Here is a 57,308-nt window from a genome sequence, read left to right as displayed (position 1 = left end):
GGGGGGGGGCTCGGGCCGTCGACCTGCCCGCGGCGGGGGGCGGGGGGGCGGTTAGCGCACCCGAGGAATGGGGGGGGGGGCCCAACCCGGCCCCCCCCCCCGGCCGCGCCCCCGGAACGCCGCCAGAGCGCCCTCGGAACGCTCTCGGAACGCCCCCCGGGCCCGGCTTCCACTGCGCGCGGAAGCCGGGCCCCGCCCGCTCAGCCGGAGAGGCGCCCGGCCGCCTCCTCCTCGGTGAGCGCGTCGATCTCGGCGATCAGCAGCGCCTCGATCCGGGCCGCGAGCGCGGCCGGTGTGCTGCTCTCGAACACGTCGCGGATGGGGATGTCGAGTCCGATCCCGGCCCGGATCCGCGCGGCGACCCGGGTGACCAGGAGGGAGTCCCCGCCGAGCGCGAGGAAGTCGTCGAACACCCCGACCCGCGGGACTCCTAGGACCTCCTGCCACAGGTCGGTGACCAGCTGCTCGGCGTCGGTGCGCGGCGCCACGTAGCCCGCCCCGGCGGCCGGCCCGGGGTCGGGCAGGGCCGCGAGGTCGGGTTTGCCGTTCGGGGTCAGCGGCAGCCGGGCCAGGGTGAGCACGGTGTCCGGGACCATGTAGGCGGGAAGCCGCAGGGCGAGGTGCTCGCGCAGCTCGGCCGGTCCGGGCTCGGCACCCGGGCACGGGACGGCGTACGCCAGCAGTCTCCGGCCGTCGCGGACCAGCACGGCGGCCTGCGCGACGGCCGGGTGCGCGGTCAGCGCGGACTCGATCTCCGCGGGCTCGATCCGGTAGCCGCGCAGCTTCAGCTGGGCGTCGCCGCGCCCCAGGAACTCCAGCCGGCCGTCCGCCCGCCACCGGGCGCGGTCCCCGGTGCGGTACATCACGCCGCCGAGGAACGGATCGGGCACGAAGGCGGTCGCGGTCAGGTCGGGCTGGCCCAGGTAGCCCCGGGCCAGGCCGCTGCCGCCGATGTACAGCTCGCCCTCGGCTCCCCGGGGCAGCAGCCCGCCGCGCTCGTCCAGCACGTGCAGCCCGACCCCGGGCAGCGGGCGGCCCAGCGAGGGCCGGCGCTCGGTGTCGGCGGCCGTCAGCTCGGCCGCGGTGACGATCACGGTGGCCTCGGTGGGGCCGTAGGTGTTTAGGAGCCGGACGGCGTCCCCGTGCCGTCGGCGCCACCGGGCGACCGTGTCGGCGCGCGCCTCGGAGCCGCCGATGACCACCAGCCGCAGTGCCTCCGGCCAGCGGGTCTGCTCGCCGAGGCCGACGAGTTCCTCCCAGTAGGCGGTCGGCAGGTCGAGCACGGTGACGGACCGGCCGGACGGGCCGTCCAGCAGGTCGGGCAGGGTCCGGCCGCCGCCGGGCAGCAGTACGACGCACGCCCCGGCCGCCAGGGCCGGCCAGAGCTCCTCCACGTGGGTGTCGAAGCCGAGGGAGGCGAACTGGACGATCCGGTCGGCGGGGCCCAGCGCGTAGCCGTCCGGGCCCGTCATCCAGTCGACCCGGGCGGACACCGCCGGGTGGTCGACGGCGACGGCCTTCGGCGTGCCGGTGGACCCGGAGGTGTAGAGGACGTAGGCCAGGCCCCGCGGGTCGGGCGGGGCGAGGTCGTCGGTCCCGGCGCCGGGCAGGTCGGCGGTTCCGGCGCCGGGCAGGTCCGCGCCGGTGAGGGTGAGGACGGCGTCGGCCTCGCGGACCATCAGGGCGCGGCGGTCCTCGGGGTGGGCCGGGTCGAGCGGGAGGTAGGCGGCGCCGGCCTTCCAGACCGCGGTCAGGGCGACGACCAGGTCGAAGGAGGGTGCCATCGACACCGCGACCACCCGGCCGGCCACCGGGCCGAGCCGGTGCGCCAGTTCGGTGGACCGCCGGTCGAGTTCGGCGTAGGACAGCGTCCGGCCGTCGCAGTCCAGGGCGGGCGCGTCCGGCCGCGCGGCGACCTGGTCCGCGAACCGCTCCAGCACCGTTCGCACGGTGGCGGGAGCCGTCGGCCCCGCGCCCAGGGCGAGCAGCGCCGCCCGCTCCCGCGCTCCGACGAACCAGTCGCCGTGCAGGGGGAGTTCCGGGTCCTCGACGATCCGCGCGTACAGCTCGCGGCACCGGCCGCCGAGCGCCTCGACGGTCTCCCGGTCGAAGAGCTCGCGGTCGTAGCAGAAGGAGAGCGTGATGCCGCCGTCGGCGGTGCGCCAGCTGTCGAGCAGCAGGTCGGTCTTGGCCTGCTCGAAGCCGGAGTCCATGCTCGTGGTGCGGACGCCCGCGGGCAGCGCGGGTTCGCCGGAGCCGTCCGCGAGGTCGTTCTGGCTCTGGTGGACGAAGACGGCCTGGTAGAGCGGTCCGGCTCCGGTGTCCGCGGGCAGGCCGAGGTGGGCGGCGAGCCGCTCGGCCGGGGCGTCGGGACGGCTCAGGGCGGCGAGCGCGGCGGACCTGGTCCGCTTCAGCACCCCGCGGAAGTCGGGGTCCCCGGTCAGGTCCGACCTGATCACCGCGGTGCGGTTGAAGTAGCCGAGCAGCGCTTCGTGCGCCGCCTCGGTGCGGCCCGCCAGCGGGGTGCCGACCACGAAGTCCCGGCAGCCGGTCCAGCGGGCGAGGACGCACTGGTAGCCGGTGAGCAGCACCATGAACGGGGTGCACCGCTCCTGGCGGGCCAGCCGGTCGAGGGCGGCGGTCAGCTCGGGGCCGAGGTCGACGGTGACGAAGCCGGCGGGTCTGGTGGGGTCCGACGGTCTCGGCCGGTCGAACGGGAGGCGCAGCGCTCCGGTGCCGGCGAGCCGGTCCGCCCAGAACCGGAACGCCTCCTCGCCCGCCTCCCCGCCGGTCCTGGCCCGTTCGGCGCGGGCGAAGTCGCCGTACTGCAAGCGGAGTTCGGGCAGCTCGGCCGGTGCCTCGCCGATCGCCTCTCGGTAGAGGGCCAGCAGTTCGCGCCACATCGTGCGGAAGGACCAGCCGTCGGCGACGATGTGGTGGACGACGACGCTGACCGCGTGCTCCCGCTCCCCCGCGCTGATCAGGGTCGCGCGCAGGGGCGGCGCGGCGGCGAGGTCGAACGGCGCGTTGACGTACGGGCGGCAGGCGTCGGTGAAGTCCGCCTCGGTGGCTCCCTCGGGCAGGCGGAGGGTGACCAGGTCGGTCGCGGCGGGGGGCTGGACCAGTTGGACGGGCTCCGCGGCCCCGGGGTCGTCGTACCCGAAGCGGGTGCGGAGGATCTCGTGCCGTTCGGCCAGCCGGCCGAGGGCGGTGCGCAGGGCCCGCGGGTCGAGCGGCCCGGTCCAGCGCCGGTTTAGGTACATGTTGAAGCCGGCGTCGTCCGGGTGGAGCTGCTGGAGGAACCAGAGCCGGCGCTGTTCGGCGGTCAACGGGTGGGTGGCGGTGGTGGTCACCGGACGGTCACCTCGGTCTCGGAGCGGTGCGGGAGGGTGGGCGCGACGGCGTCGGCGTCGGCGTCACTGGACGGCCGGGCGGTGCCGGCGGCCCGGTCCTGGATGGCCTTCAGGCCGACCAGGTCGTCGGGCTCGGCGTCGGGGACGTCCCGGTCGAAGTGCCGCAGCACCGGGACGGCCAGGCAGACCAGTGCGAGGGCGGCCATGGCGAGGCCGAACAGCAGGTAGAGCAGTCCGATGCCGCGGCCCTCGCCGGTGCCGATGAGCCGGCCGACGGTGGAGGCGAGGGCGCCGCCGCGGTCCATCAGCGGCTGGAGGAGTCCGGGGCCGAAGGGGGCGACGACGGCGAACCCGACCGGCAGGGTCGACCAGGCGACCATGGTGTTGACCGCGATCACCCGGCCGTGGAAGCGCAGCGGCACCTTGGTCTGCACGATGGTCGCGTAGGCGCCGTTGAGCAGGGCGAGCGCGAAGGTCATGCCGAACGCGCCGAGGGCGACCGTCCAGATCGACGGGCGCAGCCCGGTGAGCAGGCAGGCCCCGGCGACCGCCAGGGTGGCGAGCAGCACCCCGCGCAGCTTCCGTCGGCGCGGTCCGCCCCAGGCCACCAGGGTGATCCCGCCGAGCACGGCGCCGAGGCCGGCCGCCGTGGACACCCAGCCGGCCGCGGAGAGCGGGGCGAAGGAGAGCACGAGCGGGGTGGTGAGCAGGAACAGCGGGGAGAGGAAGACGTTCAGGACCGCGAAGTACAGCAGCATCGCGCGGAAGTGGCTGCTGCCGAGGGCCCGTCGGAAGCCTTCGCGGATCTCGGCGGGAATGCTCTCCCGCCGGGTGGAGCCCATCACGTCCGGGAAGCGCACGGCCAGGGTGACGCCGATGGCGACCGCGTAGCCGGCCACGTCGAGGGCGAGGATGCCGCCGAGTCCGATGGCGGCGAGCAGGCCGACGGCGAACAGCGGGACGAGGAACTGGGCGAGGCCGAAGGCCATCTGGACCACGCCGTTGGCGCGGCCGAGGTAGCGCTTGGGGACGAGCTGCGGCACGGACGCGTTCCAGGCGAGCCGTTGGAAGGAGAGGGCGGCGGACAGCACGGCGACGAGCGCGTAGGCGTGCCAGACCTCCAGTCCGCCGATGGCATACAGCAGGAGCAGGACGACCTGGGTGAGGCCGGCGGCGAGGTCGCCGAGGAGCATGGTCCGGCGCCGGTCGCCCCGGTCGACGATCGCTCCGGCGATCGGGGCGGCGAGGATGCCGGGCACCAGGCCGCAGGCGGCCAGCAGCCCGAACTGGGCGAGGGAGCCGGTGCGCAGGTAGATCCAGACCGGGAGGGCGAACTCGGTGAGCGCCGATCCGATCATCGACACCTGCTGCCCGGAGGCGACGGTGAGGAAGCGGCGCATGGTCGGGCGGACGGGCGCCTGCGCGTCCTGCGTGACCGGCCGTTGGGCGTCCCGGGAAAGCCCGGCCAGCCACCAGGTGGCGCCGTCCGTCCGGCGGTGGCGGTCCTCCTGCCCCGCGGCGATCGACCGGTGGACGCCGGTGACGACGGCCGCGAGTTCGGCGGCCCGGTACTTGAGGTAGAAGTGGCCAGCCTCGTCGAGGACCACCACGGCGGTGGTGTCGGCGATCCGGTGCCACTCGCGGAAGCGCTCCTGGTAGAACTCGGTGGCCGGGTCGCGGTCGCCGCAGACCGCGATCACGGGGGCCTTGATCCGTCCGCCCTCGGTCCCGAACATCCGGGTGAAGTACCGTTCGACGTCCTTGGTGCCGGTGCGGCGGTTGCGGACGATCAGCCGCAGCTGTTCCGGGTCCAGGTCGTCGGTGTCCATCCCGGCGGCGGCCAGACCGTTGATCATGTCCTGGTCGCTGCGCATCCGGTCGAGGAGTTCGGCCCACCGCTCGCCGACGGCCGCGCCGCGTCCCCTGGGGCGGGCGAAGGGGAAGATGCCGCCGAGGTGGACGGCGTCGATCTCCCGGCCGGCGGCCTCGACCCGGCGGGCGATCTCGACGGCGAGGCGCACGCCGACCCCGCAGTGCCCGTACAGCACGATCCGGCCCTCGACGCCCTCGACGATCTCGCGCGCGCACCGGTCGGCGACCTCGTCGACGTCCATCGGTTCCTCGCCGAGTTCGTGGCCGGGGACGGCGATGGAGTGCAGCGCCCAGTCCTCGGGCAGGGCGTCGGCGAGCGGCTTGTAGATCAGCGCGCTGCCGCCGCCGTAGGGGGCGCAGACCACGCTCGCGGTGGTGCGGCGGCGTTCGGGGGTGAGCCGGTGCAGCAGCCCCCGCGGTCCGCGGTCGGCGCCCGGGTCGGCGACGAGCCCGGCGAGCTGCCGGACGGTCGGGAAGCGGAAGAGGTCCATCACGCCGACCGGGGTCGGCAGGTCGGGGAAGGTGCGGCGCAGCCGGGCGACGACCTGGGTGGCGAGCAGCGAGTGCCCGCCGATCTCGAAGAAGTCGTCCAGGGCGCCGACCTTCGCGACGTCGAGCACCTCGGCCCAGATCGCGGCGATCAGTGTCTCGGTGTCGCCCTCGGGTTCGACGTGTCCGGCGGCCGGGGCGGTGTCCTCGGGTTCGGGCAGCGCCTTGCGGTCGACCTTGCCGTGGGCCAGCAGCGGCAGGCGGTCCAGGACGACGTACCGGGCGGGGACCATGTAGTCCGGCAGGACCTCGCCGAGCGTCAACCGCAGTTCGGCCGCGGCGGGGACGGCCGCGTCGGCCGCGCGTTCGAGGTAGGCGACGAGGTTCTGCCGGATCCCCTCGCCCCGGACGGTGACGAAGGCCTGGGTGACGCCGGGCAGCGCGGTGAGCGCGGCCTCGATCTCGCCGGGCTCGACCCGGTAGCCGCGGACCTTGATCTGGTCGTCGGCGCGGCCCAGGTACTCCAGCACGCCTGCCCCGGCCTCCGGCCGCCAGCGGGCCAGGTCGCCGGTGCGGTACATCCGGCCGCCGGCGAACGGGTCCTCGACGAAACGTTCCGCCGTCAGCTCGGGGCGGCCCAGGTAGCCGCGGGCCAGCCGGTCCCCGCCGAGGTACAGCTCGCCGGTCACGCCGGGCGGCACCGGCCGCCCGGCGCCGTCCAGGACGTAGCAGCGCGCGCCGGCGAGCGGGGTGCCGATCGGGGTGTTGCCCGGGCCGTGCTCCCCCGGCAGGACCTCGTGGACGGTGACGCCGACCGTCGCCTCGGTGGGGCCGTAGTGGTTGAACACCGCGCAGCCGCCCCGGCCGGCCAGGTCGGCGGCCCAGGCCCAGGACGAGGCCTCCCCGCCGAGCACCAGGGCGCGGCGCGGCAGCAGGCGTTCGAGCGGGGCGTCGGCGGACAGCGCGGCCAGGTGGGAGGGCGTCATCTTGAGGTAGTCGAGCGCCGACGCCTCGATGTGTGCGGCGAGTTCGGCGCCGGCGATGCGCCGCGGCAGCAGGTGCACCCGGCCGCCGGTGGTGAGCGCCAGGTAGAGCATCGTGATGCTGAAGTCGAACGACAGGGACTGCAGCAGCCCGTAGCGGGCGCCGGGCTCGATCCGCAGCCGTTCCCGCACGCCGGCCAGGTAGTTGAGGATCTCGCGGTGCTGCACCGCGACGCCCTTGGGCTGCCCGGTGGAGCCGGAGGTGTAGATGACGTACGCGAGGTCGTCCGGTCCGGACGCCTCGGCGAGCGGCGCGTCGTCCGACACCCGGTCCGGCGTGGGGTCGGCGCGGTCCACCAGCAGCTCCGCGCCCCCGTACGCGGGGAACCGCTCCCGCAGCTCCGAGTCCGTCACCAGCACCCGCACGTCCGCGTCGGCCACCAGGTGGGAGAGCCGCGCGGGCGGCTGCTCCGGGTCCAGCGGCAGGTAGCAGCCGCCGGCCTTCAGCACGGCGATCAGGGCGACCGCCAGGTCCGGGGACTGTTCCAGGCACACCGCCACCCGGTCGTCCCGGCCGACGCCCAGCGCCCGCAGCCGCCGGGCCAGGACGGTCGCCCGTGCGTCGAGTTCGCGGTGGGTGACGGTGGCGTCCTCGAAGACCAGCGCGGGGCGGTCGCCCGCCTGCCGGGCCGCCGCCGCGAGCAGCGCGGTCAGCGTTCCGGGCCCGTCCTCGGGGAGCGCCGGGCCGGCCGCCCATCCTTCGACCAGGTCGCGGTGCTCGGTGCCGGTCGTCACCGGCAGGTCCTCGACGGCCCGGTCCGGATCGGCCGTCGCCGCCGCCATCAGGACCTCGAAGCGCTCGGTGAGCCGTCGCACGGTGTCGGCGTCGAAGAGGTCGGTCCGGTAGGTGATCAGCCCGAAGAGCCCGCCGTCCTTCTTCTCCCGCAGGTAGAAGGCGAGGTCGGAGTGGCTCGTGGTGGCGGCGTGCCCGAATCCCTCCGCGGTGGCGGCGGGTGCGGTGGGGGCGGCGCGGTCGCCGTAGTTCTGGAACGCGAAGGTGGCCTGGAACACCGCCGAGCGGCTGACGTCCCGCTCGATGTCCAGGTCGGCGACCATCTGCTCGAAGGGCACCTCCTGGTGGGTGTAGGCGTTCAGCGTGGTCTCCCGGACCCGGCCGACCAGCTGTCCGAAGGTGAGTCCCTCCTCCAGCCGGGCGCGGATCGGCAGCATGTTGACGAAGGCCCCGACCACCGCCTCCAGTTCCCGGTGGAGACGGCCGGCCACGGCCGAGCCGATCGCGAAGTCCCGCTGGCCGGTGTGCCGGCCGAGCAGCACCTGGAGCCCGGCCATCAGCACCATGTACGTCGACGCGCCGCGGGCGCGGGCGCACTCGGCGACGGCGCGGGCGAGTTCCGGGCTCCAGTGCAGTTCCACGGCGGCGCCGTCGAAGGTGAGCAGCGGCGGCCGGGGGCGGTCGACGGGCAGTTCCAGGGCGGGGACGTCGGCGAGTTCGGTGCGCCAGTAGTCGCGGGAGGCGGCCAGGGCGCCGCTGTCCAGCCGGTCCCGCTGCCAGCACGCGTAGTCCCCGAACTGGACGGGGACGGGCGGGAGTTCGTGCTCCGCGCCGTGGGCGTACCGGGCGTGGAGCAGGTCCAGTTCGCGGTTGAGGATGTCGATCGACCAGCCGTCGCCGACGATGTGGTGCATGACCAGGGCGAGGACGTGGTCCTCGGCGGAGAGCCGGACGAGCAGGGCGCGCAGCAGCGGCCCGGTGGCGAGGTCGAAGGGTCTGGCGACCAGCGCCCCGATCTCGTCGGCGGCTCTTCGGCCGGGGTCGGGATCGTCCGAGGCGTCCACGAACGCGGCGGCGAAGGGGCCCGGTTCGGCGATCAGGACCTCGGCCCTGCCGTCCTCCGTGACCGGGAAGGTCATCCGCAGGCCCTCGTGCCGTGCCACCAGGGCGGCCAGGGCGGTGTCCAGCGCCGAGCGGTCCAGCGGGCCGCGCAGCCGCCGGGCCGGGGCGAGCGTGTAGGCCGTCCCGCCGGGCGAGAACTGGTCCATGAACCAGAGCCGTTCCTGTCCGCTGGACAGGGGCGGGGCGCTGCCCTCCGGGCGGGGCTCGACCACCCGCACCGGGGCCGCGGCGCCGCGCAGGCGCTGGGCGAGGAGGGATCGTTTGGTGGCGGACCAGCCTGCGGGCAGGTCCTGGGTGTCGGTCATCGGCAGTCCGTTCGGGCGTGGAGCGGGGAGGACGCGCAGGGGCGGTCGGCGGCGGTCAACGCCGCTCTCGCACGACGGCGGCCAGGGCGGCCGGGGTGGAGGCGTCGAAGAACAGGTCGAAGGCGAGCTCGACCCCGAAGGCGGCGCGGATCCGGGCGGTGATCTGGATGATCGTCAGCGAGTGTCCGCCGTGGTCGAAGAGGTCGTCCTCGGGGCCGAGGCCGGAGACACCCAGGACCTCCTCCCAGATCGCCAGGACGCCCGCCGTGACGTCGTCGGCCTCCGCCGCTGCCGCGGCCCGCTCGCGCGGCGGGTCGGGCAGCGCGCGCCGGTCGAGCTTGCCGCTCGGGGTGAGCGGCAGGCGGTCGAGGGTGACGAACTGCCGGGGCACCATGATCGCGGGCAGGGTGCGCAGCAGGTGGTCCCGCAGGTCCGCGTCGGGCAGCGGTGCGCTGCCGGGAGCGGGCACCCGGTAGCCGACGAGGGCGGGCTCCCCCTCGGCCTGCTCGCGGACGGCGACGGCCGCCGCGGCGACGGCCGGGTGGTCGAGCAGCGCGGCCTCGATCTCGCCGAGTTCGATCCGGTGGCCGCGGATCTTCACCTGGTCGTCGATCCGGCCGTGGAACTCCAGTTCGCCGTCCCGCGTCCACGCCACGAGGTCGCCTGTGCGGTACATCCGGCCGCCGGCGAACGGGTCCCCGACGAAACGTTCCGCCGTCAGTTCGGGCCGCCCCCGGTAGCCGTCCGCGAGGCCGTCGCCGCCCAGGTGGAGCTCTCCGGGGATCCCGATCGGCACCGGGAGGCCGTCGGCGTCCAGGACGTACGCCCTGGTGTTGGCGACCGGCCGGCCGATCACCACGGCGTCCGGCTCCACGGGGACGTCGGCGCAGGTGGCGTAGATCGTCGCCTCGGTCGGGCCGTACCCGTTGATCAGCCGGCCGAGGGAGCCCCGGAGCTCGCGGGCCAGCGGGAGCGGCAGCGCCTCCCCGCCCACGATCCCGGTCAGCCCGGCCGGCAGGGGCCCGGCGCTGAGCAGCACGCGCCAGCCCGAGGGGGTCGCCTGCAGATGGGTCACGCCTTCCCGCCGGATCAGCCCGACGGTGCCCGGCGCGTCCAGGGCGGCGCCGTCCGGCGCGAGGACCAGCCGGCCGCCGGTGACCAGCGGCAGCAGGATCTCCAGCCCGGATATGTCGAAGGAGAGCGAGGTCAGACCGAGCCAGACGTCCTGCGGTCCCGAGCCCAGCCGGTCCGCGAAGGAGGTCAGGAGGTTCACCAGGGCCCGGTGCCCGATCTCCACGCCCTTGGGACGCCCGGTCGAGCCGGAGGTGTACAGCACGTAGGCGAGGTCGCCGGGCGGGGCCGGCTCCGCCCCCGGGGCCGTCGGTTCCGTGCGGCCGCCGCCGAGGCGCAGGACGGCCGGTGCCGCCGCCACCACGTCGGCAGCGGGCTCCCGGTCGGCGACCAGCAGGGCGGCGCCCGAGTCGGCGAGCAGGAACGCGAGCCGTTCGGCGGGGTGGCCGGGGTCGAGCGGCAGGTAGGCGGCCCCGGCGGCGTGCACCGCGAGCAGGACGGCGGGCAGGTCGGCGGAGCGCTCCAGGTGCAGGGCCACGACGTCACCGCTGCGGACCCCGGCCCCGCCCAGGACGGCGGCCAGTTCGTCGATCCGCTCCACCAGCGCGCGGTAGGTCAGCCGCTCGGTGCCCGCGCCGACGGCGACGGCGTCCGGCGTCTCGGCGGCCCGCTCCCGCACCAGGTCCAGCGCCGTGCGCTCGCGCGGGTAGGCGCGGGCGGTGGCGTTCCACTCCTCCGTCACCAGGTGCCGCTCGCACTCGCCCAGCAGCGGCAGGGCGCCCAGCGGCGTGTCGGGCGCGGCCGTCGCGGCCTCCAGCAGGGCCGTCCAGTGCCCGGCGATCCGGTCCACGGCGTCCGGCGACAGGACCGCCGGAGCGTACTGGAGCGAGAAGGCGAGCCCGTCGGCGGTGTCGACCGCCTGGAGGTGCAGGGTGTTGCGGGCGGCGCCGTTGAACACCGCCCGGTCCACCCGGACGGTGCTTCCCGGGAACACCGGGTCCGCGGCCGCGCCGCGCCGGTAGCCGAACGACACGGGGGCCAGCCCGGCGCGCGGCGTGAGGCCGCCGACCGCCGCGCCGAAGGGCACCGGACGGAACGGGTACCCGCCGCGGGCCTCGGCCCGCACGGCCCGGGCGAAGGCGGCGAAGGACGTCCGGGCGGTCACCCCGGCCGGTGCGTGCACCGGCAGCTCGTTGACGAACAGCCCGATCTCCCCGGCCTGTTCGGGGGTCCGGACGGACAGCGGCACGGCGACCGGGACGGCCTCGCCGCCGTAGCGCAGCAGCAGGGCGTGCAGGGCGGCGAGCAGGAACTCGAAGACGGTGACGCCGCAGCGCTCCGCGGCCTCGGCCAGGTCCGCCCGGCCCCGCGCGTCGATCCGCCACGCGTCGGACTCGCCGGACGCCGGGGCCGTGACGGCGTGCGGCAGTCCCGGGAGGACGGGCTCCGTCGCCGCGGCCCACCGCGGGCCGTACCAGTCGGCGGCCCGGCGGACGAGGTCGGGGTCGGGCGGGGAGAGGGGCACGGACGGGATCCGGTCGGCGGCCGGGGCGGCCTCGCCCAGGGCCTGCCCGTAGGCCGCGGCGAGTTCCGCCACCAGAACGTCCTTCGACTCCCCGTCGAAGACCGCGTGGTGCACGACGGCCAGCAGTTCCGCCGCCTCACCGCTGCCGCGGTAGAGGGTGAACCGGGCCAAGGGGCCCGCCTGCAGGTCGAACGGTCGTGCCGTCTCCTCGGCCAGCCGCTTCTCCCGGCCCCGCGCGCACTCCTCGGAGGCGTCGACCACGTCGAGGACCGGGGCGGGGCCGGGCTCCAGCACGAGGCTGCCGTCGCGTTCCACGAACACCCGGGACAGGGCGGGGTGACGTGCCGTCACCGTCGAGACGGCCCGGGCGAGGGCCTCGGCGTCGACCCGGTCGAAGGAGAGCAGGACGGGCATGTGGAACACCCCGTGCGTCTGGCCGAGGCGCTCGGTGAACCAGACGCCCCGCTGGAAGGGCGAGGCGGGCAGGGGGAGGGAGTGTGGCATGTGCGGCTCGATTCGGCAGTCGGTGAATGGCGCGTTCCCCGTGGCCGGGCGCCGACGTGGCCGGCGCCGCGGATGCTCTGGCGACCCGGCCGCCGGGTGGCGTCCGACCGGCCCCCGGCCGGCCGACGGGCCGCTCCGGCCTCGACCCTCCCGGCCCGCAGATCCCCCCTGCGCACGACCGGTTCGGAGCCGGTCCTCTCCCCCGATGAAAAAGACCGATCTTGGTCCAGACCTGCCGAGAGGTTGGCAGAGATGCCCACCGCCGTCAAGGGTCGTCCACCCCGCTGACAAAGGCGTCATGAACGCGTCCAGCCTGCGGGAATGCCGTCCCGGGAGGCCTTCTGATCGTTCGTCATCGTCGTACCGCCCGCCGACCGGACCACGGGGCACCGACGGGCCCCGCGCCCTCGCCCGGCCGTGCCCCGCCCGGGGCGCGCCGCCCCGGCGCCACCCCGGCGCTACCCCGGCGGGTCCGCGTGGCGGCGCGGAACCGCCCCGGGCCGGCGCCGGATCAGGCGAGCGGGCGGCAGAGCAGGGCGGCCGGGGCCCCGTACTGGAGGCGCTGCCAGGTGGAGGCGACACCGGCCAGGTACTCGCCGTCCGCGCACTGGCCCTTGTAGCGGCCCGGCGCCCAGTCGCTCGCCACCGAGCCGCCGGTCGCGGGCCGGTTGTCGCCCCGGTCGAACCAGAGGGTGCGGCCGTTCAGCGGCAGCGGGGCGGCCGCGGGTGCGCACAGCAGGGCGGCCATGCCGTTGCCGCGCACGCCGTAGCCGACCGCGAAGGCACGGTCGGGGCACTGGAGCTTGTCGTAGCCGGACGCCCAGTCGCCCCCGGTGACGTAGCGCTCGTCGGTGACGGTGGTCCAGTCGCCGCTGCCGGCGGCCGGTTCGCCCGCGTCGGTGCACAGCGCCCGGCTGTCGCCGCGGGCGAGGGCGGTCAGCCGCTGGCCGTCCGGGCAGTTGCCCTTGCGGTTGCCCGGGCTCCAGTCCGCGCGGGCGAGCATCCGCCGGGAGAGGTCCTGGTCGCCGTGGTCGAGGGCGAGCATGTTCCAGTGGGTCACCGCGGGCACCGGGCCGCTCGCCGCCGGGGCGTCGATCAGCCTCGTCCAGTCGGCGGCCCGCCAGTCGCCGGGGTCGGTGAGGCCGGTGCGCCTGCCGTCGGGGCCGTAGGAGAGCAGCGCCCAGGTGTCCAGCGGGCGGCCGGCGGTGTCGGCCCAGCCGACCAGCGGCCAGACGGCGAAGTCGGTGTCCTCGCGGACCAGGATGTCGGTGAACGCGTGCAGCCAGGCCTGCTCCTTGGCGTCGGTCGAGCCCCGGCCGCCCGCGCCGAACTCGCTGATCCACACCGGGGCGGTGAAGTGCTGCCCGGCCCCGGTGACGAACAGCGCCTCGTCGTCCACCACCCGGGCGAGCTGCTCCGGGGTGAAGTCCTGGTAGCGCGGGTCGGCGGTGGATCCCGGGCCGCTACCCGCACCGGTGTTGGCCGGGCCGGTGTAGGCGTAGAAGTGCGCGGAGTAGACCAGCTTGCCGGAGTCGATCAGGGTGTTGGAGAGGTTGCGCACCGGGGTCAGCATCGGGCGGCCGTGGCTGAACCCCGCGGCGGGGACGCCGTACCAGTTGATGCCCTCCATGACGACCAGCAGGTCCGGGTCGGCCTGGAGGATGCGGTTGCCCGCCTCCTCGAAGGCGGCGTACTCGTCGTGGGCGTCGCCGAGGCCCCAGTTGGGGTCGTCCCAGACGTCCCGGCGGACCTCGTTGCGCAGGTCGGCGCCGACCACCCGCTTGTCGGCCTTGTAGCGGTTCACCATGAACAGCCAGTCGTCCTCCCACTGCGCGGTCGACTGGCCGCTGTTCCAGCGCTCGTTGCCGTCCAGGCCGCAGCAGAAGCGGTAGCTCGTGGTGTGGTTGTTGAGGATCACCGCGAAGCCGTCGGCGGTGAGCGCGGCCACCACGGCGTCGAAGACCTGGAGCGGGGTCCGGCCGCGCAGCTGGGGGTTGGCGGCGACGGCGGAGTCCGGGACGGGGACGGTGTCGTGGATCATCGCGTTGGCGAACGGCAGCCGGATGCTGTTGACGCCGAGCCCGTGGAAGTCGGCCAGCAGCCGGGCCACCGGCACCCGGTCCAGACCCAGCGGGATGTTGTGCGACACCTGCCCGGCCTGGTTGTTCGCCGGATCGTCGGCGCTGCCGCTGCCCTGCCAGGTGCCCTGCGCACCGGCCCAGTTGGCGGACTTCAGCTTGAAGCGCTCACCGTTGGCGTCCACCACGTAGCGCCCGCGGGTGCTCAGCGGTCCGGTCCAGGACGCGGCCGGCCGGGCCTCCGGGCCGCCGTCCGGCGCCGCGACCCCGGGGCCCGCCACCAGGACGGCGAGCACCGGCAGGGCCGCGGCCAGGGCGAGCAGACGCGCCGCAAGACTCTTCATGATCGTCCCCGCTGTGGTGAGGTGGCTCGGGCCGTGACCGGGCGCACCGGCGCCGTCGACGGGGGACGACGATATGACGGAACCCCAGGCGCGGGAAGGGCGCGTGCCGTCCTCCCGGGGAAATCCGGGTGAACGTCAGCGGACGCGCCGCAGGGCGCGCCGCACCCGGGGCCGCCGCGACGCGGCGGCGAGGACGCCGGCAAGCCGTCAGCAGCCGGGCACCCGCCGCGATCCACAGCAGCACCCGGCCGAGCGGGCGCAGCCAACCGGCGTCCGGCCGAGCGGGCCCAGCCAACCGGCGTCCGGCCGGGCGTCGGCGGGCCCGGGCCGGCCGAAATCCCCCAACGGGCTCCGGACCGCCGGCGGGCTCCGTACCATCGACCCCACGCCCGTACGGCGACACCACTGGGGGGATCGTGCCGCCCACAGCACTGCGCGCCCTGGCCCGGCTGATCGACCGCACGTTCGCCCGGGTCGCCGCCGCCGCCGTCGACGCCCGTACCTTCGACCGGGCCCTGATCGCCCGGGAGACGAGGTTCTGGAGCGATGTCGAACCCGCCGTCGCCGCCCTCGCCGCCCGCCCCGGGACGGGACGGGCACTGCTCGCCCGGCGGACGCTGCGGTGGATCGCCGACCACGACGCGGACCGCCACGACTGGGCGGCGGAGGACCCGGGCACGGCGGGGCTGCTGCTTCCCCCGCGGCCCGACGATCCGAGCCTGCCCTCCTGGGACGTCCGGGGCCACATCGCGCCGCCCTGGAGCCGGCCCCTCGGCGAGGACGCCCGAGCCGCCCTCTCCCCGTACGATCCGACGGACTGCCGGTTCCTCGGCCTCGAAGCGGAGTTCCGCCGGGACCGGCTCGACGCGGCCCTGACGGTTCAGCTGCCGCGCCGGTACGACGCCGGCGAACGCGTCCACGCCGGGGCCCGGCTGGGCATCGAACTCGAAGCCGTCTCCGAGCTCTCCTTCACCAGCGGCAGCGGCCCCACCGGCGCCCTCACCTGGCACACCGGGAACGGCCGGGTCGAGGTGCTGGCCGGCGAGCACGGCCGGCTGGTCGCCGAACGCGCCGTCCTGAGGATCGGTGACGCCTGCTGGCACCTCAGCGAACCCGGCCGGTCCGCCGCCGCCGTGACACCTCGCCACCGCGACGAGCGCCGCCCCGAGGAGTGGCCGCTCGGCCCGGCCTTCGCCCTCGCCTTCCCCCACCACGCGAGCAGCCGGCTGGCCTCCGCGCTGGTACGGCAGGCGCTGGCCGGCATCTCCCGCGCCCGCCGGGTGGAACGGGTCGACCAGCGGCACATCCTCACGCTCTGCCGTGTCTTCGAGGGCGCCGGAACGGAACTGCTCGCCGCCGGCGCGCACGGCGGGCGGGCGTTCCGCCGGCTGATCCTGCGCTGGGTGGAACGCGGCGGGCAGCCGCTGACGGACTGGTTCGCCGGGATCCTCCACGTGAACAGCCGCGGCGGCCCCACCGGTGCCTGGGCCAGGAAGCTGGCCGTCGAGCTGGCCCTGCGTTCCGGCCCGCGACCGCCCGGGCCCTGGACCCCATCACCGGAGCTGCCCCGGGCGGCCGTCCTGCGGCTGCTGTCGGTCGACTTCGACGAGCGCCGGCACGAGCGCTCGGCCGCCGGGGCCACCGTCCAGTTCGCCGTACCGCCCACCGACGGCGGCGGACGCGAGGACGGCTGGGACCTGAGCTCGGTCGGCATCGACGGCCTCGACCGGCTCCGCCTCTCCCCCGGAGCCTTCGCCGGCCCCGACCGCCTCGAACCGCTCCGCCGACGGAAGCTGTCGCTGGAGTCGGGCTCCGCGCTCGCCCTGTCCTGGCACGACGGAGCGGTGAGCCGGGCGGGGAAGGGGTGGACGGGGTGGCCGGCGGCGGTCGGACGGATCCGCGCGGTCGGCCCGGAACCGGTCGTGCCCATCGTGCCCCTTCCGGAGCAGCAGCGGCGGACCACCGACTGACCCCGCCGCCCTACGCCTCCTCCTCCGGGCCGTCCTCGCCCCGCTGGTCCTCGGTGCGCCCGGCCCGCCAGTAGCCCATGAAGCAGACCGCGCGCCGGTCCATCCCCCGCTCGCCGACCAGGTGGCGGCGCAGCTCGCGGACCCCGGCCGCCTCCCCGGCGATCCAGGCGTACGGCCGGCCGCCCGGCAGTTCGGCGGCGCGCACCGCCTCGGTCAGGCCCGGCGCGTCGTCCCGGCGGTGGATCCAGACAATCTCGACGCCGGCCCGGCCGGGCGACAGGTAGGCCTCCTCCCCCGGTCCGTCCACCTCGGCGAAGACCCGGACGGGAAGATCCTCGGGCAGCTCCTCCAGGATGGCGGCGATGGCCGGCAGCGCCGACTCGTCCCCGGCCAGCAGCACCCAGCCGGGGTCGGCGGGCAGGGTGAACTCCACCCCGCCGGCCTGCTCGACGGCCGGCCCGTACACCACCACCCGGTCGCCCGGCGCGGCCCTGACGGCCCATCGGGAGCCCGGGCCGGCGTCCCCGTGCACGGCGATGTCGATGTCGATCTCGTCGGGCTCGCGGCGCCGGCCGCGGACGGTGTAGGTGCGCAGCACCGGGCGCACCTCCGGGGACATCTCCCGCCAGCTGTGGTACCAGCCGAAGTCGCCGTCGCCGGGCGGGATCAGCGGCTCGGTCTGGCCGGCGAGCGGCAGCAGCAGCTTGATCCGCTGGTCGAGGCCGCCGTTGACGAACCCGGTGAGGCTCTCCCCGGTGAGCGTGATCCGGACCAGGTGCGGCGTGAGGCTCGTGGTGCGGGCGACGCGCAGGGGGAAGAGCGCGAAGCGGGCGGGAGCGGTGACGGTGGACAGGGCGGGCTCCTTCCATCGGAACGGGCGGACGCCGCGGCCGCGCCGGTTCGTACTCTCCCGACACCCACCGCAGCTTAGGTGAGGCTAACCTAATATTCCTGCCGCGAACACCCGCCCCCGGGCGGTCGGTACGAGCGCGGGGCCGGACCGTCCCCGGCTCCCGACCGCCGTTCCGGATGGGCCGGACGGGCGGACTCCCCCGTCCCCTGCCGGGCGTGTCGCCGCCCAGGCCGGACACTGCAGGTGCTGCGGACCGGCCGGACTGCGCCGCCCGGCCCCCGGGACGAAGGGAACTCGGTGTTCAACCTCGTGGATTTGGCGTTGGAGAAGGTCATCACCGGCCGCCTGCCGGGCGTGCGCGTCGACTTCACGGTGCCCACCCGCGCCTGGAGTACCCAGGCCCCGAAGAACTCCGTCAACATCTATCTCTACGACGTGTGTGAGGACCTGGAACGCCGTCAGGCCGGCAGCGTCCGCGTCGGCGGATGGCCCCTGCCGCTCGTCCTGGAGTCGGATCCTCCCCGCTATGCCCAGGTGTCCTATCTGATGAGCACTTGGGGCGGCACCCCGCAGGACGACCACGGTCTGCTGGGGCAGCTCTTCGCCGCCCTGACCCACGTACACTCCCTCGACCTCGGTACCGCCGATTCCGACTCCACGGCCCTGTTCCACGTCGGGCTGCCGTGGGCCGGAGACCGTACGCACGCCGAGCTGTGGAACGCGGTGGACAACTCGCTCTCCCCTTCCCTGCACGCCACGGTGAGTGTTCCGCTGCCCGCCTTCGAACCACCGACAGCGGTCCCGGTGGTCTGGCACGACCCGGTCGTCGTCGTCCGGCCCGGAACGGAGCGCCCGGAGGAGACGCGCAGTCCGGCGGGCGACGCGTTGTCACTCGACATGACCGTACGCACCGGGGACCAGCAATGACGCAGACCGCCGCTCCGCCCTCCGAGGCTCCGTCCTCCGAGGCTCCGCCGGCCGAGAGTCCGGTTCGGCCCCTGCCCGCGACGGGCCCCACCGGAGAGGCCTGCCTCCTGGAGCCGCTGGCCTGGCTGGAACGGCGGGTGCACCGTGCCCTGTCCTCGCGCACGACACCGACGGACTCCCCCGGCCCGCCGGACGACCAGGACGCGGTGCCCTTCACCGCGCTCGAAGCGCCCGCGGAGCACACCACCGGGTCGTCATCACTGCACCGTCTCGCGCGCGCCTTCGGCCTGGGCCCCGTCGACCTGTCGGTGTTCCTCGTCGCGCTCGCCCCCGACCTGGACAGCCGCTTCGAACGGTTCTACGCCTGCCTCAACGACGACCCCACGCTTCCCCACGCGACCGTCGCCCTCGCCCTCACCCTCAGCGGTGTGTCCCCCCTCTCGACCACCGCGAGGGCCGTCGTCTCGCCCACCGGGCCGTTGCGCTCCGGCGGGCTGCTGGCCGTGGAGGACTCAGGCCGCCCCTTCCTGTCCAGGGCCCTGTGCGTTCCCGACCGGGCCGCCGACCACCTCCTCGGGCACGACGCGTTCCCCCGTCGGCTGCGCCCGTTCCTGAACCCCCTCCCGACGCCACCACCGCTGCCGGGCCCGGCCCGAGCCACCGCCGACCGCCTCGCGGCGATCCTGGGCGCACCCGATCGCCGCCCCGTCCACCTCCGCCACCGGCCCGGGCACGCCGGCGGGGAAGCCGAGACCGTCGCCGCGGCGGCCGCGCACGCGCTCGGCCGCCCGCTCCTGCGCCTGGACTGGGACGGCCTCAGCGCCCTTTCCGACGCGGACGCCCTGCTGGCCGAAGCCGTCCTGGAAGCCCGGCTGCGCGAGGCCGCCCTGCTGGTCGTCCTGCCGCCCTCGACCACGTCCGACCACGGCCGCGCGCCGGAGCTCTGGTCGCGCCTCGGCGAAGCCGCGCCCGTGCTCCCCCTGGCCCTGGCCGGCACGAACCCCGGGGACGCCGCATCGGCACGCCTCGCCCCGGTGTTCCTGGAGTGCCCCGCGACCACGGCCGCCGAACGGGCCACACTCTGGCACGCCGAGCTGGCCGGCCTTCCGGGCCTGGACCCGGACCGCGCGGCCGGCCTCATGGCCTCCTACCGGCTGGCGCCGCACCTGATCCCCGCCGTCGTGGCCACCGCCCGCCGACAGGCCCACGCCATGGACCGCGCCCCGGCCCCGAAGGATCTGACCGCCGCGGCCCATCTGCACCACGACGGCGCCCTGGGCCGCCTCGCACGCCGGGTGGATCCCGCCGCGGGATGGACGGACCTGGTGCTCCCGGACCCGACCGCCGACAGCCTGCGGGCCCTCGCCAACCGGGTGCGCCACCGCGACCGAGTGCTGGGCGAATGGGGCCTGCGCCCGGGAGCCGCCCGCGGACACGGCGTCAGCGCCCTGTTCACCGGCCCCTCCGGCACCGGGAAAACCCTCGCGGCCGAGGTGGTCGCCGCCGACCTCGGCTTCGACCTGCACGTGGTGGACCTGTCCACCGTCATGAGCAAGTACATCGGCGACACCGAGAAGCACCTGGAACACCTCTTCGCCGCGGCGGAAGGACTCAACGGGATCCTCCTCTTCGACGAGGCCGACGCCGTGTTCAGCAAACGCACCGCCGTCCGCGACGCCCACGACCGCCACGCGAACGCCACCACCGCCTACCTCCTCCAGCGCCTGGAGGCCTTCGACGGGGTCGCGTTCCTCACCTCGAACCTCCACGCCAACATCGACAACGCCTACCTGCGCCGCTTCGACTTCGTCATCCCCTTCCCCCTCCCGGACGAGGAGGGACGCCGGGCCCTGTGGGACACCTGCCTCGGGCCGTCCGCACCGCGCGCCGACGGCCTCGACCTCACCCTGCTCGCCCGCAGGTTCGAGCTGACCGGCGGGGAGATCCGCTGCTGCGCCACCACCGCCGCCTACCACGCGGCCCACGACGGCCGGCCCATCGGCACCACCGACCTGCTGGACGCCGTACGGATCGAACACCACAAACTGAACCGCTACGTCGACGAGCAGAAGTTCTCCCTACCCGGCCCCGACTGACCGGAGTCCCCGTGTACGCACAGCCGAAGAAAGCCGGACCGCTGAACGACAACCGGTCCCAGCAACCGCCCGCCCACAGGACGGGGCGGGAGGTTTCCAGACGAGGCGGCCTCCTCGCCTTCTCCCGGGAGACCGGAAAGGGCGCCGCTTTCACCCGTTACTCGGCAGAGTCCCGCACCGATCGGACGTGCTTCTACCGCGCCATGACGGAAGCGGAGTTCCGCCACCTGGAGCGGACGGATCGGATGCCGGTGCAGGAGAAGGGCTACCAAGGGCTGTCCCCCACGCGGGAGTACGCGGAGAAGTATCTCGGCAAGCCGGGGTACCTGGTCGAGTTCGCCATTGATCCTTCCGTGTCGCTGGAAGCCGACCTCTTCTCCTACACCGGCGTCCTCGCGAAGCCCCAGGACGGGGTGATGTCCTTCGGGCTGGCGAAGACCGCCACCCTGGCGGCGTGGGTGAAGGCGAAGCCCAAGAAGGGCGCGGAAGGTTTCGCTCGACCCGGCGACGCGGTCCAGTACTTCAATCAATGGCTCGCGGTGAAGCTCGTCACCTGGCGAGTCGTCGCCTGCAACGTTTGACCGGTCCCGGATCCGCCCCCGAGCAGAGGCCGGTGATCACCCCGCTCGGCCGTCGTCGACAGCGGCGCGCACCGGCGATTCACGCCGAACACCATCGAGGAGACCGCCGTGCCGCACCACCCTCCGCGCCGAAGAAGCCTCCCGGGCTCGACCGGACCCGTCGCCGGACCACCGGTCAGGCAGCCCAGCCCCGCACTCGACCTCGCGACGACGACGTTCCGGCGTCCCGGCCCCGTGCGCACGGACCTCTTCCTCGCCTACGCCACGCTTCCCCAACTGCGCACCGCACGCCTGTCCGCCGGGGAGGGCACGGAACTGGCCGCGGCGATCGACCGGAGGATCGCGGAACTCCTGGCCGTCCACGGAGTCACCGAGGCCCCGACCGCCCAGCTCAATCCCAACTGGACGCCGGACGAACGGATCCTCGCACAGCCGCGCCTGACGCCCCCTCACGCACTGCGGATCGACCCCGTCAGCCGCAGCATCTGGGAATCCGGCGCGCCCGACAACGCCTTCACGGGGCTGGTGCACCTGCCCACCCGCACCATCCATCTGGTGGCACTGAAGCCGGCCAGGAGGTCGACCCCTTTCCCGATCGGCGGAATCACCGGCTACCGCGCCACCCCCGTCGTCCACAATGTCGGCGGCAGCGGCGGGCAGGTCCCGTCGACTGTCGACCAAGCCACCGACCAGGCCCAGGAGAGGGCGAGGACGGTGGCGGAGAGGATCGCCGCCGGCCCGTCCCGTCCCCCCACCGGCACCGCGAGCCACACCCAGCTCGCCGAGATCGTCGGTGTGCCGCAGGCGGAATGTGTGGGATTCTCCGTGTTCCAAGGAGAGGACGGCCGGGTCAAGTCCTTCAACTGGACCTCGCGCTCGTCCAATTCCTCGCAGTTCTTCGTGACCAACCTGCTCGGAAAGAAGGAGGGCACTTCACAGGTCTCCCGGAGCTGGGCAGCAGCGATCATGGAGACCCTCAACCGCGACTTCGGCGCGGCCCCGGCGCCGGAACCGGCCTCCGCTCCGCCGCCGGCGAGCGCCCCACCTCCGCCCCCGCCTCCCGTCTAGGCCCAATACTGGTGACTTTGGTCCGATTCGGTCGTTGAGTGGGTTGTGCCACGGCCTGGACAGGTGAAGTCGCCGGCGAGTGACCGGCTCTCGGACCGGATTGCGTTGGGGGTGCTGACGCGGGCATTCCCGCCCGATTTGATCGATGAGGTGGTCGCCGAGTGCGGTCGGGTCGAGCAGCGGCACCGGCTGCTGCCCGCCCGGGTGGTGGTCTATTTCGTCCTGGCGATGTGCCTGTTCTTCGGGCAGGGCTATGAGGAGGTGGCCCGGCTTCTCGTCCAGGGCCTGGAGCGGGAGGGCCGGTGGGCCGGTGCCTGGCGGGTGCCGACGACGGCGGCCATCGGCCGGGCCCGTCTGCGGTTGGGACCGGAGCCGCTTCGAGCCCTGTTCGCGAGGGTCTGTCGGCCGGTAGCGGTTCGTGGGACGCGAGGCGCCTGGTATCGCGGCTGGCGGCTGGTCGCAGTGGACGGTACGACGTTCGATCTGCCCGACACCACGGCGAACGCCGACTTCTTCGGACGTCCGGGCACCAGCCGCGGGCAGGGCAGGAGTGCGTATCCCCAGGCGCGGGTGGCGGCGCTGGCGGAATGCGGCACCCATGCCGTGTTCGCGGCTGACGTCGCACCGCTGTCCGTCCACGAGGCCGCCCTGGCCGAGCGGCTGTTCCCCGCGCTGGCCGAGGACATGCTCGTGCTCGCCGACCGTGGATTCTGCGGCCTGGACCTGCGGCGGGCCGCGAAGGCGGGCGGCGCCGACCTGCTGTGGCGGGTGCGGAGCGTGGTCGTGCTGCCGGTCGTCGCGGCGCTCGACGACGGCTCCTACCTCTCGGAGATCGTCGCCAAGCGGGACCACTACCGACGGGCCGACCCCGAGCGGGTGCGGGTCATCGAGTACACCCTCGGCCACGACGGCGGCGACGGCACCGTCTACCGGCTGATCACCAGCATCCTCGACCCCGCCGACGCCCCGGCCGTGGAACTCGCAGCCCTCTACGCCCAACGATGGGAGATCGAGAACACCCTCGACGAGATCAAGAACCACCAAGGCAGCCCCGGGCTCGTCCTGCGCTCCCAACATCCACGCGGGGTCGAGCAGGAGGTCTTCGCCTTCCTGCTGGTCCACCACGCCCTGCGCGAACTGATGCACCAGGCCGCATTGCGGATCGGGCACGATCCCGACCGGATCTCCTTCACCCGCAGCCTTCGCATCGTCCGCCGCCACGTCACCGGGCAGGCGGCGCTTTCCCCCCTACCGACTCGCCCGGGCCACCACCCAGAGCCTGCGTGAGATCGGCGAACGACTCCTGCCCGCAAGACGGTTGCGCTCCAACCCCCGCGTCATCAAACGCAAGATGTCGAACTGGGCCCTCAAACGAGCCGAGCACCATAGCCCGGCCCCGCCCCAGGCCCCCACCGTTCAGCTGGTCGGACCGACCAAGACCGGCCCAACCAACCGAAAACCCACCTAAATCACCGGTATTGCGTCTAGGCCGTGTTTTAGAAGGCGTCGAAGGTGTGCCTGGTTGGCCGCCCTGGGAAGCTTCGGGCGGCCAGCCAGAGGATGAGGTCGCGCGCGATCGTGCCGATGCTGGTCTCGGTGATCACGTCGTGTTCGCGGCGGCTCGCGTCGCGGCTCGGTTGGCCTTGGACGAGTACGCCTAATAGGCGTCGTGGGCTGGCTTTTGGGCGGTCCTGGCGGGGGCCGGGCGGGACGTCTGGTCTGTAAGCGGCGCCTGGGAGCGCTTCGACAAGAGGGACGCATGCGCGGCCCCTGCCGTTTGGTACGCGGTCGTCGTACGGTGCCGTTGTTCGAGCCGTTCCCAGGGCCACCTCCTGATCAGCCGGAGCCGTGGAGCTCTTCACGAGAGCGAGGACCCCGGGGGCAGCTGGGGCCACGGACGGCTGATGGGGTGGTGCGCCCACGAGCGCTTCTACTAGGTCGCCGGGTGGTCCTGCCGCGGCTCGACGCCGACGGACAGCGAAGGCTCGAAAGGGGTGCGCGCATGCACGTGACCTGCGGGATCGACTGGGCCGAGGACCATCACGACGTGGCAGTGGTCGACTCCGAAGCCCACCTGCTGGGCAAGCTTCGGATCAGTGATGACGCGGCGGGCTTCCAGGACCTGCTGCGACTGCTTGCCGAGCACGGCGACAGCCCGGACGATCCGATCCCGATCGCGATCGAGACCTCGCGCGGGCTCCTGGTGGCTTGTCTGCGGGCTTCCGGGCGTCGGGTCTTCGCAATCAACCCGATGGCCGTGGCGCGCTACCGAGACCGGCACGTCGTCTCTCGCAAGAAGTCCGACCACCAGGACGCCGTCGTGCTGGCGAACATCCTGCGCACCGACGCCGAACTCCACCGGCCTCTACCCGGCGACTCCGACCTGGTCAAGGCGATCGGCGTCCTTGCCAGGGCCCAGCAGGACGCGGTCTGGGACCGCACCCGTGCCCACAACCGTCTGCGATCGCACCTGCGCGAGTACTACCCGGCGGTCCTGGAGGCGTTCGCCGGCAAGCGCGAGCGGCTGCTGTCCCGTGAGGCCCGCGCGATCCTGGCAATCGCCCCCACCCCGGCCGAGGCCGCCAAGCTCACCCGCAGTCGGCTCAAGGCTGCCGTCATGCGGGCCGGCCGCCAGCGCCGGATCGAGGCCGAGACCGACCGGCTGCTCGAGGTGTTCCGCCAGTCCTGGCTGCACCAACCGGCCCTGGTGGAAAGAGCGATGGGACGCCAGACACTCGCTCTGCTCGGCCAGCTCGAGGCGGCCTGCCAGGCTTGCGACGACCTGGCGCGCGCCACCGAGGAGCTCTTCCTGCAGCATCCCGATGCGGAGATCATCACGAGCTTTCCGGGCCTGGCCGTGCTCACCGGCGCCCGGATACTCGCCGAGATCGGCGACGACCGCACCCGGTTCGACACCGCTCGGGATCTGAAAGCGTATGCCGGAAGTGCCCCGGTGACGCGGGAGTCCGGCAAGAGCCGGCGCGTCAGCCATCGCCGGATCAAGAACAGTCGCTTGGCCGCAACCGGCAGGCACTGGGCCTTCGCAGCGCTCACCGCCTCGCCCGGTGCCCATGCCCACTACAACCGGCGACGGGAGACCGGTGACCGCTACTACGCGGCCCTCCGTCACCTGTTCAACCGCATGCTCGATCAGCTCCACCACTGCTTGACCAGCCGCCAGACGTTCGATGAAGCGATCGCATTCGCTCCGCCGAAACCGTCACCACTCGCTGCAGCTGCTTGACCCGATAGCTGCATGGGGTGTCTTGTCGGCGGCCACGCTGTCGGGCGTCTTCCGGGGCCTGCCCAGGGGTGGCGTTCATAGATCGTTTTCCAGGGCCCGAACCGCTCGGGCAGATCACGCCAGTGCACACCGGTCCGCACCCGGTGCAGGATCCCGTCGATCACCTGCCGATGGTCCCGCCACCGGCCACAACGCCTGAGCAGGTGATAGTCACATGACCGGCCGGACAGCTCCTAGCTGGTGCGGGCCTTCTTGGCAAGGACAGCGGGGGTGAGCAGCGGCACCGGCGGGGATGGCGTTCCGGTGCCGGCGGTCGCGTGGGTGTGCGTGTTGAACGCGGTGAGCAGCGCCTGGCCCAGGAGCAGCGGCTGGGCGGTGGCATCGCCGCCGAGGTTGATGGCGGGCGAGTCCACCGTCACCTCCGGTGCCTTCAGCAGGATCTTCGTCGACGACGTGACCTCGTAGTCCCCCTTTCCCCCCAGCGTGACGACTCCGCCCGGGGCCAGCGTGATCCGGATGGTGGACCCTTCCTCGTCCAGGTCCACCACGTGCCCGGCGGCCGACCTGATCGTGACGGCCGCCGAGGCCGAGGAGTCGTCCAGCACCACTTCATGGCCGTGCTCGGAGCGGATCACCCGTCGGCGGTCTTCGCCTGCCTCCGCGTCCGCCCCGTACTCCCCGCCGAGCAGGCGGCCCAGCACCACCGCGCGGTCCGGGTCGCCCTGGACGAACGCGGCCAGCACTCGGTCTCCCGGGGCGGGGAACGGCCCCGCGGCCGTTCCCAGGACCTGGCACCAACCGCCGGCCTCCGCACGGCCCGACGCCGGGAACCGGAGCCTGACCCGGCTTCCGCCGTCCGGCTCCACCTCTGCCACCCATGCCTCGACGACGCCGTGGTTCGGCGACGTGCTGTCGGCGTTCATACGACCTCCTGTTGATCCGTTGCCCCATCGGGAGGGCGGGAAGAGGCGACGCCCGGCGCCGGCCAAAAAGCCACCGGGCCGCCCACCCGTGTCCCCGCTGTGGTGCCTCCGGGCGACCTGTGCTCATGTCGCGGCATTCCGATGGTGCACGAATGGTTCGCTGGGCGCACGTGCGTGACAGCGCCGCACACACAACGACCTGCGCGCGACGGAACCCCTCGTTCCGCCGGTTCGGGTGACCTGACCGATCGGCCGCCCGCTGCCGGACGGCCCGAGCCACAAGGGTGTGACGCCCATGTCCCCGAATCCCCTGGCCCCTGGCGTCTACGTCGACGAACTCTCCAGCGGCATTCACACGATCACCGGTGTGGGAACCTCCACCCCGGCGTTCCTGGGCTTCACCGTGAAGACCCCGGACGATCCCCCGACGCCGCGGCTGGTACGGAGTTGGACCGAATTCGTGGACCTGTTCCACCGCCAACCGGGGGTGACCCTGGACGCCCTGGAGAAGGAACTCAAGAAGAGCACGGAGTACCGCGAGAAGCTCGACCAGTCGCGACAGGAAGTCCAGGAGAAGTTCAAGGGTCTGGCCGTGCCGAAGGAGCTCGCCGAACCCGAATTCGACAAGCTCCTCGCCGTCCAGAACAAGCAGAAGAACGGCGACAAGCTCACCGAGTCGGACAAGAAAGTGCTCTCCGACTCCATCACGAAGCTCACCAAGTCCCTTGACGCCTATCTGTGCTGGGACGACGCGGTCAAGGCGTTCGTGGCGGCCAAGAAGCACGAGGACGAGATCCAGGAGGAATACTGGGCGATCCTCCAGGCCCGACCGTCGTTCCTGCCGGACGCGGTGTACGGGTTCTTCGCCAACGGCGGAACGGCCTGTTACATCGTCCCGCTCATCCGTGAGGGTGAGTTCAAGGCCGCACTCCAGGGTGACGACCTGAAGAGGACCGGGCTGGCCGGGCTGCGCACCCTGCACGATGTCTCGATGGTCGCCGCCCCGGACCTGTGGATCGGCGCCGGAGGCGCACACGACAAGTTCGCGGAACTGGTCGGCATGGTGGTGGCCCACTGCTCCGACATGCACAACCGGGTCGCCGTGGTGGAGCCGCCCCGCGACCTGAACAGCGAAGAGGTGAAGACCTTCCTGGGCCTCCTCCCGTCCCAGGACTCGACCGACGCCGAGTTCACCGCCGTCTACTACCCCTGGCTGACCGTCCTCGACCTGAACGGCGAACGCTCGACCGTTCCGCCGTGCGGGCACATCGCCGGGGTGTGGGCACGGACCGACGCGGAGCGCGGGGTGTTCAAGGCGCCGGCCAACCAGAACCTCCGGGGCGTGCTGGAACTCCCCACCCTGCTCAGCGACGCGCAGCACGGCGAGCTCAACGAGCTGGGGTTGAACTGCATGCGGGTCCTGCCCGGGCAGGGGCTGCTGGTGTGGGGCGCGCGCACCCGGTCCAGGACCCGTGACTGGCGCTACCTGAACGTGCGGCGCCTGGTCTGCTTCCTCGCCGAGTCCATCAAGCAGTCGTCCACCTGGGCCGTGTTCGAACCCAATGACCAGCGGTTGTGGGCCAGCCTCCGACACGCCGTGGCCAGCTTCCTCACCGACCAGTGGCGGCAGGGCGCCCTGCTCGGCCGCACCCCGGCGGAGGCCTTCTACGTCATCTGCGACGACACCAACAACACCTCCGACACGATCGACGTGGGCAAGGTGATCTGCGCGGTCGGCGTCGCTCCCGTACGACCGGCGGAGTTCGTCCACTTCACCATCACGCAGATCACCGGCCAGCCGGGCCAGAGCAGCTGACCCGGCGACTGAGAAGAGGAGTGGATCACGATGCTGACAGGTGACTCGTTCAGTGCCAACGCCTTCGCCATCGAGCTCGGCAAGTTCCAGGTGGAGACGGTCCAGGACGTGTCCGGGCTGACCCTGGAGCAGGACGTGGTGGAGGTGCGCCAGGTCTCCGCGACGGGGCAGCTGGTGGTGCGCAAGCAACCCGGTGCCCGGCGCAGCGGGGAGATCACCGTGACCAGGGGCATGGACAAGAGCAAGGCGTTCACGGACTGGATCAAGGCGACGCTGGTCAACGCCGATCTCGACAGTGCTCGTCAGAACGTCACCGTCTCGCTGATGGACGCGAAGCGGAACACGGTCAGACGCATCCACCTCGCGAACGCGTGGGCCTCCCGGTGGACCGGGCCGACGCTCGGTGCCACCGAATCGGGGCCCGCCACCGAGCAGGTGACGATCACCTATGAGGACATCACGGTCGACTGACCGTTCGGTCACTCGCAGATGATCTGCCGGACGTCGAGGCCGACCGGTTGGCTGCCGGTCCGCCTCGGGGCGGCGGTGTCGACGATCACCAGCCTGCCGTTCCCGGTGTCGGCGACGTAGGCCCGGTCCTTCGCGGGGTCGGGGTGCACGGCGACACCGGCGAGGCTGGAGCCGCTCGTCACGGACCGGCGGAACCGGCCGGTGGCGGCGTCGACGAGGTGCAGGACCCCGCTGTTCTCGCCGGTCACCAGGACCCGGCTGCCGTCCGCGGAGACGGCGAGCCGCTGCGGTGCGGTCAGCCCGGTCCAGGTGGCACCGGCCGCAGGCGTGCCGAGTCCCACCCCGGAGACCTCGGCGCTCCGGACGAGCCAGGCTCCGTTCCCGTCCGGCCTCGCGGCCAGCACGCCGGCTTCCGTGACGTCGGTGCTGCCGACCAGGGCCGGCGCGCCGGGGTCGGTCAGGTCGACCAGGTGCACCCGGTGGTCCTCGGTGCTGACGTAGGCGTGACCGCCACCGGGGTGCAGGGCCATCGAGCGCGGACGGCCCCCCAGGTCGAGCCGGGCCCGGGGGCGTTCGACCACCGTCGACGGGTCGTCGGCGGGGAGCTCCCACACGTGCAGGGCGCTGTCCGACGCACCGGCCGGGGCCAGCAGGTACAGGTGCCCGGGGCTGCCCGGGAGCAGGGCCAGGGCGGTGACCGGGACACCGACGGGAACAGTGCCGAGGAATGCCGGCCTGTCGGGCGCGGTGAGGCCCAGGGCCCACAGGACACCGGTTCCGCGGCCCGTGCTGCCGGCCGCGTAGGCCAGGCCGGGCAGCGACGGGTGCAGGGCGAACGCCGTCGGTGTCGGTCCCGCGCTCAACTCCAGCGGCGTTCCGGTGGGTTTCGGCGCGCTCGGGGCGGAGAGGTCCAGGGCCTGCACCGTCGACCGGGTCCCGGTGCAGAGGGCGTACCCGAACTTCCCCTCGGCACGGACCGCCAGGGCGCACACACCGGGAACGGCCAGTTTCGTTCCGTCGTCGGTGCCGGTCAGCCGGACCGGGACGACCTCGTCGCCGCACACCCGGTAGAGGTGCTCGCCGTCCGGGTGGGCGGCGGCGGCCTTGGGGGCGGCCGACGGGGTGAGGGTCACGGGCGGGCTGTCGAGCGGTACCGGAGGTCGCACCAGCGCGCCGACGCCGTTGCCCAGGTGGCAGGCGGTGTAGGCGTGCAGGCCGTCCGGGGAGCAGGTGACACCCATCGGGTCGGCCGGAACCGTCACGGCCGTCACCGGCCACGGGTCGGCGAGCCGCACCGTGTGCACGGCGGGCTTGCTCGCGTGCCGGTCGGTGACGCACGCGTACCGCCCGTCCGGTGTGCAGACGACGTCCCACAGCCGGGAGTCGGCGTCCCCCAGCGGCAGCTGCCTCACCTGGGCGCCGCGGACCTCCACGGTGCCCGGTTTGTCGTCCGTCAGGAAGACGGGGCCGTCCGCGGCGAGGGCCGCCACGCCGTTGCACCCCCCGGCGGCGAGCGGCACCTCGTCCGGGACGGCGTGCAGTGCGCTCAACCGGTTGTGGGGGTCGAGGGTGACGGTGAACAGTTGCGGGGTCCCTCCGGTCGCGGAGGTGGCGACGTGCAGCGTGTCGGTGCCGGAGGCCGCCACCGCTCTCGGTGCCTTCACCCCTTCCAACCCCGCCACGACCGTCATCTGGGCGTCCGCCGTCTGCGGCACGGCGATGCCGTACACCTCATTGGTGCCCTGCGAGGTGGCGTAGAGGTAGGCGCCGTCCGCGGAGAGGGCCAGCGATGCCCAGTTGTCGTCCTGCTTCGACGTCTCCAACCAGTGCTCCAGCACGGAGGCCCCGCCGTCCAGACTGAACTGGGCCACCGAGCCTGTCGCACTGCTCGACACGTACAGCCACTTCCCGTCCGATGACACCGCGATCCCGTGCGGCCGGCTCACCGCCCGGTTGTTCGCGTCCTTGCCCTTGAGGTACCGGTGCGTCCAGGTGCCGCCGTCGCTCCGGGTGAAGACCGAGACAGTGCGGTCGGCGGCCTGATGACCAGTCCCCCCGGCCTCGGAGTAGTTGGTGACGTACAGCGTGGTCTCCGTGCCGTGGCGGCGGACGGCGATCTCGTGCGGGCCCTGCAGGTGCTTGCTGTCGACGGTGACGGAGGCGGCCTGGTCCAGCGTCCAGGCCCCGGCCGATCGGCGCAGCAGGCTGATGCGGCCCCAGTCGTCGCCCCAGCCCATCCCCTCGGGGCAGTCGGAGACGTACAGGGTGTTGCCGTCGTCGGCGACCGCGACGCCGACCGGCCTGGTGCAGGCGGTGACGGCCCGGGGAATGGTGGTGGAGCCTCCGACGAGGTCGATGACCAGCAGGTCCTTCGCCGTCGGGCCGCTGCGGGAGTCCGCGACCAGGGCGTGGCGGCCGTCCGGGGTGACGGCGACCCCGCGGGGTTCCGTCCCCGGCGGCAGGGCGATCACCCGGGTGGTGACGTGGTCCGTGTCGCCGAGCCGGTGGCCCTTTTCCGGGACGAGGACGGCGAGGCCGCCGGTGTCGGGGCTCGTCACGCAGATGAACGGCTCGCTGCCGGGGACGGCGCCGGTGGCGATCCCCCAGGGCCGGAGCGTGTCCGGTGCGAGGGTGAGGGGTTTCGCGGGTCCTTCCTTGGCCAGCTCGGTGACCGTGACGTGGTTGGCCGCCGAGTCGGCGGTGCAGAGCCACGCGTGATCCGGGGTGACGGCGGCGGCCACCGGACGCGATGCCCTGCCGGTGTCGATGGTGCCGTCCTGGGCCGGCCCGGTGCGCAGGGTGAGCAGGTTCCCCTGGTCGGTCAGGTAGGCGTGGGCGTCGTCGGTGGCGAAGGCGACGTGGCTCGGTGTCGCGCCGCCGGCGAGGTCGCGCCGGTTGCCGCCGGCCGGACGGGCGGGGTCGGCGAGGTCGAGGCGGAGGGTGCTCACCCGCCCGGTGGTGCGGCCGGTGACGCAGGCGAGACCGCCGTCCGAGGACAGGGCCAGGGCTGAGGGCCGCAGCACCACGGGCAGGACGACGGGTGCGCCGGGCAGCCCGGTGCCCGCGTCCAGCGCGGCCGCCCAGAGGCAGGCGGCCCCCTGGCAGGCGACGGCCAGCGTGCGGCCGTCGCGGCTGACGGCCACCGCCACCGGGTCGGCCTCCACCGGGACCGTCCGGACGACGTGCGGGGCACCGGCCAGGTCCACGACGGTCAGGCTCCCGGAGCCGCCGTCGAGCCGGCTCACGGCGTAGAGGAACTTCCCGTCCGGTGAGGCCGTCAGGTCCCGCACCGTCCCGGGCACCGTGTCCTGCGGCGGGAGCGGGAGCAGGGCGGGCTGCGCGGGGTCAGCGAGGTCGACGACGACGAGCAGCCTGCCCGCGGTGTCGGGTTCGGTGAGTGCCACCCCGACGCGGGTGGCACCGCTGCGCCCGGCCGCCAGGGCGAACGGCCGGCCGGGCACGGCGACACGGCCGGTGGGTGTGGTGTCCCGGCCGCGGTAGACCTGGACGAGACGGTCTCCGGACGAAGCCACGCAGACGTGGTCGTCGTGGAGGTCCGCCAGCACCGCGCAGGCCCCCCGGGCGGACCCGTAGGACGTGGCGTCGGAGAGTTTGTCGAGCGGGACGCAGGACAGCGCCGCCGCGGGCGCGGCGTGGTTGGCGGTGTGGGCGACGGCGCCCCCGGGGCCCGCGGCGACCGCCCGGGGGTTGGCGCCGGTCTTCGCCGTGGCGACCGTGAGCAGGCCCGTGTGCGGGTCCAGGGTCGCCACGATCAGGGTGTCGGAGGCCCAGTCGACGGCGAGGAGCTTCCCGGGGACGGTGTCCGTGTCGTTTCTGTCGGTCCCGTTCGTCTCGTCGGTTCCGTCGGTTCCGTCGGTTCCGTCGGTCCGGTCCGGGTCGGAGGGCGATTGCATCGGTGGGTTGCGGCCTTTCTGAGTCGATGCCGGCGTGCCGGACGGCGGGTCAGGGGGTTTCGGCGACGGTGACGTGGTGGCCGGTCGAGTAGACGGTCTCCTCGGGGCCGCAGTCGACGACGTCCACCTCCGCCGCGTTGCTGCTGGTCGGCGGGCGGACCTCGAAGAGCCGCACGATGTCGGCCCTGGCCACGCCGGGGACGTCCTCCAGGACGTGGTGCACCTCCCCGGCGTACGCGTGGCGGCCGAGCGGCCATCCGGCTCCCTGCGGGCCGCCGCGGACGGGGTCGAACCACCGGTAGAGCGCGCGTTCCGCGGCCTCGGCGAGCAGGGCGCGGTCGCGGTCGGTGAGGTAGTCGGTGGGCACCACGCGGGCCAGCACCTGGATGCCGCGGTAGCCCGGAGGGCTCAGCCACACCGGCACCCCCGGAGGCTGGCGGGTATGCAGGGCGCGGCGGAGGGTGTCGTAGGCGTCCTGGGAGGGAGTCAGCATGTGGAAGGGGAACCAGCCGCGCCGGTCCGGGGTGACGAAGGGGATGCAGCGCAGGTGCACTCCGGCCTGGAGGGTTCCGCCGCTGGTGTCGGTGTAGCCGTCGACACCCCCGGCGGATTCGACGGTGTTGGTGACCGCGGCCACGCCGGCCACCGGGTGGGGCAGCCGGTTCACGGTACCCGCCTTGATGCCGTTGCCCTTGGAGCCGAGGGTCGTGCGGTAGTCGGCCGCCGAGATGAGAACACCCTCCGGCGGTACCGCGCCGTGCTGCCGCTGAATGTGGTTCGAGTCCGGCACGGAGGGGCCGAAGTGGATGCGGCCGCTGCCGGGGTTGACCACCACCACGGTGTCCTGCGCGCCCCTCCCGGTGAACGACGGGACCGCCGTCCAGGGCTTCCCGTCCACCGTGACCGTCGGCAGGGGAGCACAGAGCGCACCTTTCAGCACACCGTCGTAGTACTGCCCCGGCTTGTGCACGGCCGGGCGGGACCCGGCCTTCTCGGTGCGGTACTGCGAGGCCTTGACGTCCGCGGTGGTCCCGGTGTCGGCCGTCACCGTGTACGTGGTCGTCGGCTTGCCCAGGGGGTCGTCGATCTGGAGGACCAGCCATGACCCTGCGTCATCGGGGCAGTTCCCGAAGTGGGGTACGGCGTCCCCGACCCGGATTGCCGGAGGGTGGGTGTCCGGCCGCCAGTCCGGCGAGGAGGAGAGGTGGATCGGGTGCGCCAGCACCGCCGCGTCGCCGGGGAGGGCTTCCGGGGCGTCACAGGCGTAGGCCGTGGGCGTGTCGGGGGTCCACCACGCGGTGCCGGTGCGGGGCAGGAACACCGACAGCGCCATCCGGTCCGCGGGCTTGACGGTGCGGTCCTGGTCCTGGGGCCGGACCCGCAGGGTGAGGTCCTTCAGCGGCTCGCCGGGCGGCAGGTGCAGCAGAGCCAGCACCAGGCGGCCGCCCGGCCGGAACTCGCCGCCCACCGGCCCCGTCGCCCGGTAGGGGCCGGTCACCTCCAGCGGGTCGGCGGCGCCCGTCGTCCGCGGGTCCAGACGCAGCGGTGCCAGACCGGCCTGGAGGCCTGCGGCCCGCTCGGCCTTGCCGGTGGTGGTGAACACGGTGCCGTCGGCCGTGGCGACCTCGGTGCCCGCGGGGACGCTGTCGGTTCCCGCGTCGAGGGTGAAGCGGACCGTGAGCTTCGCGGGTTCGGACAGCCGGTAGACGTGGGCCGGGTCCAGCGCGTCGTCCCCGGCCGGGCGGACGTGCTGGATGCGGGCCATGCCCGCCGAGGCGGCGAGTGCCCGGTCCTCGTAGTCGCCGGGGACGACCGCCCGCTCGGGTACCGGCGAGCCGAGTGGGCGCCGGACGGCGCAGTCCTGGAGGGACTCGGCCTCGGTACCACCGGTGGCGGGGGCCGGATTGGTCACCGCGCAGATGTACGGCAGGGGCTTGCGCAGCGCGGTGATGGTGCGGGCCGCGACGTTCCCCACGGCTCCGCCCCCGGTGCGGTACCGGGGTGCGCGCACCAGGGCGCCGACGGGCAGTGGCGCGCCGTGCCGGCGCGGGCCCCGTTCTCCGGGGGTGGTCACGGAGAAGACGGCCTGCCCGGTACCGGGCACGAGGGTAAAGTGCCGGTCCTCGGGGCCGGAATCGGCGAGCGAGGCGACCCAGCTCCAGGTCCGGCGGTGCCCGTCGCGTTCCGCCTCGACCACCAATGGCTCAGTGGGGTGGAGCGCGGGTGGCCGCACGAAGCACAGCCGTTCACCGGCCAGGCCGGTGGCGGTTCCCAGGGCCTCGTCGAGCACCGTGCTGCCCTGGACGGCGGGCAGCAGCGTGGTGAGGACCGGTCGGAGCACCACGCTCCTCAGCGGGTACACCAGGGGCAGCAGGTAGCGGAGCAGACCGACGTCGGCCAGCCGCCACACCGCGCCGGCCCCGTCCTCCGGGAGGATCCGGTCCACCGGGTCCGCGTGCGCCACCAGGAGGGCGGGGGCGTGGGTCGGCGGCGTTTCCAGGGTGAACCGCGCCTCGCCCTGCCGGCCGATGTCCTGGGCCACGACCCGGCACGGGGCCCAGCGGTCTCCCTGCCATGCCTCCCACACCCCGTCTGACAGATCCACGTCCACGAGGTGGACCTGCGGATCCGGGGTCAGTTCCAGGGTGATGCGGGTGCCGGGCACGGCACCGGACAGCACTCCAAGCAGGTAGGGCGGCTGGTACCCGGAGCCGCGAAGGTCCGGGAGGCGGGCCTCCCGGACCGGTTCGGGGTCCGTGCAGAACGGCCAGTCACCGAAGTAGGGGAGGTTGAGGTTGAGGGGCGGCCCACCGAACGGGGTGCCGGCCAGATCGAACCGGTCCTGCCTGCTCGGGTCCAGCGCGATCAGGACGCCCTCGACGACCCCGTCCCCGGCGGCCTGTTCCCCGAAGACGCCGGCTGCCAGCAGTACACACGGATTGAGCACCCCTTCCTCCAGGGTGCTGAACACCACCGGCTCGCCTCCTCCCGCCGGCCGGGTCGCCACCTCGGTCCCGGCCGGGATCACCACCGGTTCCGGGGCGGGGGCGGAGAGCTGGAACTGCACCTCCGCGCGGGCCGGCACGGCCGGGAGCGGGCGGGGCCCGAGCAGGCGCAGCATCCGGGCCCGGCGCTGGTCGGGGGCCAGGTTCAACCGGTCGCGCAGGGCCTGGGCCATGTCCGTGCAGGACTCCAGGAGCGCGTACCCCGGCTCGCCGCGGTCCTGCCCCGTCCAGGCGGGCAGGGCGGCCCGGACGGCGGCGGCCGCGGCGCCCGTGGTCTCCTCCCGCGTCCTGGGGTCGTACGGCAGCGGCGTGCCCCTCCCCGGGCCTCCGGTGCTCCCCGCCGGGGACTGCCACGCCGTCATGAGCCGACCACCACGGCGCGGAACGGGACGTGCGCGGGGCAGTGGGCCTCCACCAGACGGGTGAGCCGGGCCGTGTACGCGGCCTGGGTCTGCGCGGTTCCGGCGGTCAGGGTGACGGTGACCGCGGCGGCGGCCGGCGGGACCTCCGTACCGGTGAACACGCCCCCGGGATCGTCCACCGCCGGATGCCAGTCGTAGATCTCCTCGGCCTCCCGCAGGAGCGCCCGCAGGGTGCCGCGGCGGGCGTCCAGCCACGGGGCGAGGGCGACGGCGGTCCTGCGCTGGACCTCGTCCCAGTCCGCCTCGACCCGGGCTCCGGTGATCCGGACCAGCCAGTCCAGGCAGTCCGGCGGCGAAAGCCACGGGTCGAAGACGTCCTCCAGGTGGTCGAGGAGGTGCTCGGTGGGCGCCAGCGCCGCGCCGACGCCGCCGGCGAACGCCCGGACCACCGTGTCGTCGGCGTAGACCGACGGCAGTGCGAGCGGGCGGGGCTCCGGTACCTCCGCCCGGGCGACGGGCTGTTCGCTCACCGGGTGCCTCCGTTCTGCTCGTCGGCGACCGTGCAGACGACAGCGGTCAGACGGACCAGCCCGCTGTCCGGCACGCCGATGACGGGCCGCTCCACGCCGTCCTTGTCCTCCACGGCGGCGTCGGCGACCTCACGGACCTCCGGCACCGCCGCCAGTGCGGTGTACACGTCGCCGGTCTGAACCAGCCGTCCCCATGGCCAACCGCTGCCGTCGGCGCCTCCGGCCGTGGGGTGGAAGAAACGGAACAGCGCCTTGCGCACCGCCGTCTCGGCCGTCTTCGTCCCGGCGGGTGTGGCGTCCCAGGAGCGGATGACGACGGTCACCGAGAAGTCGGTGCAGTCCGGCGGGCCCACCCTGATCCGCTCCCCCAGCAGCCGCACCCCCTCCAGCACGGCGCGGGCCTGTTCGACCTCGTCCCCCGCGGCGAGTTCCCCGTCCGTCAACGCCCGGTCCGTCGGGGCCGGCAGGGTGCCGATCACCAGGACGCGCAGCGCGGCGTTCTCGCTGCGCCAGGCGGTGGCCTCGGTGCGGGGGCCCTTCAGGAAGTAGAAGACCTCGCCGATGGTGACCACGGCGTCCGGATCGCGGGTCAGACGTGGCGGGAGCTGGGGGAACGCCTCGGCGATCAGCGACTGCACACCGCGCTCCGCCGTCGGGGTGAGGACCTGGTCCGCGTAGGTGTAGCAGCGGTGGTGGAAGGAGTCGCCGCGGAAGAGGAAGATCCGGAACCCGCCGCCGGGCAGGGCCGTCGCGGTCGCCGCGTCCACCCTCGTGGTGAACTCGGCGGGCAGCCCGGGGAAGACCGTGCCGATCGCCTGCGGGCCTCCACCGGTCCACCCGCACGTGTCGGCGGAGAACCACAGGCGGGGGACGTCCACGGCGAGGAACAGCACGGCGTCGAGCCGCTTCCGGGCGAACTCCGGCGGCGTGTCCTCATCACCCGGCCGGGGCACGGGCGGAGGCGGCAGCGGCAGGATCGGGCCCGGATGGAAGACCGGGTCCAGCGGCACCCTGGTCCAGTGGACGCCCTGGCCGTCGACGGTGTAGTGCACGGCGTACGTGGGGTCGACCGCCGCGACGGCACACGCCGTGACGGTGTCCGGCCGCCGGGCGGGCTCCAGTGCCCCGGGGACCCGGGAACCCGCCGGCCGGACGGTGGCGGTCGCCCGGCAGCGGACCACCGATCCCGCCCGCTCCGTCAGCAGCCGCTCATGATCGGACACCGTCACGGCCCGTTGCAGCGGCGCCAGTTGGAGGCCGGCGAGGTCCACCGCCTGCCGCCAGTCCTGCGCGTCCTGCCCGTCGGCGACGACCGCCGCCACGACCGCGGTCATCGCCGGGCACAGCTGCGCCGGCAGCAACAGCACGGTGCCGACCGGCACATGGGCCCGAGCCCCCCGGTAGGCGGTGTACCGGGCGCGGACGGCATTCCCCTTCCCCGGTACCGCTCCGGCCTGCCGCGGTCCGTCCTTCAGGGGCATCCGGGGGGCGAACACGACCTCGGCCGCGGTCTCGTCCCACAGGTAGCACGCCTCGTTCGGCCGGGTGCGGGCGAAACCGCCCACCGCCGGCCAGACGCTCCCTCCGACCGTGAGCTCCTCCAGCGGCGAGTACGGCGAGCCGTCCCCCGGACCGGTCCACGGCCGCCGGCCGGTGGCGAACCGCTGCCCCGGCGTCCCGTCGGAGACGCCGAGTTCGTCGGTGATCCGCTCCGGCACCTCCACCGCCTCCACCCACACCCCCTCGCCGGCCGCGGGCACCGTCACCTCGCGGACGGTGGTCAGCACGAGGCCGCCGCGACCGGGGACGGCCAGCGGGGTGCCGGCCGGCACCGTCTCCTGGGCGCCGCGGGAGCACAGCCGGACGGCGTAGCGGGCCGGGGTCGCGGGCGCCGGACGGATCCCCATCAGGCGCAGCAGCCGCGTCCGCTGGCCCGGGGTCGTCCGGCCGACCCGGTAGAGCAGAGTGTCCACCCGGGCCGCGCAGGACTCCAGCAGGGTGACGCCCGGGTCGGAGACGTTGTGGTCGGTCCAGTGCGGCGCCCGGCCGGGCAGGGCGCGCTTGGCCGCGTCGACCATCGCCTGGAACGGCCAGTCGTCCAGATCGGGCACGGGCAGCCCGGGTTCCGCCGTCACGACGTCCCCCCGGTCGCGGCCGGGACGGGCTCCTGGGGCAGGGTGTAGAAGGGGAAGACCAGGTTGCGGGGCTCGTTGGTGGCCCGCAGGCGGTAGTGGACGTCGATGTAGAGGACGCCCTCCCGCTCGCTGTCGGTGGCGAAGCCCAGGTCCTCGACCGTGATGCGCGGCTCCCAGCGGTCCAGTGCGGTGCGGACCGCGTGCTCCGCGCGGGCCACGGTTCCCGCGTCCAGCGGCGCGAAGAGCAACCGGTGCAGGTCGCAGCCGAACTGCGGGCGCAGCGGCCGCTCCCCCGGCACGGTGCGCAGGATGATGCCGATGGCCTCCTCGACGTCCCGGGCGCCCGAGGCCAGGGCGACCGTCCCGGACGGGGTCAGCCGGGCCGGATGGCTCCAGCCGGCGCCGATGATGTCCGGCATCGCGGTCGGGGGTGTGCTGTCCACTGCGGTGCTCCTCGTCGTGTGGCCCTGCGGGTGTCATCGGGGCGCCCGTCCCCTACGTGCCGCCGCCGTTCCCGAGCCCGGCGTGCTGCTCGATCGATCCGGCCTCGATGCGCACGGTCCCGCCCCGCAGGACGAGCACGCCCTCGTCCCCGGCGTCCACCGTGACCGTCCCGCCCGCGCGCCCGTCGAGCCTCACCAGCACCTCGCGGCCGGGGTCGCCCGCGGTGAGGCAGATGCTGGTCTCCCCCCGGTCGAGGTGGGCGGTGAGCTTCCCGTCGCCGCTGCGCAGCCGTACTCCCCGCGGTCCGCTCTCGGTGCTCAGCAGTTCCACCCGGTCGCCGGTGCGGGCGGCGATGGACCGCCGGTTCGCCCGCCCGCTGGTGGCGTCCACCAGTGGCAGCTCGTCCGGGCTGGGCTCGTCCTTGCCGTTGTAGAGCCCGCCGATCACGTACGGGCGGTCGAGCCGCCCGTGCTCGAAGGCCACCAGCACTTCGTCACCGACCTCCGGCACGAAGACACCACCCCCACCGAGCCCGCCCCACTGCACGGTGCGGACCCAGTCGCTCTGGTAACTCTCGGACAGCCAGGGCAGTTTCAGGCGGACGGCACCGCGCCTGCCCTGCCCTGGCTCGCGGATGTCGGTGACCTGGCCGACGGCGACGCCCCGGCTGCACAGCGGCGGCGGGGGCGGCACCACCGGCGCGGGCGGCGCGTCCACCCGGACCTCGGTGAGGTAGCCGTGCTTGCGGTCGTAGGTGTGCCGGCAGGAGGTGGCCGTGTACTGGCCGGTGAACGGCGCCCCCACCCCGCGCAGGGTGACGGGCCGGCCCGCCCGCAGCTGTGGGGCGCCGTCGGCCAGCGCCTCCAGGCGCACCGCGCCGGCGGCCGTCCGGTCGGCCAGGGCGCGGGCGGCGGCACCGGCCTGCTCGGGGAGCGAGTAGGGGCCGGCGACCAGGAGCTCGGGGGTGCCGCCGAACACCTCGGCGAGATTGCCCGCGCTCGCCGATGGGTGCACCTCCGGGCTGGAGAGCGCCGGTTCCCGCTCGGCCACCGGCGCTTTGGCGGCCGGATTCCAGCCGGTGACCCGGACCCGGCTGACCTGTCCGACCGAGGACACCGCGGCCCGCAGCGAACGCAGGTTCACCCCTCGTTGCAGGACGAACACGCTGCGGTCCGCCCCCGTGTCGGGCGAGGGGGCCTGCGACGCGGGCCGCAGGGGACGCATCGTCACCGTCTCGCCGTCCACGGCGAGGTGGAGGCCGCGCTCGTCGGCGAGATGGGTCAGCAGTTCCCAGTCGGTGAGGTTGGGCTGCGCCAGGTAGGGGATCCCGGGGCCGGTGAGGCCGGAGGTGTCGGCGTGCAGGCCATGGCGCCGGGCGGCCTCGTCCAACGCCGCGGCGAGGGTCCTCGGGCCGTCCGCCTCCGTCCGTCGGCCCCGCTCCAGGCGGTGTCCGCGATCGGTGGCGTGCACGACGGCGAAGGTTCCGGCGCGGTCCAGGGAGGTCTCCACCGCGGTGACCTCCCCGTCGAAGATCCGTGCGCCGGTGCGGTGACGGCCCGTCGACACGGCGACCGTCAGGGACCGGCCCACCTTGACCCCCGTCCGCTCGAAGAACCGGTGCTTGCCGTCGCTGTAGCGCAGTCGTGCCGTGGCGGGCGTGTTGACGGCGCTCTCCACGACGAGGTCCACGAGCCGGCCCTCCCACGGGCCCGCGAGCGGCTGCCCCTGGACCTCGATCAGCGGGCGCGCCTGGTGGCTCCTGGTCACCGGGCCTCGCCCCCGTCCGCCGCCGCGTCCGTCGTGGTGTCCAGGACCGGCAGGGCGAGCACCGTACCCACGGGGATGCGGTCCGGGTCGTCGATCCCGTTGGCCCGGGCGATGGCCCGCCAGCAGGTGGCGTCGCCGTAGGTGTGCCACGCCAGGCTGGCCAGGCTGTCCCCGGCCACCAGACGGTGGGTGGCGACCGGGCCGTCCCCGCCCGACGTCGGGTTCTGCCGCGGGGTGCGGCCGCCGACCTCCTCCAGGACGAGCGAGCACTCGGCACGCAGCGGCCTGCCGTCGGTGGAGAAGCGCGTGTACGTCACGCCGACCCGGGTGACCAGGGCGAGGAACGCCGTACTGCGTCCGTGCCCCCACTCCAGGCGCACCCAGGGCGCCGACGCGGTGTCCGTCGCCGCGGGCTGGGCCGCCGGGGTGCAGCAGCCCAGCAGCTTCTCCGTCGCCTTCTCCACCCCGCCCCCGGGCCCCGGGGCGTCGAGGAACACCTCCAGGGTCATGGTCCGCGGCTCGGAGTACACGAACTGCGGGCTGCCGGCGGGGGCGTTCGAGGGAGCGCTGCGGTCCCAGTGGGCCTGCTTGTCGAGCGACACGCGGTCCGGGTTGAACTGCAGGGTGATCCGGTCGCGCTCATGTCCGACGGAATTCCCCTCGTCGGCCGGCGGATCGTAGATCACCAGGACGGCACGGACGGGCGTACCCGACAGCGGCAGGGCGGGCATGGGTCTCCCTTCGGCGATAGGTCGGCGGGGGGCGGGGTCAGACGGTGACTTCCAGGAACCCGTCGTGGGCGATCTCCAGGGTCTCCCTGGCCGGCTCCGACGCGTCGACGGTGAACGAGGGGCCGTTCCAGCGGACCGGCAGCACACCGTCCAGCACCCACCGCACCAGGGGCCGACGGTCCGGGCCGAGCGCGACGATCTGGCCGCGCATCCGGACCGGTTGGAGGACCTGGAGCTGCAGCCACGCCCACACCAGCGTGGTCTGGCGGTTCAGGGGCCGGCCCAGCACCACGTTGGTGTACCGCAGCCGGGTCGGGAGGTGCCAGACGCGACCGTTCTCACCGCCCTCGGCCCGCTCCTCGATGTCCATGGCGCAGCCCAGGCCGTCGCAGGAGGTGAACGACCCGAGGGCGTGATCGCCGATGGAGAGCTGGAAGAGGGACGTGACGGCGAACGGCTGGTCGCTCATGGCAGGGGCTCCGGGGCGTCGGCGGGGCTGGGGCGGGACTCGGGCTGGGCCGGTACGTGGGCCGGACGGGGCGGGACGGTTCACCGCGGGGGGCGGTCACCGCCCCAGGGCAGATGTCCGCCCGGCGGTACGGACCACGGGCGCCGGCCCTCCCCGTGGCCGGACGACAGCCCTGCCAGGACGTCCGCGTGGACCTGGACGACGCGCCTGACCACCTCGGCGACCAGGGCCCCGGACACGGGGGGCGCGGCGGCGGAAGGACTGCCGGGAGGTCCGCCGGGAGCACTGCCGGGAGACCGTTCCCGCGCCGGATCGGGGCGGTCGGGGCGGTCGGGGCGGTCGGTCATCGGTACGTGACCGGGGGGCGGCCCCACCATGGCTGTCGGGTGGGCCGCCGCGGCGGCGTGGAAGGGGACCGGGCCGGGTACGGCGTACGGTTGCCGGTCCGGGGGGCTCGGTGGAGCATCGGATCGGGTGTCGCCCGTGAGGTGCTGCCACGGGGCGTCCGTGGCCGGAGGTTGATGCGCCGTGCGGGCCGGGGAGAAGGGGACCGCGGTCAGGGGCAGGCGGTCCATCGGCGCTCCGACGGCGGCCGCCGCGCCGGGCGGCAGGGACGGACGGCCGGTCAGGTCGCGTCCGGGTCCGTGCTCACGGTCCGCCGGACGGTTTCGGGGCGGCGCCGGGCGCGGTGTCGGGGCGTCAGTCGGGGGTGCACCGCCGGAACGGACGGCAGGGGGAACCGGCAGCGGCGCCGGCCGGGTGCCGGGTGCGGGGGCACGCTCCTGCGACGGTGGCAGGCTGCCGGTCGGAGGCGGTTCGGGCGCGGCCGTCCGGACGGTGTCCGCGCCACGGACCGGTCTGGGCCCGGCAACCGGGGCAAGCGGGAGCCCTGGGTCCGGCCCTTCCCGCTCCCGCCCGTCGGCACGGGGGCGGGCGCTCCGGGCCCCGCCTCCGGGCGGGGAAGTGACGGGCCGGGGGGTGATGGGCTGGGCGGGGCCGCTGGCCTGGCCGAGCGTCGAGGGAGGTTCCGTCGGCCCCGCGACGGTCGACCGCACCGCCGGGTTCCGCTCCGGCAGGACCGGCGACACCGGCCGCGGCGGTGCGGCCCGTCCGGACGATGCCGGTCGGGCCGGCTCCGGAGGGACGGGCCCGGGAGCGGCCGGGCGTGGACGGCGTGTCGACGGCGGGAACCAGGCTGGCGGGAGGATCCGGCGCTTCCTCGGCGCTCCACGGCCCACGGGTCGGTGGGCTGGCGGTGCGGGGGCGTCGGGAACGGGGGCCTGTACCACCCGGGGAAACCCCCTGGGCCTTCGGCCACCGGTCGTCGGCCGGTCGGCGGCACCGGCCCCGGACCTCGGTACGTCCCGGCGGCGCAGGCGGTCCCCCACCGACCGCAGCGCCGCACGGACCGGATTCCCCCTCCCGGGCCGGGCAGCGGGCAGCGCACCGGCGCGGGCGGGCGCCGACGTACCGTCCCCGGCCGCCGCCGGGGACGGTACGTACTCCGCGCTCCCCGGCACGACATCGACGTACGGGGCGGCCGGCACCAGGTCCTGCGGCCACCCGTCCCCCGCCACCGCCTCGGAGCCCGCGAACGGCAGCGTGGACCGCCGGACGCACACCGGCACGGCTCGCGGAAGCAGCGCCGAGGCCGCGGTGACCAGCGGTGCGGGCCGCCAGGCCGCCAGGCCGTCCCGGAAGGACACCGGGTCGGTCACCGGCACCGGGAGGGCCCGGACCAGCGTGGGGCCTTCGGGGGCGCCCCGGTCCCTGCCCGGGGGCGGCATGGCCGCCGCCACCGGACGGGCCGCTTCCGGCAGCTGTCCCAGCAGACTTGAGAGCGCCCGCCTCAGCCGCCCCACGGTGGTGCTCCCCGCCCGGTCGCCGAGGTGTTGATCCGGACGGCCTCGGCCACCCACGACAGCCGTTCGCCATGGGTGAGGCCGACGAGGTCCGTGTACGACCAGTGGAAGTGGTGGGCGAGGTAGGCGATTTCCTCCCGGGTCCGGCGCTCCGAGCGCCTCACGGTTCCCCCAGGCGCCCGCCAGGGGCCGGTTCGCGCACCGCGAAGTGGGCACCGCACGAGGGACAGGCCACCGCCCGGTGGTCGGGGCCGACGCCGTTGATCTCCTGGTAGAGGTCCTGGAGGTAGGCCAGGTCGGCGGCGAAGAGCTCCTCCACCACTCCGGCGTGGATGTCCGTCAGGTCGCCGAGCCGGGTGACGACCAGGCTGAGCAGCACGATGCCGAGGTAGGCCGGGTTCTCCCGGACCCGCTGGTCCACGAGGGGGGCCAGCTCGTCGCGGGCCGTGGCCATCCGCATCCGGCCCCGGCGGTGGACCCGGCCGTCCGGCCCGACGTAGCCGTGCGGCAGTTCGAAGTCGAATGCGGTGCGCAGCCCGGTGTCCGTGCGCGTCATGGTCCCTCCCGGGACTCGGGGCTCCGTCCCCGCCCGGCGCGGGGCGGTGCGGGGTCAGTGGACGAGGTCACGGACGTACTCGTGCACGACGACACCGGCGGCGGCCTTCGTCGCCCACACCTCGACGACCGCTCGTCCCGCTTCGTCGCCCGCGGTCAGCACGGGTGATTCGACCACCCCGTCGGTGCCACTGCGGACCACCGCGGTCGCGCTCCCGCCGAAGGAGACCATGTCGTCCGTCACGCGGAAGACCACGTCCGTCTTCGGAACCGGGGTGCCGAAGGCGTCGACCGCCTGCACCCGGAGCGGCTCGGGGAAGTCCTCTCCGGGCAGCGCCGACTGGCCCGCTCCCGAGAGGTAGACGAGGTGGTCGACCGGTCCGGCCTCGGGGCGCACGGTGATGCCGCTGAACGGGACGAGCAGGCCCTCGTCCTTCCATTCGGCGACCACGTCGCAGGGTTTCGGCCCCGCTTTCCTCGCCGTCAGCGGAGGACTGGTCGCCCTGCCGTCCGCGCCCGTGGTCGCGGTGGCGGTGGCCTTGTCACCGGGGAACCGCGCCTGGTCGTCCCGTACGGTGAACGCCACCGTGGCCCCGGGGTGCCCGGTGCCGTCGAGGGCGGTGACCCTGACGGACAGCCGGTCCGGGAACGTCCCACCGACCGGCACGCTCTGGTACTCGCCCGACAGGACGGTCATCCGGTACTTGGACAGGGATGCCATCTCGCTCGTGCCCTCCAGCCCCACCCACAGAACGCCGTGCCCGTCCGCGGCGATCCCCGACGGGCGGGTGCCGGTGTCGAAGGGGACGTACTTCGCCTCCGTCCGCCCCGGCAGGACGTAACCCACCGCGTCCGCGGACGGCATGGTGAACCACAGGCTTCCGTCGGCCATCGGGAAGAGCCGGTCCACCACCTTCCCGGTGTCGACGGGCAGGAAGGACCCGTCGTGCAGGTCGTGGCGCAGGATCGTGGACTGCTGCGTCGCGATCCACAGGAAGTCGCCGCCGGTCTCCGTGATCGCCAGGTGCTGCGGCACCACGTCGTCCGGGAGGGTGACGGGCGAGCCGTCGAACTTCCCCGTCGCGGCGTCGTAGCTGACCACGGTCTTGGCCTCGGGGCAGCTCAGCCAGTACGTGGCGGGGGTCTTCGTGCCGATGGCGAGCCCGTACAGCGGATGGGTGTGGGGCTCGGAGGTGGCGACCTTGCCAGTGTCGGCGAGGACGAGGTCGCGCCTTCCCTCGCGGGTGCAGACGACCCGCGCCTCACCGTGGTTGTTCACGCCGACGGCCATGGCCACGGCATGCGCCGGTTCGAGCTTCTTCCGGTCCGTGTAGGCGCCCTCGGCGGTACAGGTGACGACGTAGCCGGCTTCGGCATCGGTGGCGTACGTCCAGGCCAGACCGTCGGCCAAGGCCAGGGTTCCGGCCTTCCTGTCGGTCTGCATCGGGGCGAAGAGCTGGCTCTCGAAGAGACCGGAAGGGGTGAAGGAGCCGAACTCCGCGTCGGGCGTGACGAACCAGATCGTCCCGTCCCCCGGGTGATAGGCGATCGCGGCGGGGTGAGCCGATTTGGTGAGGCTGTGGGCGTTGGCGGCCATCAGGACTTCACCGTGAGGGTCTTCGAGACCGCCTTCTCGGCTGCCGAGTACTGCATGATGAGCGTGACGTCCTTGGTTCCGGTGGTGATCTTCGGGAAGAGGGCGACACCCCGCTGGTTGGTGTGGACGACTCGCACGAGGCCGCCGCTGCCCTGGACGAACGTGGCGCCACTGGCTTTGTCGATGCTGCAGGTGATGGGGATCCCCGGGGTGTCATGCCCGTCGATGACGTACTGGGCGATCATGGGGATGTCGACGACCTTGTTCTTGCCGGCCGTGGTGGCGGCGCCTTCTTTGATCTCCACGAGTTCCGCAGCGGCGGTGGCGACTTTGATCGCATACTGACCGATCGAGCACTTCGCCGGGTCGGTGAACCACAGTTGCTTCTTCTCGGCATCGACGAACAGGCCTTCGGCCTCACTTCCCTTGTCCAGATCGGGGCTCGGCAGAGTACTGACGCCCAGGTCCTTCTTGAAGCAGTAGATGGCGCCGGCGGCCGCGGCCCAGATGTTGCCGTCCGGCCCGAAGGCCAGCTGACGGGGTTCGTGGTCCAGGGTCTTCGAGGAGGTCCACGATCCGTCGGAGATGTCGTACCGGCACACGCGGTTCGGGTTTCGCGTACCCACCCAGACAGCCGTGGAGTCGGTGATGACGTGGATGGGAACCTGCGAGTTCTGGTTCGGGTCCGGGTCCGGAAGTGGAATGCGCTGCCAGGGCTTGCCGGACTGCCCGGGGGTGAAGGTGTAGAGGCCGTTCTTCTTCCGCAGGAAATTGCCCGTCGTGGACACCTGGCCGGTGGCCCAGTAGGTATAGTTGTTGACCGTCTTGTCCACGCTGACGGCCACCGACCAGAGCCAGGTGTCGAATTCGTCCCCGTTCGGAAGCTGGTGGGTGCTGGGCTGGCCGGGATCCCCCACCTTGACGAAGCCGACCCGGCGGTGGACCGGCTCGGCGAAGAACACGTAGTAGATCGGGGTGTTGTAGTTTTCCCCCGGATCCGGGACAACAGACGGGCTCCAGGCGTAGGGGACCTCGTCGAGGTATTCCCCGCTGCCGTCGATGGTCGCGCTGAGCTTCTTCACTTCCTTGGTCAGCACCGCCCAGGTGAGGGTCTGGGCCCGGGCGTCGTCGTCGAGCTTGTGCTGGCCGATCTCGCCGCACTTCACGACGTCCCATTCGTAGATGGGATCATAGTCCTGCTCGTGGGCGGGCGAGGCATACCAGATGACGTTCCCTCCCTCCGGAACCATCACGATGCCCGCCGAGAGCTGACCCGCCGTCTCCTTGTTGTCCTGGGCTCCGGGATCATCCGGATTCACCTGCATGAGCCTCTTGTTGTGCGTCGTCACCCACAGGTAGCCGTCAGGGCCCAGGGTGATCGAATGGGGCTTCGGAGCCGGAGTGCCCTTCAGCAGCGTCTCCGGTGGGTAATTGGTCATGAAGGTGCTCCTCGAACCGGCCAACGGAAAAGGGGAGTTGGCCTGAAGGGTGGATTCCGCACCCGGGTGGCGCGGCGGGCAGCGCCACTGTAGGAGAACCGCTGTCGACGCCGCACGGAGCAGCGGTGACGCCTCGAAAGTTTTCATGCGAACAGCCTCATGGCCCCAACCGTTTCGGCCCGGCGGCCACCGTCCGGCGACGGCGTGCGCGCGAGGGGCGGGGTCCGACCGATCGGACCCCGCCCGTCGTTGAAGTTCCGCGCAGAACCGTTCAGTCGAGGGTCTCCCGCCAACCCCGGGCCCCGGTCCAGGCGCTCTCGCGCAGCAGGCGCAGGCCGTTGAGGCCGACGATGACGGTCGAGCCCTCGTGGCCGAGCACGCCCAGCGGCAGCGGGAGGGTGGCGACCAGGTCCCAGACCACCAGGACGGTGATGAACGCCGAGGCGATCACCAGGTTCTGCACCACGAAGGAGCGGGCCCGCCGGGAGAGCGCCACCACGGCCGGGACGGTGGCGAGTTCGTCGCGGACGATCACCGCGTCGGCGGTCTCCAGGGCGAGGTCGGAGCCGGCCCGGCCCATCGCGAGGCCGGTGTGGGCGGCGGCCAGCGCGGGCGCGTCGTTGACGCCGTCGCCGATCACCAGCACCTTGCGTCCGGCCGCCTCCCGCTCCCGGACGGCGGCGACCTTGTCCTGCGGCAGCAGTCCGGCCCGGACGTCGGCGATGCCGACCTCGGCGGCCAAGTGGGCGGCGGCGCGCGGGTTGTCGCCGGTGAGCAGCATCGGCGCAGTGCCGGTCAGCGCCCGGAGGGACGCGACGGTGGCGGCGGCGTCCGGGCGCAGCCGGTCGGCGAGGCCGAGCACGCCGACCGGTACGCCGTCCGCCTCGACCAGGACGGCGGTGCGCCCGCCCTCCTCCAACTCCGCGGCCAGCGCGGCGGCTTCGACGGAGGCGGCGTCGGTGCGCTCCAGGATCAGCCGGGCCGGCGCGCCGACCGCGAGGACCCGGCCGTCGACGGTGGCGGTGACCCCGACGCCGGGGGTGGAGGTGAAGTCCTCGGCGGCGGCCGGGGTCAGGCCGCGGGTGCGGGCGGCGTCGACGACGGCGCGGGCCAGCGGGTGCTCGCTGGGGTGCTCGGCCGCGGCCGCCAGCGCCAGCAGCCGCTCCTCGGAGAGGCCGGAGCCGGTGAGCGGCCGGAGGTCGGTGAGGCGCGGAGTGCCCTCGGTGAGGGTGCCGGTCTTGTCCAGTGCGACGGCGTCGACCTGGCCCAGGCGCTCCATCACGACGGCGGACTTGATCAGGACGCCGTGCCGTCCGGCGTTGGCGATGGCGGAGAGCAGGGGCGGCATGGTGGCCAGCACCACCGCGCACGGGGAGGCGACGATCATGAAGGTCATCGCCCGGAGCAGCGAGCCGGTGAAGGCCGCGCCGAAGGCCAGCGGGACCGCGAAGACCGCGAGGGTGGCGGCCACCATGCCGAGCGAGTAGCGCTGCTCGACCTTCTCGATGAACAGCTGGGTGGGCGCCTTGGTCCCGGAGGCCTCCTCGACCAGCTGGACGATCCGGGCGATCACGGTGTCCGAGGCGTCCCGCTCGACCCGCAGCCGCAGCGCCCCGGTGCCGTTGAGGGTCCCGGCGAACACCTCGTCCCCGGTCTCCTTGACGACGGGCAGCGGCTCGCCGGTGATGGTGGCCTGGTCCACCTCGCTCGCGCCGTCGAGCACCCGCCCGTCGGCACCGATCCGCTCACCGGGCCGCACCAGCACGGTGTCGCCGACGGCGAGCTCCTCCGTGGGCACGGTCTCCTCGCCGCCGTCGGGCAGCAGCCGGGTGGCGGTGGCCGGGGCGAGGTCGAGCAGTCCGCGCACCGAGTCGGCGGTACGGGCGGTGGCCAGCGCCTCCAGGGCGCCGGAGGTGGCGAAGATGACGATCAGCAGCGCGCCGTCCATGACCTGCCCGACGGCGGCGGCGCCGAGCGCGGCCACGATCATCAGCAGGTCGACGTCGAGGGTCTTCTCCCGCAGTGCCTGGAGCCCGGCCCAGGCGGGCTCCCAGCCGCCGGTGGCGTACGCGAGGGCGTACAGCGGGCCCCAGGCCCAGGCGGGGGCGCCGGTCAGCTGGAGCGGCAGTGCGATCAGGAAGAGCACCGTCGCGGCGGCGGCCCAGCGGGCCTCGGGCAGCGACAGCACCCGGGTGCGCCGTCTCGGCGCGGTGTCCGGGCGTGGCGCGGCCGGGGGCGCGGAACGCCCGGTCAGGGTGGTGGTGGACATGGCGGGGGGACCCTTCGGGCAGGCCTGGGCAGGGCGGGGCCGTTGACTCGTTCACGATACATGAACATATGAAGGCTCGTTCATCTATGAGTTGTAGGATGGCCCGCATGGGTCATGGAGCCACCCCCGCCACCGCCGTCCCGCACACGCGCCTGGACGCGACCAGCGCTGCCCGGGTGGCCACCACCCTGCAAGCCCTCGCCACGCCCTCCCGGCTGCTGATCCTCTCCCGGCTGCGCGAAGGCCCCTGCGCGGCCACCGAACTCGCCGCCGAGGTCGGCCTGGAGCAGTCCGCCTGCTCCCACCAGCTGCGCCTGCTGCGCAACCTCGGCCTGGTCATCGGCCGCCGCAACGGCCGGCAGGTCGTCTACGCGCTCTACGACAACCACGTCGCCGCCCTGCTCGACCAGGCCGTCTACCACATCGAGCACCTGCGGCTGGGCCTCAGCGACGCCGTCGACCCGCAGGACGCGGACGACGAGCACGAGCCGGTCGGCGGCGCCGCGCGCTGACGCGCCACGGCGCCCGATCGGACCTCAGGCGCGCGTTCCACCGCCGGGGTCGGGCCTCAGGTGCGCGCCCCGTCGGCCTCGGCCGACCGGCCGGAGACCACGGGGCCGACCCGGGCCTGACGGGCCAGCAGGTCGGCGAAGGCCACGGTGAGCGGATCGGGGCGGGTGCGGGTGTAGGCGGTGAGGGTCCGCAGGATCGGCGGGTCCGGGCGCAGCAGGGCGCCCTCGAACTGGGCCGGGACGATGTTGGCGGGCACCAGGGCGGGGCCGAGCCCGGCCGCGGCCAGCAGCGGGGCGGCCGAGGTCTGTTCGGCGCGGACCGCCGCCCGGGGGTGGAAGCCCGCCCGGGCGCAGACCTGGTCGAGCAGGTCGGCGAGGCCGTTGTCGGGGGCGTAGTGGACCCAGTCGCGGTCGGCGAGTTCGGTGAGGGCGACGGTCCCGGCGGGGCGTTCGGCCAGCGGGTCGTCGGCGGGCAGGACGACGGTGAACTCTTCGACGCCGAGCTCCCGGATCGGCCCCTCCCAGCCGCTCGGCACCGGGCCGATGGCGAGGTCGGCGCGGCCCGCGGCCATGGCCTCCCGGAGCGCGTCGGTGTGGGGGTACTCGCGCAGCCGGATCCGCACGCCGGGGTGGCGGCGGCGCCACTCCCGCAGCACGGGCGGCAGGATGCCGAGGCTGACGGAGTAGACGACGGCGACCTCCAGTTCGCCCTCCTCCAGGCCGGCCGAACGGCGGGCCGCCGCCTGCAGCCGCTCGGCCTCGGCGAGTGCGGCGCGGGCGTGCGGCAGGACCGCCCGGCCCATCGGGGTGAGCCGCACCGAGCGCGGCAGGCGCTCCAGCAGCGGGCCGCCGAGGGCGCCCTCCAGGGCGCGGATCTGGTGGGACAGCGCGGGCTGGGTGACGTGCAGCTGTTCCGCCGCACGGGTGAACGATCCGGTGTCGACCACGGTGGCCAGGTATTCGAGCTGTCTGAGCGTCGGCGTTGCCATGAACGGATTTTATCGCCGAGGTAGAAAACAAGCCTTGGACTCATCATTGCTGGTCGGGAGAGGGTCGTGGTGCGGCCGCCGCGGGAAGCAGCGGGCGGTCCGTTCCCCGATCATCCGAAGGAGTTCCACCATGTCCGACACCACCTCCCTCCGGGGGCAGCGGCTCGTCGTGGTCGGTGCCGGTTCGCGCACCGGGCAGGCCGTCGCCAAGTCCGCCTCGGCGGCCGGCGCCTCCCTGGTGCTGGCCGGCCCCGACCCCCGCAAGCTGGAGTGGACGGCCGGCGAGCTGTCCGGACCGTCCGAGGTGATCGCCCTGGACATCGCCGACGAGGCGTCGATCGCCGCCTTCGCCGCCCGGGCCGGCCGCTTCGACCACCTGGTCTCGACCGCCGCGATGCCGGCCAACGGCCCGCTGCGGGAGCTCGAAGCGGCCGACGTGCAGCGGGCGTTCGCGGCGAAGGTGATCGGCCCGCTGCTGCTGGCCAAGCACCTGGTCGGGCAGGTCTCCGAGAGCGGCTCGTTCACCTTCTTCTCCGGTGTGGCCGCGTGGCGCCCGGCGCCCGCGCGCACGGTGATGGCCACCACCAACGGCGCGCTGGCCTTCCTGGTGCAGGCGCTGGCGGTGGAGATCGCGCCGGTCCGGGTCAACGCCGTCTCCCCCGGCATCGTCGACACCGGCTCCTGGGACGGCCTGGGCGCCGACAAGGACGCGTTCCTGCGCGGGGTCGCCGAGCGCAACCCGGCCCGGCGCGTCGGCACCCCGGAGGACCTGGTCAAGGCCGTCCGCTACGCCATCGACAACCCGTACGTCACCGGCACGGTGCTGCACGTCGACGGCGGCGGCCGACTCGCCTGACCCGCCGGGCCGCCTGGCTACCGGGCTACCGGACCGCCGGACCGCCGGACCGCCGTCGGCGGCATGACTCCCCCACCCCGGCCGGCCGGAGCTCCCGACCGGCCGACCACCCCCGCACGCCCGGAACCGCCGGCGTGCCCCCCCGAACCGAGGAGCTGTTCCCATGCGCTCGCGCACCCTGATCCGTACCGCCGCCGTCCTCGCGGCGGCGGCCGGCCTGGCGGGCGGCACCGCCGCGGCCGCCCCCGTCCACGACAGCGGCCACCACGACTCCGCACGCGACTGGCCGCAGCGCCTGATCGACCGTTCGCCCGGCCTCGTCCAGCCGAAGGCGCTCACCGCGGACCGCTCGATCGGCGCCCGGCGCGCCGCCCAGGAGGTCCACCTGGCACAGCAGTTGTACACGTTCTGGAACACCGGGCAGCAGCGGTACCTGGACGCGGCGATCAGCCGGCAGTTCCGGGACAACACGCTGCCGCCGGGCCGCCCGCAGGGCCCCGCCGGGCCGGCCTTCGCCTCGAAGAACTTCCGCGCCGCGGTGCCGGACCTGACCTGCGAGCTGTCCGACCTCCTGATCAGCGGTGACAGGATCACCGCCCGACTGGTCTTCCGCGGCCACTTCACCGGCACCTTCGACGGCGTGCGGGGGCAGGGCCAGGACATCGAGTTCAACGCCATCGACATCCAGCACGTCGGGACCGACCGGATCACCGAGGACTGGCACATCGAGGACAACGCGACCCTGCTGGCCCAGCTGGGCGTCCGGGCCTGAGGCCGTACCGGGCGCACGCGGGCCTGCGGGCGGTCACCGGGCGAAGGCCGTCACCACGTCGGTGAACTCGACCTGCGGCTCGTCCGCCAGGAGTTCCGGGAAGCGCGCCAGCAGGTCGGTCACGTAGGAGGAGGCGAGGCCCTCTCTTTCGGATCACGTCGGACCAGTGGGCGTCGTTGGAGTGCGTGCATCGGCGGTGCGGAGGAGGGAGTCCATGCGGAGCATCGGCGACCGACGACAAGCCGGCGAGGTGCGTGCTCCGGCGGCGACCGCCTGGCGTGATCCGAAAGAGAGGGCCTAAGTGGGCCTCGCGCGCCCGGCGGTCGGCGTACCGCTCCGTGACCAGGAACCGGCCGCCGCCCTCCTGGCGGCCCACCGCGTAGGCGAGCGCCCCCGGTTCCTCCCGGGTGCGCTCCGCGACCTCGCGCAGGGCGGCCGCGAGGGCCTCCTCCCGTCCGGTCCTGGCCTGCAGGATCGCCACCACCATGGTCATCGCACGTCCGCTCTCCGTCGGTTCCTCCGGTCAGGGCCCAGCCTGACGGGGAGCGGGCAGCCGCTCATAGTAGAAATGCGACAGGCCCTGCCCCAGCAGGGCCGTCGGGGGCCGGCCGGTGAAGTGCCGGAACTCCCGGACGAAATGCGCCTGGTCGTAGTAGCCCGCCGCCAACGCCCCTGGCAGGTAACGGCGTTCGCCGGACAGCAGCAGCGTACGGGTGAGCCGCTGGAACCGGGCCACCCGCTGGAACGCCTTCGGACCCGCGCCCACCGCCGCCGGGAACGCCCGCTGCAACCGGCGGACGGTGACCCCGAGGTGCTCGGCCAGCGCGTCCACCCGCACCTCGCCGGGACGCCGGTGGACGAGCCGCACCGCGGCGTCCAGCCACGGGTCGGCCCGGTCGTGGGCGGCGAGCAGCTCGGCGAGCGCCCGGTCGAGGACCGCCGCCTGCTCCGCCGGCCCGGACGCCAGACACACCTGCTCGGCCATCCGCCGGGCCGGCGGCCCCCAGACCTCGGCGGCACTCACCACCCGGTCGGCCACCTCGTCGACCCCCGGCGCCAGGAAGTGCCGCAGGGCGCCGGCCCGGAACCGCACCGCCACGAAGCCGCCCGCCTCCCGCGAGACCGGCTCCCAGCGGGCCCCGCGGAGGCAGACCAGGTGCGCGGCGGGCAGCGGCACCGGCCCGGCCCCGTCGTCCAGGTGGACCCCGCCGGCCCAGTGGATCCACAGCTCGGCACCCGTTCCGGGCAGCAGCCGGGGCAGGTCGCCGGGGCCTGCCCGGTACCACCAGTAACGGTCGATCCAGGGCCTCAGCGCCGGGCCCGGCACCGCGTGTTCGACTCGCACCCGTCCTCCCCCGCTCCCACCGCGGCCGCGCCCCGGTCACGGGCGCTCGGCGGCCACCGACGGTACCCGCCCGGCCGTCGGCCGTCACCCGGGTGCCGGGCCGTGGTGGCGGCGCCGTCCGGCGGCCAGCACCGTGGTCGGGGGGCGACGATCCGCAGGACGGCCGGCCAGGGACGGTGCAGATGAACGCGAACGACTCCGCTCCCCGCGTCGTGGTCGGCGTCGACGGCTCGCCGTCGTCGTACGCCGCGCTGCGCTGGGCGGCCCGGCACGCCACGCTGATCGGCGGCGTGGTGGACGCGGTCGGCGCCTGGGAACCCCCGAGCCACTTCGGCTGGTCGGCGCCCGTGGTCGACAGCGCCTTCGACCGGGAGCTGGCCGAGCGGCGGTTCGCCGAGGAGCTGCACGCCGTGCTCGGCGAGGACTCCCGGGTGCGGGTCCGCCAGACGATGGTCATGGGCGACCCCTCCGACGTCCTCCTGGACGCGGCCCGGGGCGCCGAGCTGCTGGTGGTCGGCAGCCACGGCCGCGGCGGCTTCACCCGTACCCTGCTCGGCTCGGTGAGCACCCACTGCGCGCAGCACGCCGCCTGCCCCGTGGTCATCGTCCGGGCCCCATGACGAGAGGAACACCGGACACCATGCCGTACATCACCGTCGGCCAGGAGAACTCCACCCCCATCGACCTCTACTACGAGGACCACGGCTCCGGGCAGCCGGTCGTCCTCATCCACGGGTTCCCGCTCGACGGGCACTCCTGGGAGCGGCAGAGCGCCGCGCTGCTGGACGCCGGGCACCGGGTGATCACCTACGACCGGCGCGGCTTCGGACAGTCCTCCCAGCCCACCACCGGCTACGACTACGACACCTTCGCCGCCGACCTCCACACCGTGCTGGAGACCCTCGACCTGCGGGACGCCGTGCTGGTCGGCTTCTCGATGGGCACCGGGGAGGTCGCCCGCTACGTGTCCCGGTACGGCTCCGGCCGCATCGCCAAGGTCGCCTTCCTGGGCTCCCTGGAGCCCTGCCTGCTGAAGACCGACGACAACCCTGAGGGGGCCGGTCCGAAGGACTTCTTCGACGGCATCGTCGCCGCCGTGAAGGCCGACCGGTACGCCTACTACACCGCCTTCTACCGGGACTTCTACAACCTCGACGAGAACCTCGGGAGCAGGATCAGCGCGGAGGCCGTCCGCAACAGCTGGAACGTCGCGACGAGCGGCGGCTTCTTCGCCGCCGCCGCCGCGCCGTCCACCTGGTACACGGACTTCCGGGCCGACATCCCGCGCATCGACGTGCCGGCCCTGATCCTGCACGGGACCGCCGACCGCATCCTGCCGATCGACAGCACCGGGCGCCCCTTCCACCGGGCGCTGCCCTCCGCCGAGTACGTGGAGGTCGAGGGCGCGCCGCACGGCCTGCTCTGGACCCATGCCGAGGAGGTCAACGCGGCGCTGCTCGCCTTCCTGGCGAAGTAGTGGCACCGCACGGACCGCCACCGCGCGCACCGCCACCGCGTGCACCCCGTACGCCCCGCCCCTGTCACCCCGTCCGGTCCGCCCCCGAGGAGTACGCCGATGACCGACCTCACCCGCCCGCACCTGCTCGCGGCCATCGAACTCGCCGCCTCCGCCCGCGCCCACGGCAACCACCCCTTCGGCGCGCTGCTGACCGACGCGTCCGGAGGCGTCCTGCTCACGGCCGAGAACAGCGTGCTGACCGACCACGACGTCACGGCGCACGCGGAGACCAACCTGGTCCGCCAGGCCTGCCGCACCCTGGCCCCGCACCAGCTCTCCGCGACCGTCCTCTACAGCAGCGCCGAGCCGTGCGCGATGTGCGCCGGCGCGATCCACTGGAGCGGCATCCGGAAGGTCGTCTACGCGCTCGCCGCCACCGAGCTGAACGCCATCGCGGGAGTGGACCCGGACGAGCCGGTGCTCGACCTGCCCTGCCGCCAGGTCTTCGCAGCCGGCGGCGGCACCGTGGAGGTCTCCGGCCCGCACCTCTTCGAGGAGGCCACCGCCGTGCACACGGGGTACTGGGGCTGACCGGATCGCCACCCTCCCCGGACGGCTTCTCCGCCGTCGAGCACGCGGCGGCCGCCGCGGAGCGGGAAACTTGACCCCGGACGCGCACCGACCCCGCAAGCCGAGCGGCAGGAGACGGCGATGAGCAGCACGCAACCCCTACCGGCGGAGACCTGGGCGTGGGCGGTGGAGCGCCCCGGGCCGGTCGGCGGGCCGGGGCCGGGCCCACTGGTCCGGGAGCGGCGGCCGCTGGACGCGCCCGGCCCGCAGGAAGTCCTGGTCGAGGTGGAGGCCTGCGGGGTGTGCCGCACCGACCTGCACCTCGCGGAGGGGGACCTCTCCCCCAGGCTGGCCCGGTGCACGCCCGGGCACGAGGTGGTCGGGCGCGTGCTCGCGGCGGGGGCCGGGGTCGAGGGCTTCGCCGTCGGGGACCGGGCCGGGGTGGCCTGGCTGGCCCGGACCTGCGGCAGCTGCGGGTACTGCCGCAGCGGGCGGGAGAACCTCTGCCCCGCGTCGCGCTACACCGGCTGGGACCGGCACGGCGGCTACGCCGGGCACCTCACCGCGGACGCCCGCTTCGCCTACCGGCTGCCCGAGGGCCCGCCCGCCGAGGAGCTGGCCCCGCTGCTGTGCGCCGGGATCATCGGCTACCGGGCCCTGGAGCGGGCCGAACTCCCGGCGGGCGGGCTGCTCGGCATCTACGGCTTCGGCGCGTCCGCGCACCTGACCGCCCAGCTCGCCCTCGCCCGGGGCGCCCGGGTGGCCGTGTTCACCCGGGCCGCGGCGGCCCGCCGGCTGGCGCTGGACCTCGGCGCCGACTTCGCCGGCGACTCCTACGACCCGCCCCCGCAGCCGCTGGACGCCGCCATCCTGTTCGCCCCGGTCGGCGAGCTCGTGCCCGTCGCCCTCACCGCGCTGGACCGCGGCGGCACGCTCGCCGTGGCCGGCATCCACCTCACCGACATCCCGGCGCTGAACTACCAGCGGCACCTGTTCCAGGAGCGCACCCTGCGCAGCGTCACCGCCAACACCCGGGCCGACGGGCTGGCCTTCCTGGCGGAGGCGGCCCGTGCCCGCCCGGTGGTCCACGTCAGCCGCTACCCCCTGCGCCGTGCGGACGCGGCGCTCGCGGACCTCGCCGCGGACCGGGTGACGGGGGTCGCGGTGCTCGTCGCGGAGTAGCGCACGGTGGTCGGCGTCCCGCACGCGATCCGGCCCCCCCCCCCCCGCCGGCGGGGGGCGGGCCGGGGGGCACGCGGGGGCCAAAGGGTGAGAAGAAGTGGAATATAAACAAAAAACCCCCCACCAAACCCACACCCCAAACGAGTGGACGGAGAG

Annotated in this window: 37 protein-coding genes and 2 pseudogenes; 16 read left to right on the top strand and 23 right to left on the bottom strand. The window is 74.1% G+C overall.

Going from position 1 to position 57,308, the window contains the following annotated elements; translation table 11 throughout:
* Positions 1–200: 200 nt before the first annotated feature.
* From ACFVHV_RS22755 to ACFVHV_RS22740, 4 genes are all read right to left on the bottom strand, one after another.
* Positions 201–3,353, bottom strand: coding sequence for an amino acid adenylation domain-containing protein (locus tag ACFVHV_RS22755; protein ID WP_380353009.1), 3,153 nt, complete (start codon positions 3,351–3,353; stop codon positions 201–203).
* Positions 3,350–8,917 (bottom strand): amino acid adenylation domain-containing protein, encoded by a 5,568-nt coding sequence (locus ACFVHV_RS22750; protein WP_380353007.1) that lies wholly within the window; start codon positions 8,915–8,917, stop codon positions 3,350–3,352. Before ACFVHV_RS22750 ends, ACFVHV_RS22755 begins: the two co-directional genes overlap by 4 nt.
* A 55-nt stretch (positions 8,918–8,972) precedes the next feature.
* Complete coding sequence (locus ACFVHV_RS22745) at positions 8,973–12,017, bottom strand: amino acid adenylation domain-containing protein (RefSeq protein WP_380353006.1); 3,045 nt, start codon at positions 12,015–12,017, stop codon at positions 8,973–8,975.
* Between the two features lie 511 nt (positions 12,018–12,528).
* Positions 12,529–14,439: a glycoside hydrolase family 5 protein gene (locus ACFVHV_RS22740; RefSeq protein ID WP_380353004.1), complete on the bottom strand. Its 1,911-nt coding sequence runs from the start codon at positions 14,437–14,439 to the stop codon at positions 12,529–12,531.
* Positions 14,440–14,855: 416 nt separating this feature from the next.
* Between ACFVHV_RS22740 and ACFVHV_RS22735 the strand changes: the two genes are divergently transcribed.
* Entirely contained in the window at positions 14,856–16,409 is a 1,554-nt protein-coding gene (locus ACFVHV_RS22735) for a hypothetical protein (protein ID WP_380353002.1), read from the top strand.
* A gap of 10 nt (positions 16,410–16,419) precedes the next feature.
* On the opposite strand, the gene ACFVHV_RS22730 is transcribed toward ACFVHV_RS22735, so the two are convergent.
* Positions 16,420–17,220, bottom strand: coding sequence for a siderophore-interacting protein (locus tag ACFVHV_RS22730; RefSeq protein WP_380353013.1), 801 nt, complete (start codon positions 17,218–17,220; stop codon positions 16,420–16,422).
* A gap of 339 nt (positions 17,221–17,559) precedes the next feature.
* Here ACFVHV_RS22730 and ACFVHV_RS22725 point away from each other — a divergent pair, with 339 nt between their 5' ends.
* The 6 genes from ACFVHV_RS22725 to ACFVHV_RS22700 all read left to right on the top strand — a co-directional run bounded on the left by ACFVHV_RS22725 (position 17,560) and on the right by ACFVHV_RS22700 (position 25,178).
* Entirely contained in the window at positions 17,560–18,189 is a 630-nt protein-coding gene (locus ACFVHV_RS22725) for a Pvc16 family protein (RefSeq protein WP_380353000.1), read from the top strand.
* Complete coding sequence (locus tag ACFVHV_RS22720) at positions 18,186–20,285, top strand: ATP-binding protein (RefSeq protein WP_380352999.1); 2,100 nt, start codon at positions 18,186–18,188, stop codon at positions 20,283–20,285. The genes ACFVHV_RS22725 and ACFVHV_RS22720 overlap by 4 nt, the downstream gene beginning before the upstream one ends.
* A gap of 11 nt (positions 20,286–20,296) precedes the next feature.
* Positions 20,297–20,866 (top strand): hypothetical protein, encoded by a 570-nt coding sequence (locus ACFVHV_RS22715; RefSeq protein ID WP_380352998.1) that lies wholly within the window; start codon positions 20,297–20,299, stop codon positions 20,864–20,866.
* Positions 20,867–21,100: 234 nt separating this feature from the next.
* Positions 21,101–21,934 (top strand): hypothetical protein, encoded by an 834-nt coding sequence (locus ACFVHV_RS22710; RefSeq protein ID WP_380352996.1) that lies wholly within the window; start codon positions 21,101–21,103, stop codon positions 21,932–21,934.
* A gap of 45 nt (positions 21,935–21,979) precedes the next feature.
* Positions 21,980–23,221: an IS4 family transposase gene (locus ACFVHV_RS22705; protein WP_380352994.1), complete on the top strand. Its 1,242-nt coding sequence runs from the start codon at positions 21,980–21,982 to the stop codon at positions 23,219–23,221.
* 715 nt (positions 23,222–23,936) lie between these two features.
* Positions 23,937–25,178, top strand: a complete 1,242-nt coding sequence (locus tag ACFVHV_RS22700; RefSeq protein WP_380352993.1) for an IS110 family transposase — start codon at positions 23,937–23,939, stop codon at positions 25,176–25,178.
* Between the two features lie 50 nt (positions 25,179–25,228).
* Here the strand turns inward: ACFVHV_RS22700 and ACFVHV_RS22695 are convergent.
* Positions 25,229–25,360, bottom strand: a pseudogene (locus ACFVHV_RS22695) (transposase); the annotation flags it as partial.
* Between the two features lie 51 nt (positions 25,361–25,411).
* Positions 25,412–26,101 carry a phage baseplate assembly protein V gene (locus ACFVHV_RS22690; RefSeq protein WP_380352991.1) on the bottom strand — a complete coding sequence of 230 codons (690 nt, stop codon included), beginning with the start codon at positions 26,099–26,101 and terminating at the stop codon, positions 25,412–25,414.
* Positions 26,102–26,396: 295 nt separating this feature from the next.
* On the opposite strand from ACFVHV_RS22690, the gene ACFVHV_RS22685 reads away from it, so the two are divergent.
* Complete coding sequence (locus ACFVHV_RS22685; protein WP_380352989.1) at positions 26,397–27,917, top strand: phage tail sheath family protein; 1,521 nt, start codon at positions 26,397–26,399, stop codon at positions 27,915–27,917.
* Between the two features lie 30 nt (positions 27,918–27,947).
* Positions 27,948–28,388 carry a phage tail protein gene (locus ACFVHV_RS22680; RefSeq protein ID WP_380352988.1) on the top strand — a complete coding sequence of 147 codons (441 nt, stop codon included), beginning with the start codon at positions 27,948–27,950 and terminating at the stop codon, positions 28,386–28,388.
* An 8-nt stretch (positions 28,389–28,396) separates the two neighbouring features.
* On the opposite strand, the gene ACFVHV_RS22675 is transcribed toward ACFVHV_RS22680, so the two are convergent.
* The 13 genes from ACFVHV_RS22675 to ACFVHV_RS22615 form a co-directional block, all read right to left on the bottom strand.
* Positions 28,397–32,302, bottom strand: a complete 3,906-nt coding sequence (locus ACFVHV_RS22675) for a beta-propeller fold lactonase family protein (protein ID WP_380352986.1) — start codon at positions 32,300–32,302, stop codon at positions 28,397–28,399.
* A gap of 49 nt (positions 32,303–32,351) precedes the next feature.
* Positions 32,352–35,669 carry a putative baseplate assembly protein gene (locus tag ACFVHV_RS22670; RefSeq protein ID WP_380352985.1) on the bottom strand — a complete coding sequence of 1,106 codons (3,318 nt, stop codon included), beginning with the start codon at positions 35,667–35,669 and terminating at the stop codon, positions 32,352–32,354.
* Positions 35,666–36,199, bottom strand: coding sequence for a phage tail protein (locus ACFVHV_RS22665; protein WP_380352983.1), 534 nt, complete (start codon positions 36,197–36,199; stop codon positions 35,666–35,668). The genes ACFVHV_RS22670 and ACFVHV_RS22665 overlap by 4 nt, the downstream gene beginning before the upstream one ends.
* Entirely contained in the window at positions 36,196–38,334 is a 2,139-nt protein-coding gene (locus tag ACFVHV_RS22660; RefSeq protein ID WP_380352982.1) for a hypothetical protein, read from the bottom strand. The genes ACFVHV_RS22665 and ACFVHV_RS22660 overlap by 4 nt, the downstream gene beginning before the upstream one ends.
* Positions 38,331–38,753 (bottom strand): GPW/gp25 family protein, encoded by a 423-nt coding sequence (locus ACFVHV_RS22655; protein WP_380353011.1) that lies wholly within the window; start codon positions 38,751–38,753, stop codon positions 38,331–38,333. Before ACFVHV_RS22655 ends, ACFVHV_RS22660 begins: the two co-directional genes overlap by 4 nt.
* Before the next feature lie 76 nt (positions 38,754–38,829).
* A complete protein-coding gene (locus tag ACFVHV_RS22650) occupies positions 38,830–40,545 on the bottom strand; it encodes a VgrG-related protein (RefSeq protein ID WP_380352981.1) in 1,716 nt (571 codons plus the stop codon).
* Positions 40,542–41,276, bottom strand: a complete 735-nt coding sequence (locus ACFVHV_RS22645; RefSeq protein WP_380352979.1) for a LysM peptidoglycan-binding domain-containing protein — start codon at positions 41,274–41,276, stop codon at positions 40,542–40,544. Before ACFVHV_RS22645 ends, ACFVHV_RS22650 begins: the two co-directional genes overlap by 4 nt.
* 37 nt (positions 41,277–41,313) lie before the next feature.
* A complete protein-coding gene (locus ACFVHV_RS22640; RefSeq protein WP_380352977.1) occupies positions 41,314–41,745 on the bottom strand; it encodes a phage tail protein in 432 nt (143 codons plus the stop codon).
* 1,849 nt (positions 41,746–43,594) lie between these two features.
* The gene (locus tag ACFVHV_RS22635) at positions 43,595–43,771 is read right to left on the bottom strand and encodes a DUF6760 family protein (protein ID WP_380352975.1); all 177 of its coding nucleotides are present in this window, start codon (positions 43,769–43,771) and stop codon (positions 43,595–43,597) included.
* On the bottom strand, positions 43,768–44,163 hold the full coding sequence (locus ACFVHV_RS22630) for a hypothetical protein (RefSeq protein WP_380352974.1): 396 nt from the start codon (positions 44,161–44,163) through the stop codon (positions 43,768–43,770). Before ACFVHV_RS22630 ends, ACFVHV_RS22635 begins: the two co-directional genes overlap by 4 nt.
* Before the next feature lie 54 nt (positions 44,164–44,217).
* Complete coding sequence (locus ACFVHV_RS22625; RefSeq protein WP_380352972.1) at positions 44,218–45,759, bottom strand: hypothetical protein; 1,542 nt, start codon at positions 45,757–45,759, stop codon at positions 44,218–44,220.
* A complete protein-coding gene (locus ACFVHV_RS22620) occupies positions 45,759–47,198 on the bottom strand; it encodes a hypothetical protein (RefSeq protein ID WP_380352971.1) in 1,440 nt (479 codons plus the stop codon). The genes ACFVHV_RS22625 and ACFVHV_RS22620 overlap by 1 nt, the downstream gene beginning before the upstream one ends.
* Positions 47,199–47,469: 271 nt before the next feature.
* Positions 47,470–49,467, bottom strand: coding sequence for a heavy metal translocating P-type ATPase (locus ACFVHV_RS22615; RefSeq protein WP_380352969.1), 1,998 nt, complete (start codon positions 49,465–49,467; stop codon positions 47,470–47,472).
* 107 nt (positions 49,468–49,574) lie between these two features.
* On the opposite strand from ACFVHV_RS22615, the gene ACFVHV_RS22610 reads away from it, so the two are divergent.
* The gene (locus ACFVHV_RS22610) at positions 49,575–49,979 is read left to right on the top strand and encodes an ArsR/SmtB family transcription factor (RefSeq protein ID WP_380352967.1); all 405 of its coding nucleotides are present in this window, start codon (positions 49,575–49,577) and stop codon (positions 49,977–49,979) included.
* A gap of 56 nt (positions 49,980–50,035) precedes the next feature.
* Here ACFVHV_RS22610 and ACFVHV_RS22605 read toward each other — a convergent pair whose 3' ends face one another.
* The gene (locus ACFVHV_RS22605; protein ID WP_359898388.1) at positions 50,036–50,968 is read right to left on the bottom strand and encodes a LysR family transcriptional regulator; all 933 of its coding nucleotides are present in this window, start codon (positions 50,966–50,968) and stop codon (positions 50,036–50,038) included.
* A 130-nt stretch (positions 50,969–51,098) separates the two neighbouring features.
* On the opposite strand from ACFVHV_RS22605, the gene ACFVHV_RS22600 reads away from it, so the two are divergent.
* Entirely contained in the window at positions 51,099–51,824 is a 726-nt protein-coding gene (locus tag ACFVHV_RS22600; RefSeq protein WP_359898387.1) for an SDR family oxidoreductase, read from the top strand.
* Between the two features lie 163 nt (positions 51,825–51,987).
* Positions 51,988–52,596, top strand: a complete 609-nt coding sequence (locus tag ACFVHV_RS22595) for an ester cyclase (RefSeq protein WP_380352965.1) — start codon at positions 51,988–51,990, stop codon at positions 52,594–52,596.
* A gap of 310 nt (positions 52,597–52,906) precedes the next feature.
* Here ACFVHV_RS22595 and ACFVHV_RS22590 read toward each other — a convergent pair.
* Both ACFVHV_RS22590 and ACFVHV_RS22585 read right to left on the bottom strand, forming a co-directional pair.
* A pseudogene (locus tag ACFVHV_RS22590) lies at positions 52,907–53,083 on the bottom strand (putative quinol monooxygenase); the annotation flags it as partial.
* A 36-nt stretch (positions 53,084–53,119) separates the two neighbouring features.
* On the bottom strand, positions 53,120–53,941 hold the full coding sequence (locus tag ACFVHV_RS22585) for a helix-turn-helix domain-containing protein (protein ID WP_380352964.1): 822 nt from the start codon (positions 53,939–53,941) through the stop codon (positions 53,120–53,122).
* 182 nt (positions 53,942–54,123) lie between these two features.
* On the opposite strand from ACFVHV_RS22585, the gene ACFVHV_RS22580 reads away from it, so the two are divergent.
* The 4 genes from ACFVHV_RS22580 (at position 54,124) to ACFVHV_RS22565 (ending at position 57,152) form a co-directional block, all read left to right on the top strand.
* The gene (locus ACFVHV_RS22580) at positions 54,124–54,561 is read left to right on the top strand and encodes a universal stress protein (protein ID WP_359898384.1); all 438 of its coding nucleotides are present in this window, start codon (positions 54,124–54,126) and stop codon (positions 54,559–54,561) included.
* A gap of 20 nt (positions 54,562–54,581) precedes the next feature.
* Positions 54,582–55,418 (top strand): alpha/beta hydrolase, encoded by an 837-nt coding sequence (locus tag ACFVHV_RS22575; protein WP_359898383.1) that lies wholly within the window; start codon positions 54,582–54,584, stop codon positions 55,416–55,418.
* 99 nt (positions 55,419–55,517) lie between these two features.
* Positions 55,518–55,991, top strand: coding sequence for a nucleoside deaminase (locus ACFVHV_RS22570; protein WP_359898382.1), 474 nt, complete (start codon positions 55,518–55,520; stop codon positions 55,989–55,991).
* Between the two features lie 120 nt (positions 55,992–56,111).
* Positions 56,112–57,152 (top strand): zinc-binding alcohol dehydrogenase family protein, encoded by a 1,041-nt coding sequence (locus ACFVHV_RS22565; RefSeq protein WP_380352961.1) that lies wholly within the window; start codon positions 56,112–56,114, stop codon positions 57,150–57,152.
* Positions 57,153–57,308: the final 156 nt, after the last annotated feature.

The organism is Kitasatospora sp. NPDC127116 (assembly GCF_042677365.1).
GTDB lineage: Bacteria > Actinomycetota > Actinomycetes > Streptomycetales > Streptomycetaceae > Kitasatospora > Kitasatospora lactacystinica.
This window is presented reverse-complemented; position numbering and strand designations above follow the sequence as displayed.

Excerpts from the sequence above, each read along its gene's own strand:
- ACFVHV_RS22750 (WP_380353007.1), bottom strand. The coding sequence starts at position 8,917 with ATGACCGACACCCAGGACCTGCCCGCAGGCTGGTCCGCCACCAAACGA.
- ACFVHV_RS22745 (WP_380353006.1), bottom strand. The coding sequence starts at position 12,017 with ATGCCACACTCCCTCCCCCTGCCCGCCTCGCCCTTCCAGCGGGGCGTC.
- ACFVHV_RS22740 (WP_380353004.1), bottom strand. The coding sequence starts at position 14,439 with ATGAAGAGTCTTGCGGCGCGTCTGCTCGCCCTGGCCGCGGCCCTGCCG.
- ACFVHV_RS22720 (WP_380352999.1), top strand. The coding sequence starts at position 18,186 with ATGACGCAGACCGCCGCTCCGCCCTCCGAGGCTCCGTCCTCCGAGGCT.
- ACFVHV_RS22700 (WP_380352993.1), top strand. The coding sequence starts at position 23,937 with ATGCACGTGACCTGCGGGATCGACTGGGCCGAGGACCATCACGACGTG.
- ACFVHV_RS22690 (WP_380352991.1), bottom strand. The coding sequence starts at position 26,101 with ATGAACGCCGACAGCACGTCGCCGAACCACGGCGTCGTCGAGGCATGG.
- ACFVHV_RS22685 (WP_380352989.1), top strand. The coding sequence starts at position 26,397 with ATGTCCCCGAATCCCCTGGCCCCTGGCGTCTACGTCGACGAACTCTCC.
- ACFVHV_RS22680 (WP_380352988.1), top strand. The coding sequence starts at position 27,948 with ATGCTGACAGGTGACTCGTTCAGTGCCAACGCCTTCGCCATCGAGCTC.
- ACFVHV_RS22675 (WP_380352986.1), bottom strand. The coding sequence starts at position 32,302 with ATGCAATCGCCCTCCGACCCGGACCGGACCGACGGAACCGACGGAACC.
- ACFVHV_RS22670 (WP_380352985.1), bottom strand. The coding sequence starts at position 35,669 with ATGACGGCGTGGCAGTCCCCGGCGGGGAGCACCGGAGGCCCGGGGAGG.
- ACFVHV_RS22655 (WP_380353011.1), bottom strand. The coding sequence starts at position 38,753 with ATGCCGGACATCATCGGCGCCGGCTGGAGCCATCCGGCCCGGCTGACC.
- ACFVHV_RS22645 (WP_380352979.1), bottom strand. The coding sequence starts at position 41,276 with ATGCCCGCCCTGCCGCTGTCGGGTACGCCCGTCCGTGCCGTCCTGGTG.
- ACFVHV_RS22640 (WP_380352977.1), bottom strand. The coding sequence starts at position 41,745 with ATGAGCGACCAGCCGTTCGCCGTCACGTCCCTCTTCCAGCTCTCCATC.
- ACFVHV_RS22630 (WP_380352974.1), bottom strand. The coding sequence starts at position 44,163 with ATGACGCGCACGGACACCGGGCTGCGCACCGCATTCGACTTCGAACTG.
- ACFVHV_RS22625 (WP_380352972.1), bottom strand. The coding sequence starts at position 45,759 with ATGGCCGCCAACGCCCACAGCCTCACCAAATCGGCTCACCCCGCCGCG.
- ACFVHV_RS22620 (WP_380352971.1), bottom strand. The coding sequence starts at position 47,198 with ATGACCAATTACCCACCGGAGACGCTGCTGAAGGGCACTCCGGCTCCG.
- ACFVHV_RS22615 (WP_380352969.1), bottom strand. The coding sequence starts at position 49,467 with ATGTCCACCACCACCCTGACCGGGCGTTCCGCGCCCCCGGCCGCGCCA.
- ACFVHV_RS22610 (WP_380352967.1), top strand. The coding sequence starts at position 49,575 with ATGGGTCATGGAGCCACCCCCGCCACCGCCGTCCCGCACACGCGCCTG.
- ACFVHV_RS22605 (WP_359898388.1), bottom strand. The coding sequence starts at position 50,968 with ATGGCAACGCCGACGCTCAGACAGCTCGAATACCTGGCCACCGTGGTC.
- ACFVHV_RS22600 (WP_359898387.1), top strand. The coding sequence starts at position 51,099 with ATGTCCGACACCACCTCCCTCCGGGGGCAGCGGCTCGTCGTGGTCGGT.
- ACFVHV_RS22595 (WP_380352965.1), top strand. The coding sequence starts at position 51,988 with ATGCGCTCGCGCACCCTGATCCGTACCGCCGCCGTCCTCGCGGCGGCG.
- ACFVHV_RS22580 (WP_359898384.1), top strand. The coding sequence starts at position 54,124 with ATGAACGCGAACGACTCCGCTCCCCGCGTCGTGGTCGGCGTCGACGGC.
- ACFVHV_RS22575 (WP_359898383.1), top strand. The coding sequence starts at position 54,582 with ATGCCGTACATCACCGTCGGCCAGGAGAACTCCACCCCCATCGACCTC.
- ACFVHV_RS22570 (WP_359898382.1), top strand. The coding sequence starts at position 55,518 with ATGACCGACCTCACCCGCCCGCACCTGCTCGCGGCCATCGAACTCGCC.
- ACFVHV_RS22565 (WP_380352961.1), top strand. The coding sequence starts at position 56,112 with ATGAGCAGCACGCAACCCCTACCGGCGGAGACCTGGGCGTGGGCGGTG.